42 protein-coding genes, 2 tRNA genes and 5 pseudogenes (2 of these 49 cut by a window edge) are annotated in these 57,671 nt (G+C 40.3%); 22 read left to right on the forward strand and 27 right to left on the reverse strand.

Features of this window, described 5'->3' with window-relative positions:
- Window positions 1-653: the 3' portion of a class I SAM-dependent methyltransferase gene (locus JO40_RS01260; protein WP_044977540.1), read on the forward strand. Its footprint begins 139 nt before the window's first position; only the last 653 of its 792 coding nucleotides appear in the window; its start codon lies beyond the left edge, outside the window; the stop codon is at window positions 651-653.
- 1 nt (window position 654) lies between these two features.
- Here the strand turns inward: JO40_RS01260 and JO40_RS01265 are convergent, their stop codons facing one another.
- Together JO40_RS01265 and JO40_RS01270 are read right to left on the reverse strand one after the other, a co-directional pair.
- A complete protein-coding gene (locus tag JO40_RS01265) occupies window positions 655-1,335 on the reverse strand; it encodes a zinc metallopeptidase (RefSeq protein ID WP_044977541.1) in 681 nt (226 codons plus the stop codon).
- A 16-nt stretch (window positions 1,336-1,351) separates the two neighbouring features.
- The gene (locus JO40_RS01270; RefSeq protein WP_044977542.1) at window positions 1,352-2,059 is read right to left on the reverse strand and encodes a hypothetical protein; all 708 of its coding nucleotides are present in this window, start codon (window positions 2,057-2,059) and stop codon (window positions 1,352-1,354) included.
- 255 nt (window positions 2,060-2,314) lie between these two features.
- Between JO40_RS01270 and JO40_RS01275 the strand changes: the two genes are divergently transcribed.
- Complete coding sequence (locus tag JO40_RS01275) at window positions 2,315-2,707, forward strand: DUF3784 domain-containing protein (protein WP_044977543.1); 393 nt, start codon at window positions 2,315-2,317, stop codon at window positions 2,705-2,707.
- 483 nt (window positions 2,708-3,190) lie between these two features.
- Here JO40_RS01275 and JO40_RS01280 read toward each other — a convergent pair whose 3' ends face one another.
- The 6 genes and pseudogenes from JO40_RS01280 to JO40_RS01300 form a co-directional block, all read right to left on the reverse strand.
- Entirely contained in the window at window positions 3,191-3,955 is a 765-nt protein-coding gene (locus JO40_RS01280) for a class I SAM-dependent methyltransferase (protein WP_044977544.1), read from the reverse strand.
- Window positions 3,956-4,150: 195 nt separating this feature from the next.
- Window positions 4,151-4,375 carry a DUF3847 domain-containing protein gene (locus JO40_RS01285; RefSeq protein WP_002690939.1) on the reverse strand — a complete coding sequence of 75 codons (225 nt, stop codon included), beginning with the start codon at window positions 4,373-4,375 and terminating at the stop codon, window positions 4,151-4,153.
- A gap of 145 nt (window positions 4,376-4,520) precedes the next feature.
- Window positions 4,521-5,210 (reverse strand): flavodoxin family protein, encoded by a 690-nt coding sequence (locus JO40_RS01290; RefSeq protein WP_044977545.1) that lies wholly within the window; start codon window positions 5,208-5,210, stop codon window positions 4,521-4,523.
- A 134-nt stretch (window positions 5,211-5,344) separates the two neighbouring features.
- Window positions 5,345-5,546, reverse strand: a pseudogene (locus JO40_RS12970) (recombinase family protein); the annotation flags it as partial.
- 171 nt (window positions 5,547-5,717) lie between these two features.
- Window positions 5,718-5,894, reverse strand: a complete 177-nt coding sequence (locus JO40_RS15410) for a PcfB family protein (RefSeq protein WP_433122218.1) — start codon at window positions 5,892-5,894, stop codon at window positions 5,718-5,720.
- A 95-nt stretch (window positions 5,895-5,989) separates the two neighbouring features.
- A complete protein-coding gene (locus tag JO40_RS01300) occupies window positions 5,990-8,101 on the reverse strand; it encodes a hypothetical protein (protein ID WP_245608948.1) in 2,112 nt (703 codons plus the stop codon).
- 236 nt (window positions 8,102-8,337) lie between these two features.
- Between JO40_RS01300 and JO40_RS01305 the strand changes: the two genes are divergently transcribed.
- Entirely contained in the window at window positions 8,338-9,939 is a 1,602-nt protein-coding gene (locus JO40_RS01305; RefSeq protein WP_044977546.1) for a ClC family H(+)/Cl(-) exchange transporter, read from the forward strand.
- An 8-nt stretch (window positions 9,940-9,947) separates the two neighbouring features.
- Here the strand turns inward: JO40_RS01305 and JO40_RS01310 are convergent, their stop codons facing one another.
- From JO40_RS01310 to JO40_RS01325, 4 genes and pseudogenes are all read right to left on the reverse strand, one after another.
- A complete protein-coding gene (locus JO40_RS01310; protein ID WP_044979659.1) occupies window positions 9,948-11,555 on the reverse strand; it encodes an ATP-binding protein in 1,608 nt (535 codons plus the stop codon).
- A gap of 58 nt (window positions 11,556-11,613) precedes the next feature.
- Window positions 11,614-13,032, reverse strand: coding sequence for a tRNA uridine-5-carboxymethylaminomethyl(34) synthesis GTPase MnmE (gene mnmE / locus JO40_RS01315; RefSeq protein WP_044977547.1), 1,419 nt, complete (start codon window positions 13,030-13,032; stop codon window positions 11,614-11,616).
- A complete protein-coding gene (locus JO40_RS01320) occupies window positions 13,019-14,059 on the reverse strand; it encodes a phosphatase PAP2 family protein (RefSeq protein WP_044977548.1) in 1,041 nt (346 codons plus the stop codon). Before JO40_RS01320 ends, mnmE begins: the two co-directional genes overlap by 14 nt.
- Window positions 14,059-16,129: pseudogene (locus tag JO40_RS01325) on the reverse strand (putative glycoside hydrolase). The gene JO40_RS01320 and the pseudogene JO40_RS01325 overlap by 1 nt, the downstream one beginning before the upstream one ends.
- A 99-nt stretch (window positions 16,130-16,228) precedes the next feature.
- Here JO40_RS01325 and JO40_RS01330 point away from each other — a divergent pair.
- From JO40_RS01330 to JO40_RS01345, 4 genes and pseudogenes are all read left to right on the forward strand, one after another.
- Window positions 16,229-16,888: a CpXC domain-containing protein gene (locus JO40_RS01330; RefSeq protein ID WP_044977549.1), complete on the forward strand. Its 660-nt coding sequence runs from the start codon at window positions 16,229-16,231 to the stop codon at window positions 16,886-16,888.
- Window positions 16,889-16,891: 3 nt separating this feature from the next.
- Window positions 16,892-19,143: pseudogene (locus JO40_RS15145) on the forward strand (YncE family protein).
- A gap of 10 nt (window positions 19,144-19,153) precedes the next feature.
- A complete protein-coding gene (locus JO40_RS01340) occupies window positions 19,154-20,398 on the forward strand; it encodes an extracellular solute-binding protein (protein ID WP_044977550.1) in 1,245 nt (414 codons plus the stop codon).
- A 63-nt stretch (window positions 20,399-20,461) separates the two neighbouring features.
- Window positions 20,462-22,135, forward strand: a complete 1,674-nt coding sequence (locus JO40_RS01345) for an AMP-binding protein (RefSeq protein ID WP_044977551.1) — start codon at window positions 20,462-20,464, stop codon at window positions 22,133-22,135.
- Here the strand turns inward: JO40_RS01345 and JO40_RS01350 are convergent.
- The 7 genes from JO40_RS01350 to prfA form a co-directional block, all read right to left on the reverse strand.
- Window positions 22,116-22,547 (reverse strand): ParB N-terminal domain-containing protein, encoded by a 432-nt coding sequence (locus JO40_RS01350; RefSeq protein WP_044977552.1) that lies wholly within the window; start codon window positions 22,545-22,547, stop codon window positions 22,116-22,118. The two genes, JO40_RS01345 and JO40_RS01350, sit on opposite strands and share 20 nt — an antisense overlap.
- Before the next feature lie 108 nt (window positions 22,548-22,655).
- Window positions 22,656-24,200: a hypothetical protein gene (locus JO40_RS01355; protein WP_044977553.1), complete on the reverse strand. Its 1,545-nt coding sequence runs from the start codon at window positions 24,198-24,200 to the stop codon at window positions 22,656-22,658.
- A 75-nt stretch (window positions 24,201-24,275) separates the two neighbouring features.
- Window positions 24,276-25,226: a M23 family metallopeptidase gene (locus tag JO40_RS01360; RefSeq protein WP_044977554.1), complete on the reverse strand. Its 951-nt coding sequence runs from the start codon at window positions 25,224-25,226 to the stop codon at window positions 24,276-24,278.
- A 21-nt stretch (window positions 25,227-25,247) separates the two neighbouring features.
- A complete protein-coding gene (gene recJ, locus JO40_RS01365) occupies window positions 25,248-27,371 on the reverse strand; it encodes a single-stranded-DNA-specific exonuclease RecJ (protein WP_044977555.1) in 2,124 nt (707 codons plus the stop codon).
- 19 nt (window positions 27,372-27,390) lie between these two features.
- Window positions 27,391-28,722 carry a thymidine phosphorylase gene (locus JO40_RS01370; RefSeq protein ID WP_044977556.1) on the reverse strand — a complete coding sequence of 444 codons (1,332 nt, stop codon included), beginning with the start codon at window positions 28,720-28,722 and terminating at the stop codon, window positions 27,391-27,393.
- Window positions 28,723-28,892: 170 nt separating this feature from the next.
- The gene (prmC, locus tag JO40_RS01375; protein WP_044977557.1) at window positions 28,893-29,879 is read right to left on the reverse strand and encodes a peptide chain release factor N(5)-glutamine methyltransferase; all 987 of its coding nucleotides are present in this window, start codon (window positions 29,877-29,879) and stop codon (window positions 28,893-28,895) included.
- A gap of 6 nt (window positions 29,880-29,885) precedes the next feature.
- Window positions 29,886-30,971: a peptide chain release factor 1 gene (gene prfA, locus JO40_RS01380; RefSeq protein WP_044977558.1), complete on the reverse strand. Its 1,086-nt coding sequence runs from the start codon at window positions 30,969-30,971 to the stop codon at window positions 29,886-29,888.
- 268 nt (window positions 30,972-31,239) lie between these two features.
- Here prfA and arcC point away from each other — a divergent pair, with 268 nt between their 5' ends.
- Genes arcC through JO40_RS01395 form a run of 3 tightly spaced genes read left to right on the forward strand, consistent with a single transcriptional unit; the run spans window position 31,240 to window position 34,083 of the window.
- Complete coding sequence (gene arcC / locus JO40_RS01385) at window positions 31,240-32,169, forward strand: carbamate kinase (protein WP_044977559.1); 930 nt, start codon at window positions 31,240-31,242, stop codon at window positions 32,167-32,169.
- Entirely contained in the window at window positions 32,169-33,557 is a 1,389-nt protein-coding gene (locus JO40_RS01390; protein ID WP_044977560.1) for an MATE family efflux transporter, read from the forward strand. Before arcC ends, JO40_RS01390 begins: the two co-directional genes overlap by 1 nt.
- A 34-nt stretch (window positions 33,558-33,591) precedes the next feature.
- A complete protein-coding gene (locus JO40_RS01395; protein ID WP_044977561.1) occupies window positions 33,592-34,083 on the forward strand; it encodes a GNAT family N-acetyltransferase in 492 nt (163 codons plus the stop codon).
- A gap of 48 nt (window positions 34,084-34,131) precedes the next feature.
- Here the strand turns inward: JO40_RS01395 and rpsU are convergent, their stop codons facing one another.
- From rpsU to JO40_RS13815, 3 genes are all read right to left on the reverse strand, one after another.
- Window positions 34,132-34,341 carry a 30S ribosomal protein S21 gene (gene rpsU, locus JO40_RS01400; protein WP_002673965.1) on the reverse strand — a complete coding sequence of 70 codons (210 nt, stop codon included), beginning with the start codon at window positions 34,339-34,341 and terminating at the stop codon, window positions 34,132-34,134.
- A 94-nt stretch (window positions 34,342-34,435) separates the two neighbouring features.
- Window positions 34,436-34,942, reverse strand: a complete 507-nt coding sequence (locus JO40_RS01405) for a GNAT family N-acetyltransferase (protein WP_044977562.1) — start codon at window positions 34,940-34,942, stop codon at window positions 34,436-34,438.
- A gap of 18 nt (window positions 34,943-34,960) precedes the next feature.
- Window positions 34,961-35,134, reverse strand: a complete 174-nt coding sequence (locus JO40_RS13815) for a hypothetical protein (RefSeq protein WP_158506558.1) — start codon at window positions 35,132-35,134, stop codon at window positions 34,961-34,963.
- A 64-nt stretch (window positions 35,135-35,198) separates the two neighbouring features.
- Here JO40_RS13815 and JO40_RS01410 point away from each other — a divergent pair, with 64 nt between their 5' ends.
- The 6 genes from JO40_RS01410 to JO40_RS01435 all read left to right on the forward strand — a co-directional run bounded on the left by JO40_RS01410 (window position 35,199) and on the right by JO40_RS01435 (window position 41,350).
- A complete protein-coding gene (locus JO40_RS01410) occupies window positions 35,199-36,491 on the forward strand; it encodes a M18 family aminopeptidase (RefSeq protein ID WP_044977563.1) in 1,293 nt (430 codons plus the stop codon).
- Between the two features lie 15 nt (window positions 36,492-36,506).
- Complete coding sequence (gene mnmG / locus JO40_RS01415; protein WP_044977564.1) at window positions 36,507-38,393, forward strand: tRNA uridine-5-carboxymethylaminomethyl(34) synthesis enzyme MnmG; 1,887 nt, start codon at window positions 36,507-36,509, stop codon at window positions 38,391-38,393.
- A 23-nt stretch (window positions 38,394-38,416) separates the two neighbouring features.
- Entirely contained in the window at window positions 38,417-40,411 is a 1,995-nt protein-coding gene (locus tag JO40_RS01420; protein WP_044977565.1) for an ATP-dependent helicase, read from the forward strand.
- A 90-nt stretch (window positions 40,412-40,501) separates the two neighbouring features.
- Complete coding sequence (locus tag JO40_RS01425; protein ID WP_044977566.1) at window positions 40,502-41,131, forward strand: DUF2715 domain-containing protein; 630 nt, start codon at window positions 40,502-40,504, stop codon at window positions 41,129-41,131.
- Between the two features lie 59 nt (window positions 41,132-41,190).
- Window positions 41,191-41,263: transfer RNA gene (locus JO40_RS01430), tRNA-Pro, on the forward strand.
- A gap of 13 nt (window positions 41,264-41,276) precedes the next feature.
- Window positions 41,277-41,350, forward strand: a tRNA-Arg gene (locus tag JO40_RS01435).
- Window positions 41,351-41,412: 62 nt separating this feature from the next.
- Here the strand turns inward: JO40_RS01435 and JO40_RS01440 are convergent.
- Both JO40_RS01440 and JO40_RS15280 read right to left on the reverse strand, forming a co-directional pair.
- Window positions 41,413-42,954 carry a sigma-54-dependent Fis family transcriptional regulator gene (locus JO40_RS01440; protein WP_044977567.1) on the reverse strand — a complete coding sequence of 514 codons (1,542 nt, stop codon included), beginning with the start codon at window positions 42,952-42,954 and terminating at the stop codon, window positions 41,413-41,415.
- A 67-nt stretch (window positions 42,955-43,021) separates the two neighbouring features.
- Window positions 43,022-43,802 (reverse strand): annotated as a pseudogene (locus JO40_RS15280) (nuclease/transposase family protein).
- A 309-nt stretch (window positions 43,803-44,111) separates the two neighbouring features.
- Between JO40_RS15280 and JO40_RS01455 the strand changes: the two are divergent.
- Entirely contained in the window at window positions 44,112-44,750 is a 639-nt protein-coding gene (locus JO40_RS01455) for an ABC-2 transporter permease (protein ID WP_044977570.1), read from the forward strand.
- Window positions 44,751-44,927: 177 nt separating this feature from the next.
- A complete protein-coding gene (locus JO40_RS01460) occupies window positions 44,928-45,437 on the forward strand; it encodes an ABC-2 transporter permease (RefSeq protein ID WP_158506559.1) in 510 nt (169 codons plus the stop codon).
- A 177-nt stretch (window positions 45,438-45,614) separates the two neighbouring features.
- Here JO40_RS01460 and JO40_RS12800 read toward each other — a convergent pair whose 3' ends face one another.
- Complete coding sequence (locus tag JO40_RS12800) at window positions 45,615-49,013, reverse strand: pectate lyase-like adhesive domain-containing protein (RefSeq protein ID WP_049992324.1); 3,399 nt, start codon at window positions 49,011-49,013, stop codon at window positions 45,615-45,617.
- A 607-nt stretch (window positions 49,014-49,620) separates the two neighbouring features.
- Between JO40_RS12800 and JO40_RS01470 the strand changes: the two genes are divergently transcribed.
- The gene (locus JO40_RS01470; protein WP_044977571.1) at window positions 49,621-50,385 is read left to right on the forward strand and encodes an Rpn family recombination-promoting nuclease/putative transposase; all 765 of its coding nucleotides are present in this window, start codon (window positions 49,621-49,623) and stop codon (window positions 50,383-50,385) included.
- Window positions 50,386-50,868: 483 nt separating this feature from the next.
- On the opposite strand, the gene JO40_RS01475 is transcribed toward JO40_RS01470, so the two are convergent.
- Entirely contained in the window at window positions 50,869-51,657 is a 789-nt protein-coding gene (locus tag JO40_RS01475) for a leucine-rich repeat domain-containing protein (protein WP_044977572.1), read from the reverse strand.
- 99 nt (window positions 51,658-51,756) lie between these two features.
- A complete protein-coding gene (locus JO40_RS01480; protein WP_049992325.1) occupies window positions 51,757-54,363 on the reverse strand; it encodes a right-handed parallel beta-helix repeat-containing protein in 2,607 nt (868 codons plus the stop codon).
- A 405-nt stretch (window positions 54,364-54,768) separates the two neighbouring features.
- On the opposite strand from JO40_RS01480, the gene JO40_RS01485 reads away from it, so the two are divergent.
- The 3 genes and pseudogenes from JO40_RS01485 to priA all read left to right on the forward strand — a co-directional run.
- Entirely contained in the window at window positions 54,769-55,674 is a 906-nt protein-coding gene (locus tag JO40_RS01485; protein WP_044979662.1) for an SPFH domain-containing protein, read from the forward strand.
- Window positions 55,675-55,683: 9 nt separating this feature from the next.
- A pseudogene (locus JO40_RS01490) lies at window positions 55,684-56,486 on the forward strand (uracil-DNA glycosylase).
- Between the two features lie 13 nt (window positions 56,487-56,499).
- Window positions 56,500-57,671, forward strand: partial view of a replication restart helicase PriA gene (gene priA / locus JO40_RS01495; RefSeq protein ID WP_044977574.1) — the 5' portion only. It continues 829 nt past the right edge of the window; only the first 1,172 of its 2,001 coding nucleotides appear in the window; its start codon is at window positions 56,500-56,502; its stop codon lies beyond the right edge, outside the window.

Consider the following 57,671-nt stretch of genomic DNA (forward strand, 5'->3'; position numbering starts at 1 on the left):
ACTATTATCTGGATTATGCAAGCATTCGGGCGGCAAAGGCAATGCCCGTTCTTGAAGAAGGAATCTGCCTGGACATGTGCGCCGCCCCCGGAGGAAAAACCTTAGTCCTTTTAAGCAGGATTAAAGAGAATGCCGAAATACAGGCAAACGAACTTTCTGCCGAAAGGCGGAACAGACTTATAAGGGTGCTTGATGAACACTTAAGCGAAGAGAACCGAAAACGGATAAGAGTTTCTTCCTATGATGCTTCCCGAATGCCCCGCTACGGCCAAGAACTTTATGATAGAATTTTACTGGATGCTCCCTGCTCTTCCGAGAGGCATGTTCTCCAAAACGAAAAATACCTTAAACAGTGGACAGAAGCCCGCATAAAAAATTTAAGTCAAAGGCAGTGGGCACTTTTGTCTGCGGCCTTTTTACTCCTTAAGCCTAAGGGCTTTTTAGTTTATTCTACCTGTGCCCTCGCCGATGAAGAAAACGATTCCTTAATCGAAAAGCTCATAAAAAAGTATAAAGAAAAAGTAAGGCTTGAAGACAAGCTCGATAGCCTTGGCCCCATCCTTCCTGAAAAAACAAAATACGGATTCCGTTTTCTTCCCGATAAGGCGGAGGGAGCAGGCCCCATCTATTTTTCTCTTATTCAAAAAAATTAAACTACCTTCTATCCCTTGAAATTAAAATTAAGCGCAATAAGTTTGCCATTGCAGTAAGAGCTGAGGCCACGTATGTTAGGGCTGCAGCCGATAAAACCTTCCGAGCTCCTTTCAGCTCTTCTTGGGTTAAAACGGCATTGTGTTCCAATATTTTTAGAGCTCTCCTTGAAGCATCTATTTCAACCGGCAGGGTTATAAGATAGAACAAAACCGCACAAGCAAAAAGGATGATGCCTATGTTGAGAAGCAGGTTCATTCTAAAGATAATACCGGCAAGGGCCAGATAGGGGCCGGCAGTCGAACCTATGTTTGCAACCGGCACCAAGGTGCTGCGTAAGATTAGGGGGGCGTATTTTTCTTTGTCTTGAATGGCGTGGCCTGTTTCGTGGGCGGCAACGCCTACGGCAGCTATAGAAGTTTTATCGTATACAGGCTCCGAAAGGCGTAAAACCTTATGAGAGGGGTCATAGTGGTCGCTTAAACTTCCCCCTACCCTTTGAATGTTTACATCAGAAATCGAATTCGATCTAAGCAAGAGGGCGGCAGCTTCTTTGCCCGATACCTTTCTCATGGTCTGCACTTGGGAATATTTTGAAAAGGCAGACTTTACCTTAAATTGGGCATACAAGGATAACAGCAGAGTCGGAACGACCAAAATCAAATAATAATAATCGAAATACATAACACCTCCAAAAAATTTAGAACTTGACCTCAACAAAGATGGGGTCTCTTACACAAAGCAATTCTGAAAGGGGAATATCCACGGTTCCCTTATTTCCGTCCTGAGAAGAAGAGGCAAAAGGGGTAATCTTTATGCTTTTAATTTTTTTAGGACAGGTAATAGAAACATGGAACTTCGATTTTTTTAAATCGGATGCTAACTTTTCCCCATAGGCGGCCTTAATAAGCTCTTCATATTCCGCAGTTCCGATAGGTTCTCCGGTTATAGCAGGAGCCATTAAAAGCTCTACATATTCCCTGTCATCCTCTGAAAGCATATTCACAAATTCTTTTATGTTATCGGGGCCTATACTCAAGGATAAAATTCCTGCCTTCATATCCGTTTTTACAAAGGAGGTTTCACTATCCATGTCCTTACTCATGATTTTTATTTTTGCATTTATGCCCGCTATCGAATTGGTAGTCATGTTCAAAACTTTTATACCCTTCGACTCCAATTCTTGTTTTATTTCTTCAACGTTAAAAATGGAACGGCTTTTTGACTTTTCTTCTTCAGTAAACTGAGCCGCATTTTCAAGCAGGGCGTCTATTGTTTTCCCTGTTTGAATATCCAAGGTTACCACAACATCTCCCGATGCCTGAACAAAGACGTCGGCCTTAGGTGCACAGGCCGTTAAAATAAGTCCCGCAATCAGCACAAGCATGATGGTTTTAATATGTTTCACTTTCATTTCTCCTATAAAAATAATACGCCGTTTGCCGAATAGCAAATTCGGCAGATAAAAAATGAGGCAGTATTCCTGCCGAGCTTTTTATCATATCTATTTATATCAGATATAAATATAAAGTACAATAAGCTCAAAAAGTTTCAAAATAAATATTAGATGCATAGAATTTGACACATAGAATTTGATGCATTTACAAAGATAATTTACCGTGCTATACTTAAATTTAAGGTAAAACGTTTTTGGGAGGAAGGAATGATAGCTTTTTATATAATTGCAGCAGTGCTTGCGGTTTTCGGTATTTTAATTCGCAAGTTTAAATTCTATTTTTTGATTGCAGGTTATAATATGATGAGTAAGGAGGAAAAAGAAGAATATAATGCCTCTTCCATAGGCAAACATGTAGGGCTTAGCCTCTATCTTCTTTCAGTTCTTTCCTTGGCCGTCGGCCTTTTTTTTCGGTTTTTTCAACTGTCCAAGCACACCGAAAAACTTGTAATCGCAGTCTATATAATTCTTACAATGATTGCAGTTTCAATTCTTTTAGTAAAAGAAAATAAAAAAAGACTAAACGAAGTTATTCCCTTTATTGTGTTTATAAATATTGTCGTCCTGATTATTTTGACTGTAGTTATTTTTATGGGGTAAAAGATATTTTAGCATCATAAAAATGTGTCGAATTTTAGAGTGGCATTTAAATGTAAAGCTCAATTCGGAAAAGGGGATGATGGAATAACAAATGATTTTCCATCTCCCCTTTTTGTGTTTCCGGTTTTATTTTAGATTGAACGGATAGATACCTGTTTTTTTAATCAAGTAAAAATAGCAAAAAACACCGGCGGCTGCAAGCAGTAGGATTAAAAAGGCAATCAACAACCCCGACGCGAGCGTCGGGGTACAGTGCTCAATGTTTCGCACTGTATGTTCTAATAAGGTGGTTGCAGTCGGCTTTAATACCTTTCGTTACGACGCAAGCATCGGGGTATTAAACCCTCCGCACGAATAAAAATATTTCTGCCTACATTGCCATACATCCCTTTGCCACAGCAAGAGCATTTCAACAAGCCGGACAGAAATGGTAATGATGGGGATTCTTTTTCTCAATCTTCTTGGCCTGCGTCTTCCTTAACATTATAGTTTAATGCAGAGTGTAGCTATATAGTCATTTCCATAACGTGATAATCTATGTCTTTTATCACATGATTCATAAAAATCTATCATAGCGAGACCATTTTTAAGTTGTCCTCTAATCTGAGTTTCTAAGGTATGGCTAAATTCATATCCATATTCCGGATTTATGGTTATTTTGCCTTCCTCTTCAAGCTCTTTTGAATTAAAAGGTATTGAAAACTTTAAAAGTAATTCCTCATCGGGTTTGTCCCATACAATGTCAGCATCATACATGTATATCCAAGGATTCATAAATCCGACCATTAACAGTCCACCCTTTTTCAATACTCGAGAGGCTTCTTTATACATGTTTTCTAAATCTTCTATATATACATTTGAAACCGGATTAAAAATAATATCAAAAGTTTCATTTTCAAATGGAAATGGTTTTGTCATATCGCCTTGAACTGTATTGATTTTTAAGCCTTCTCTTTTAGCAACCATATCATCTCTTTGTAATTGTGATTTAGAAAAATCCATTATGGTTACATCATAACCTTTTATAGCAAAAACTGGACCCTGTTGTCCACCACCACAAGCTAAACCTAATATCTTTTTTCCGTTGGCTTTTTCAAACCATTCTTTCGGAACTTTTTTCCCAACAGTTAATGCAACAGAAATTGAATTATTTCTAACTTCTTCTAATTCTTCATGTGTCAATGGCTCAGTATAGTCATTTTTTACATTATTCCATCTATCTTCATTTAATTTTATATAATTGTTCATCTTATAATCTCCTCGTAATTTTATACTATTTCGATTTAAGTTGGATGTGTTGCCATTACATTTTTCTCACCTCTACAAATTCTAATTTGTTTTACTCGATGTTTGTAATATTATACCATTTTTTTAGCCAATTTGTACAGGTCTAATTCTTGCTTCTTTCCTGTGATAGTTCTCTGTTTTCTTGTTGCAATTTTTCTACTCTCTATGATTTTTAAGATTGATTTCATCTTTATTTCTTTGACTTGTTATTAGCTGATAAAATTCATCTTTGGTTAGATTTTTACTTTCTGTAAAGATACTTTCAAAGACTGCTCCTTTTTCATATATTCTTTTATCTCTCTTTTTTCTTTCTTCCTGTTTCTGTTGACTGATGAGCTTTTTTCTTTTGTTTTGTAACTGCTTGATTTCTTCATCTGCCATTAAGATTTTTTCTTCTATGTTTTTTATTTTCTGTTTTCCTCTCTTTTTATTTTTGAGCAAATAAAAAACAGTAAACCTTTTTCCGATTTACTGTTTCTGTGGTAGTTTTATTAAATTGTTAGTTCAACAAACAACTGGGATTTGATTATTTCCATGGACGATTTTTAGCAAGCCATCCTTTCTCTTGCCAATATGTCTTATCTCTCTCATTCCATCCCTTTTTTTGAATAATTCTCATGATATTAAATAAAATCCTTGTTTTTATTGAAGGTCTTACCATTGTATAGTTGCTTTTTATTTTATTCGAGAGAGTTGTTGTTTGGCGGTCAATCTTTGATTTTATCTTCTCGTCAACTCTCTTCCAATCCGTCTCCCAAACTGCAATACCTAATTTATAAGTTTTAGCACATCCCCAAAAGAATGTGCTATCTGCCATATCTTTATTAGCTTTTTTCATTCCTGCCCCAGCAGCTGTTGAAACACAGACAGCTTGTTTTGAAAACATACTTTCACTTGGTCGGTGAACCATCCATCTATAACCATAATGGTCAAGAAACGCTTTCATTGAACCTGTAACATGATATACATATACAGGACTTGCAAGAATAATTATATCCGACTCATCTATGGCATTTGTAATTGGCTGTAATTGTTCGAAATGCGGACACATACTTTCTCCTTTAGTAAAGCAATTCCCACACCCAATACAGAAATGATTAAAATCTTTTGGTAGAAAAAATTCCGATACTTCTCCACCCAATTTATCTGCAAGCATTCTTGAACTATTATATGTTGAACCTTTATGACTTTGACCATGTATAATAACTATTTTCATAAAATCACCACCGTAAATTCAAATTTATTTGTCTATATCGGCTAATATTATAACATTTTTAAGCGATTTTTTTCCACTGCCAGATTTCCCACTTACTCGCTACTATTCCCTCTTAGAATGTATTACCTTAAACTCATGATGACAATTCCGATTTTGCCTTGTTCTACATCGTTTATCATCTGTGTATAGGCTGAGCGGTCAAAGAACCTACCGCTTTCGTCATCGTCGGTATAGCGGCGAATGTTTATCAGCTTTTGCTCTCGCACCGTCTCTATCTTCATCACCAACTGAAAGGCGGGAGTATAGTGCTGTGATTTTATTATGATATTCTATCATGGCATTATCCTCCTTTTTTGTGTCTATATATCACTCCTGTTTCCGATGTGAAGAATCACTCATAGCTCCACCCCACGATCTTTCACTTTAACTTTCTCACGAGTCTTGTGATTTTTTTTCGCAGCTTCCTTGAAAGCAGATAGCGCCTTTTTCACGGATGGCTTTTTCTCCTTACGGAGATTCTTCGCCATATACTCCCTTAAAGGCTGGTTCCATCACATCTGCATCACGGCCCTTGAAGAAAACTAAATATCTTGGTGGATTCTCTGAAATGTCCTTCTTCAAAGCAAAATCAATTCCATACTTCTTGGCTGTTCCTTCAAAGTCTTTGATATTGTCAAGGAGCATTGATTTTCACTACTCCGAAAGTGCATCAATTCGACAAATAAGGGGATGATGGAATGACGAATGGTGCTCCATCTCCCCTTTGTGTGTTTTCGGTTTTATTTTAGATTGAACGGATAGATACCCGTTTTTTTAATAAGATAAAAATAGCAAAAAACACCGGCGGCTGCAAGCAGCAGGATTAAAACGGCAATAAAAATATTTCTACCCTTTTTCTTTTCGGCGAACGGGTCAAGGTGTGCGAGCCGTGCGTTTTTCGGCAATGATGCCAATTTTGTAAGCGAGCTTCCAAGAGGAATATTGATTTTTGCATGTGCATTAATCGCCCAGCCGTTTGCTTCAAGAATTGGACCGATACTTCTCTTGCGCAATTTCATGGCGGCCAGTATCATCGACGGGCCCGATATAATCAGTATAAGCCCGATAAGTCCTATGGGTACCCACAAGCCTAAGCCGAATAATGCTTGAAGTAAACTGCCGATAAGAGTTGAAATTCCGCCTATTGCCGTCCCGATTAAAGCAATTGTTCCTAGATCAAGTTTCTTATTCTGTAAACTCGCCGCTGCTTCTTTCGGCATATTGACCGCTTTGTCTGCAGCCGTTGCAATAAGAGCATCCGATTTTTCATTTGCAGCATTTGCCCTTTTTGCGATTTGGTCTTCGACCATGCGTGCTAAATTTTTATACGGGCTAAAAAATGCTTCACGCACGCTCACCGGATTGGCAATAACTTTAGTAACAGTTGCGTTCCAATCATTTCCCTCTCTATCATAAAACAAACCGTTTCGTCCAACAACAATATTGTCGGAAGCACCATTGGTCAAAAGTGCCAAAAGTTTTCGTTTAGCTGTCCCTCGTGTTATATCACAGTAAAGTAAATACGCTCCGGACAAAATATCCAAAGCTGCATGGCGTTCATCCCCGTTTAATTCAAAGCACAAAGTCGTTGCCCGTGTGTCAAAGAATAAAACACCTGCTTGAAAGGCGGTTTCACCTCCGGTATAAAAGTTTGAAAAGCTGACATAATTTTTTAAAAGTGTAAAAAAGTCTTTTCGAAGAAGCAATAATTTTTTGAGCGATTGGATATGCTGTTTTTCCTTTTCAAAGGTCAGCTGTTCATTTATTTCACTGATAATTTCTTTCTTTTGATTGAGCTTTGTTTGCAAAAACTGCGGATTGATTTTTGCAGTCTTAATTTCAGCTTGCTTTGAATACACCGTAGTAAAGTCGACAATTTTTTGTGAAATATTTTTCCAATCGTTTTCTGTAAGTACCGAAAGCTCTCCTAACAAGGGCGAAATGGTATCTGTGTAAAGCCTTTTGATTTCATCTGCCCAAGCCGGGTTTATTTTGCTTTGCATGTCAAAAACCATTTCGGTATTCGGCAATGCGATGGGAAGTTCGCGTAATTTTTCGCTGGAAGTGTTCAATTCAACATTAGTAAAGGTTTTAAAAATTTCACTGTAGTCGGTGAGGGAGGTATTTTCTCCGTCGGCATAAGTCAAAAGTTTACAACGCACAAAAAAGTCATCTATTTTTTTTTGAATGGCTTCAAAAGCGGCTACGGCTTTTACCATCAATGCAGCGTCTAAACCTGCACTGACGATTTTTAAATTTTCGGTGTTTTGAAGAAACCGATTTCCTTCGTTGCTAAACATGTCAAAGATGGCTTCACTTGTGCTGTTTATGTTTTCTTTTGCATACAGTGAAAGCAGCTTTTTCAAGCGTAGATCATCGCTGTCGCCATCAGATATTTCTCCGAGTTCATTTGATTTTATAATCTCATTTTTGTTTTCAATATCCGCAAGTGAAATTATACCGTCTGTTTTTTCCTGTCTTTCTAAAGTCCATTTCGCTGTCTTTACAAGTTCGGCACTTTTTATATCGCTGAGTGACAGTGTATCACCATCTCGCATGATAATGCCGACATCCTGTAAACTTTCCGCTAAAAAATCGACGGCATCTAAAACTTCCGGAGGGCGGATAAATCCGTCTGCATCCGCATCCAGTATTGCAGCCGTTTCGGGGTTAAAGAAAATGCCTTTTGTCGGCATCGCTAATGTAGTCCAAAGCTTTTGGTCTAATTGCCTCAGATTAAGAATATCATCGGCAGTCTCAAACACCAACTGAGTTACTCCGCCGAATCGTGCAAATTTCCAAATATGTTTTTTCAGGTTTGCCTCCAAGCCGTAGTTAAAGTAGCATATCATAGTTTTTTTATCAAGAGGTTAATGCAAATTGACAGACGTCCATTGACAAAAGGCCAATTTATGATTGCGAAAATCAATTTTATAATATTTTTTAAAAACACCCGGTACTTCAAAAGGCACAATACGATACTGTCAATCAGCACAGCAAGGATTTACCTTATTCATTAACCTTGATTTTCGTGCTTTGGAGAGTATTTTAATTGACAGGCTAAAGGCTTATTTATATAATATCAAAAATGAAACACACAGGTTTAAACACAAAGAAAATTCTTGAAAATTGGTACGGCAATCATCTTATAATTGCCGGGGAAAGTTTTATAGTTGGAATTCTTACAGGTCTTACCGTTACGGCATTTAGAAAATCCATCGATTTTCTTTCAGGCTTACGAATTGATTTTTACGATAAGACCGCAAGCGGACTGTTAAACCCGACTTTTGGTACGGCTCTGGGCATTGTTGTCTTAATATTGACGGTAATTGTACTAGGCTTATTTATGGGCTTTATAATCAAAAAATATCCCGTAATAAGAGGAAGCGGGGTTTCACAAATCAAGGGTAAATTTATGAAAAAGCTCGATATGACCCCATGGCCGGAATTACCCTTAAAATTTTTAGGCGGTGTTTTAAACATAAGTGCAGGCCTTTCAGTCGGACGGGAAGGCCCCTCCGTTCAAATCGGAGCATACATAGGAAGTGCCTTTGAAAAAATCGGCAAGACTTCCCATATTGAAAGGGTTTGCCTTGTAACAAGCGGGGCTGCAGCAGGGCTTGCCGCAACTTTCGGAGCTCCCTTTGCAGGAATCGTCTTTGCAATCGAAGACCTGCACCAATATCTAAGTCCACTCCTTTTAACCTGCGTAATGCTTGGAGCCTTTGCAGGCGACCTTACAGCCTCAGTATTTTTTAAGCAGGGAGCTATTTTTGATTTTCGCGGTCTTCAACTTTTCCCTATAAAATATTTCGGTTGGCTAATTTTGATGGGGGCCGCGGCAGCTCTGATCGGGCATCTTTTTAAAAAATCTATTTATACTTCTCAAAAGATGTACAGAAAATTAAAAATTCCGCCCCAATTTTCGCCATTGATTCCGTATCTTATTTCGGTACCTGTCTGTATTTTTTTGCCCCTTGCGGCAAGCGGAGGAGATCATCTGATTGAAGCCATTGCAGAACACAGCTTTCCGCTTTCCATGCTCGTTCTGATTCTTGCGGCAAAGATAATTTTTACAGGCCTTTCGGCAGGCTCCGGAGCCATAGGCGGCATATTTGTTCCTCTTCTTTCATGTGGAGCTTTGACGGGAATTATATTTTCGAACATCTTGGTTTATTTTAATTTAATTGAAGCTCAATATGCCGTAAACCTGATGGTCTTTGCGATGGCCGCCTTTTTTACTACCGTAATAAAGGCTCCGGTTACAGCCATAGTTCTTCTTGCAGAAACAAGCGGAGACCTTTTCCATTTGGGAGGCTTGGTGCTGACCACAGCAGCTGCATATATTACGGCAAACATAATAAAGTCGCCGCCTAATGACGAGGTTCTTTTAAAACAGATTTTAGACAGTGAAGATTTTGCAAATAAAAAAGAAAAAGCGGAAGAACACGGCAAGCAGGTTTTTGAAGTCTGCGTTTCTCCCGAATCTTTTTTGGACGGAAAGAAAATTATGGATGTCCAATGGCCTGATGAATGTTTAATCGTTAGCATTGCGAGGGGCGAAGAAGAAATCATTCCCGACGGCAGCACTCTTATCTCGGCAGGAGATCGTCTGGTGGTTTTAACACACGGACACTATGTCGAATTCCATTTGGAACAGATTGCCGAGATGGCTCAAGTTATAGATTAAAAACTTAATTACAAGTTACATACTACCCAGTCTGCAATAGTCCGTTTTTCTTCGTCAAAACTAGAACCGATTGCAATTATTTTTTTACCTCTTCCCGAGTACTTGTCTGCATAGCCTTTTTCTTTGATTTGCTTAATGGCATTCTCTGCCGTTTCATTTGAAGTCAGCTTAAATTCAAAGATATAAACTTTATCTTTAAATTCAACAATGCAGTCGGCCCGTCCGGTTGCACAATGAACTTCAGTGTGCACAAACTGGTTCATAAGAGCGAACACAAGATAAACCGCTGTCTGATAATTTTGTTCACGTAAGGCTAAATCTTTTTCGGTTAAGTTATCATAAGGAATGCCCGATATTATTCCCTTCATCTTTTGCATAAACCCGTCTACATCTCCCGCCTCAATCTGCTCGTAGAATTCCCAAATCGAAAGCCCTGTTTTGTCAGCCCTTATCGAAGTGTAGGCGGGCATAAGGTTATGTAAAAAACCGTAACGCACCTCATCGTTAGGAAATCCCAAACGGTAAAGACCCGCAAAGTCATTATAGTCTTTGATTGTCAAATATCCGGATTGAAACAATATTGGCAGAGGGAGAATAGGATCAGCTCTATACTCATTAAGACCCTGCTCATCAAGCTGAATATTTCCGTCAAGGTCGGGAATATTGTAATAAGCCTTTTTTAAGTATTCTACCAAAAAGGTCGGAGTACCTGTCGCAAACCAGTAGTCACGCATTCTTCCGTCAGCAAAAACATTTAGCAAGCTGAATGGATTATACATATTCGTTCCGGTTTCAGAGAATTTATAGCCATCATATCTCTGCTTTAATTTTGCAAGAGCTTCATCATAAGTCAAGTTATTTTTTTCTGCAAGATTTTTAATTTCAGGTTTAAAATCGGCTTCAAGTTCTTCTTGCGAGATACCGCAGATAGCCGAATAATCCGACAATAAACTCAAATCCCTTAAGTTGTTTAAATCGCTGAATATGCTGATCTTGCTGAATTTTGTAACTCCGGTTAAAAATGCAAAGCGGAGGTACTGGTCTGCACTTTTTATAACTCCGAAAAAGCCTTTAAGGATTGTGCGGTAGGTTTCGTTTAAGGCCTCATCTTTCCACATCGTTTGAAGAAGGGGCTTATCATATTCATCGATGAGAATAACAGCTTGCCTGCCGGTTTTTTCATAAGAGCGGCTTATCACTCCGAAAAAGCGTTCTGTAAGAGTATTTTCGGAATCCTTACTACCGTAAAGCTCTTCCCATCTGCAAAGATGATTGTTTAAAAGGCTTTCCAAATCCTCCCTTGTTTCGTATTTTGAAAGATTAAAATCCAAATAGAGCACGGGATATTCCTGCCAAATTCCACGATTTTCTTTTTCGGCTTCTTCAAATTTTTCGATTTTCAAGCCTTTAAAGAGTTCTTTTTGCCCGAGAAAGTAGGCCTTTAATGTAGAAAGCAAAAGGCTTTTCCCGAAACGGCGCGGACGGCTTAAAAAATATGGAGCCGGATTTTTAACCAAATTCCATATATATTCGGTCTTATCAACATAAAAAAAACCGTTTGTTATAAGTTTTTCAAAACTTTGAACGCCTATCGGCATTTTTCTAATCGTACTCATAAACATAGTATAACAGAAAAATAAGAAATTGACAATAAAAGCATTGCCGCTATAGAATTTACTTTCCGACACAAAAGCCCGAAAATACCTTATCTAGGATATCGTCGGAGCGTACCTCTCCGGTAATTTCACCCAAAAAGCTTAAAGCCTCTTCAAGGTCTTCTACAATTAGGTCTAGGGGAAAACCTTCAACGGCATTTTGATAGGCCGTTTTAAGCACATCCAAGGCCTTTTGCACGGCCTCCCTCTGCCTCTCACTTCCGAGGGAGGCCGTTTTAGAAAAGTCTGAACTGCCGGTATTTTTTGCGAGAAGAGCATAGGCCTTTTCAGATAAAGCCTTAATCCCGTTAGAAGCCTTTGATGAAATTATTATGGGATATTTAATTTTTTCGGCTTTTAAGATTTCTTTTATTTTTTCTTTTGACTCGGTATCGATTAGGTCCTCTTTTGTGATAACCGTAATTACCGGAGCCTTTGCATTTTTTATAAATTCGGAATCATCCTTGTTTAAACTACCTGCGGACAGGATATCCTTTGGGTCACAAAGGTAGAGGATGAGGTCTGCGTTCCGGCTCATCTCCAAGCTCCGCTCGACACCTATAGCCTCTATTGAATCCTTAGTATAGCGTATTCCGGCAGTGTCGTAAAGGCTTACAGGGATACCGTTAAAATTTAGGGAGGCTTCAAGCCAATCCCTTGTTGTTCCATGAATATCCGAAACTATGGCTCTATCTTCTTTTAGGAGAGCATTAAAGAGGGAGGACTTCCCTGCATTGGTTCTCCCCGCAAGGACAACCTTAGCTCCTTGAATAAAGATTTTTTCCGCTGCCCATGAATCGGCTAATTTTTTTAGAGGTTCGATAATCCGTAAAATCAAATCGGGGGAAAATGCCCCGCCGGTTGTTTCCTCGTCTTCAGGGTATTCTATTTCGACATCGGCCGCCGCAATAGCTGCAATAAGCTCTTTCTTTATTTCTCCTATACCTGAAAAAAGATTCCCCGATAGGCGGCCTGCAGCAAGTTCAATATTTATATCGGTTTTTGAATTGATGATTTCGTTTACAGCCTCAGCCCGCGTTAAGTCGGCCTTTCCGTTGGCAAAGGCACGGAAGGTAAACTCCCCGCCCTCGGCCGCCCTAAAACCGTTCTCAATTAGAAGGCGGTAAATTTTTAAAACTACGGCGGTTCCTCCATGACAGATAAATTCGACGGAATCTTCTCCTGTAAAACTTTTCGGTTCCCTGTAAACGCAGGCCATAACCTCATCAACTTCTTTTTTTGATTCGGGATCTAAAACCCAGCCATGCAAGATAGTGTTGCCTTTAGCTTCTGTTAGTTTTTGAGGTCTTGAAAATATTACGGAAGCAAGGTCTATTGCCCCCTTCCCCGAAGTGCGGACAATTCCTAGGGCTGCCGGGCTTAAAGCCGTTGCTATTGCGGCTATCGGATCGTCTAAGGCATATTTACCTATCTGCATTATTTTCTCCCGAAATTTTTAAGCGGCAAAATATTATCGGTGCAAGACCTGAGGCAATAAGGCCGACTGCAAAAAATTCCAAAAATCGATAGAGCCTGTATTGAGCATAACTTGAATCTATTTTTAAAATATAAAAAATTACAATCGGAATACATGAAAGAACAGAACCGACTATAAAACGTAAAATTTTTTGAACCGAAGTTCCCGAAGAAGCGTCAAAGCTATATTTTGAATTTTCAAGGATACGGATATTCCCAAAAGCCAGCCCAAGGATTGTGCCGGCTTCTTGAACCTTTTCCTTTGAAATTAAAATGAGTATAAATGAAAAAAGAGCTGCAATGGTAAATCTTATTGATTCAGTTTTTTTGAGTTTAATATTTTGGGCATCGCTCTCATCCGTCCTATTTAAACTGGAAGGTTTTGCTTCCATTGCGGGAAGAAAAAACATAAGCCCTAAAAATATTACCAAACCAAGCCCCCAGCCTAATAAGACATCGGTCGGATAATGCACACCGAGATAAACCCGTGAAAAACCTACCAAGAGCGGGAGAATAATTGCAGCTGCGATTTTTAGCTTAACCGAAGCAGTACCGCTTTTTTGATGCTTTACCTGTTGAGAATCTTTTGAGAGATTTTCTCCAAAAGGCTTATAAAACAAAACAGCCGGATAGATAAAAGCGCTTATCGAAGAATGTCCCGAAGGCGTTGAAAAACCGCCTATGCTCTTAAGCATAATTTCGGGTGCATGAGCAAAGGGACGGGGAATTTTAAAAATACGCTTAATCCCACCGTTGAGTCCCGATGTAAAAGCAGCGGCATAGGCAAGATGAAGCCCCTTTTTATAATCTATACACCAAAGATACAGACCTATAATAAAAACTACAAATCCGTAAGTGGAAGCTTCAGTAAAAATTTTCATTACCTCGTTAAGAAAAGGACTTGAAAAATTTTGTACAGCCCTGATTACTTCTATTCCCCATTGGTGAATAAAATGAAGTTCTTTTGAAGCTGCCGTAAGTTCCGTCATTATAAGCCCTCCCCGTCAGGACGCAGATCCAAATATCTGCCGGAATTATTCCAATAAATATAGCCCTCATCTATGGAATCCTTAATTCCTAAAATTTGGCGTTTTACATAATTTTCGTCATAGTATTTTTTATCGTAAGAAACCGGAATAAAAAAGGCTTGAGCCCAAGGGCGTACAATTACCTTGTTGCGTGCCATCAATTTGTTTCTATATGAACCTTGATGATAAATTCGATAAGGCCTTTCTTCGGCAGGATTGTAGGCCAAAAAACTTTGAGAAAAATGACTGGGATAAAACATCGGGCAGATAACATCCACATATTCTGCAAGAAGTTCTACCTCCTGCCCCGTGCGGGCTCCCGTGCGGTACCAGCCGTTTGCTCCGTAAATATCTATAGAAATAGGAGCCTTGATTCTTTCGCGTGAGTAGGCCAGAAAAGACATAAGGGCACTGACCTTGTCCATGCCGTTTTCTTTTGCAGGGTATCGGATGTCTGCAAGGTTTAAGCCGTCGGTAGGAAAACGAATATAGTCGAATTGAATTTCGTCAAAGCCGAGAGAGCAAAGTTCTTCGGCTATATCTACATTGTATTTCCAAACGGCTTCGTTATAAGGATCGACCCAATGCTCCTGTATAATTTCTTTTTCTCCGTTATAAAGATTATAGCCCTGCCAAGGCTTTCCGGTTTCTTTATCCTGAACGGCATACTGTCCGTTATTATATCTATATAAATTTTTATCTTTAAATACGACAATTCGGGCAATAAGATAAATCTTTTCCGCTTTTGCTTTTTTTATAAATTTTTCAATATCGAGAGTATATTTTATACCGTTATATTTTTTTATATCTTCGTTTTTACTTTCATAACGGACAAAGCCTGCTTCATCTTTCATATCGATTACAAGGGCATTGAGCTTATTATCTTTGATTGTTTTAAGATGGTTTTCAAAAGATTTTTCATCGCTCATCTGATGAGTAGGCGTATAAATACCTTTTTTTCCATCCGCTTTCTTTGCATAAGGATTGATTTGATTTTGTTTATCATGTAATAACCAAAGTTCCGATAAGGATAAGTTACCGCTAAGCATGGTTAAAGTATTGGGCACAAAAGCACATAGATAATTTGATTTTTTAAGATAGTTTTTAATTTTATCATAAGGTTTAAATAAATTTTTATAAATATAAATTTGAGTTTTCGGCATAAGTAAATTGCTTTGCAGTATATCTCCTTCTATAACTCCAAACACAGTATTATCGATAATATTAAGACTATCCGCACAAACAAGTTCTTTTTCTTTTTTGTTTAATGATGTAAATATTTTTCTGCTCCAATCAAGTTTATAAATTATTCCTGAAAAAGTTTGAACACAATAAACTTGAACACTTTTTGAAGTTTGATCAAACACAATATCCGAAACCTCTTCAACACCCTCAGGTCCTTTTTTTAAACCGTTGTTTAATTCATTCCATACTTTTGAATTAACATCAGGCTGTTTCCATGAAACACCGGCTATCGAATGCGAGACAAAAACCGTCAAAACTTTTTCACCTCTTGAATTAGGCATATCCAAAACGCAGACAGCCTTTATTCCGTTTACAGAATGATTCGCCCCGAGGTCTTCCCATGTTTTCCCTGAATCCCTCGTCAAAAAAAACATTGCTTGAAGTTGCCGTAACAAAGATATTAGGGTTAAAGGGGTGAACTTCCAAATCTTTTAGTTGAGGAATTTTTTCTATAAAAGTTTTGTTTCCGTTTTTATCTATATTTTTAATTATTTTTTTTGGAAGCTTCTCATTTAGATAATAAAAGTCTTTTAAATCTTTACTTGCCGCAAGGCCTTTGTCCGTTAAAAAAAGCCACTGGTTTCCGGTCTTACATATTTTTAAAACAGAAGAATCACTCCATATTTTTTTTGTTTTAAAATTTTCTATCTTAAACAAGCCCTCGCCGTTTCCTGCTAAAAAAACATCTTGGGCGTAAAGCGGGAGCATAATAATCAACAAAACAAAAGCAAGCTTTAAAGCTCTTTTACCGCAATAACAGATTTTCATAGGCTTACATAATGCCACAAATTGAAGATATATGCAAGCGGTGTTTTATAGGCATTTTTGCGAGCTCTTACATTTTTCTCTAAAATATGTTATAATATAAGAATATTGGAGTTTATTATGAAAATATATTGCCCATGCGATACAAGTTTTGAAATTGAACATAAAGCTAAAATAAATTTAGATAAAGAACCTGAAATATTAAAAAAAATAAACGACGGTTCATATTTAACCTTTAAATGCCCTAAATGCGGAAGAAACGTACGTTCCGAAATAAAAACGCGGATCGAATGGCCTTCTAAAAATCTTATTTTACTCTTTGTTCCCGAAGCCGACAGGATAGCCTGTCTATCAAGCTGTTCCGGATTAAAAGAAATAAACGAAAAAACAAAAAAAGCTGAAAAGATAGAATATGAAAAAGCCGATGAAACTCCGGTTATAGGCTATTCGGAATTGGCTGAAAGGCTTGCCGTTGTGGAAGCCGGGCTTGATCCTCATGCCATGGAAGTATTAAAATTTTTTATATTGGACAACGGAAAAGACATAAAAGGGAAAAAGATAAAAATTTTTTTCCATTCGATAAACAATGACGGCAGCTTCGAGTTTTATGTTTACGGACTAAAAGAAGATCAAGTAGCCGTTATGAAAATTCCTGTCAAATTATATGACTCAATTTGTCAAGATATAAAAAACAAAAAGAAGTCCGAAGTCTTTTCGGCAGTCTACCTAGGAAACTATCTTTCCTATCAAAATATTTTTACCGAAGGAAGGGATTTATAGTCTATGTACAAAAAATGCGCTTGTTTATTTTTTGCTTTGATTTTATGTTTTTCATTAGGAGCTCAAAATACGGATCTGCCTTGGAGCGAGGTTGCCGAAAATCAAGAACAGAAAACGGAGGCAGGAACCGGACAAGGAGGCGGAACATCAAGCTCAAGCACTCCCTCGCAATCACAACCGGAAGCAAACTCGAACTCTGCCTCGCAAACACAGCCGGAAGAAAACTCCAATCCTGCCTCGCAAGCCCAAGCGGAAACAAATTCAAATGCAACGCCGCAAACTCAACCGGCACCAAGTGCAAATCCACAAGCTCAAACCTCAGAGATAAAGCCGGAAGAAACCAAAATAAATATTCTTGTATTTGCTCAAGCCATGAGCCTTGCAGTTGCAAACGACAAGGCCCTTTATTCACGTAACTCAGGCGCAAGAGCGGCCATACCCGAACAAGACAGGCTGCGCTCGGCAAAAGTCGTTCATAAATTTTCAGGAGGCGTTACGGAGATAATGAATTCGGGGACATTGCCTATATTTTTTGCAGCAGGAAAGGACGGCTTTGTTACCAGATACTCTTATCCGAAATTCGAACCGGATACTTGGCAGCTTTCAAGTATGCCCATACAAAAAATAGCAGTACATCCTAAAGGACAACTCGTTGCAGTTTATGAAACAAACGGTTTTAGCATTCATCAAGTTTCTCTTTGGGATTGGGCAAAAAAGAAAACATTATTTTCAAAACGGTTATCGGATTCTGTTGTATCTCTTTCATGGTCGGCCAATGGAACCTATCTTTTTGTTGGCAATAGGTCTACCGACGGTATTACGGTATTGGATTCAAAAGGCATCGTGCAAAACATTTATCAAGAAGCTCCCGGAATAGTTTCTTTGGCAGCTACCGAGTCAGCCGAAAAAAATATTGTAACTTACGGGGAATCAGGCCGCCTTGTTTACACCGATATAGCAAAGAAAAAAAACTAAAAGAATTCAGAACCGAAAACAAACTTGAAAATCCGAATCTTATAAAAAACTTCACAAGAATAATCGGTTATAAGGGCAATAATGTCTATGTAATAGATGCGGCTACAGGACAAACAATTTCCAAGCATCAAGCGGGATATGCCCTCTTTGCTTCCAAAATTCAAGATTCGATTCCTATTTGGATTGAAAGAACCCGAAGAAAAAATGAATGGTGTATAAGACAGGGAGACGCTTCTTCAAACGGTTTTTATGTGCCGGGTAATTCCAAAATAACGGCAGCCCGCCATATTAAAAATCATATGATAATAGGAACGCAAGACGGATCAATTTACATGATAGGTTTAAACGAAAACTCTTCAGTAAATCTGGAAAAACCGCTCACCTACGCCGGCTCAAAAATAGATGATATTACAAGCGACGGAAATGTTTTATATATCCTAAAGTCCGGAAAAATCTATGTTCAAAATTCTCCGGAAGAAAAAACTGTTCCGATAATCGAAGACCTTAAAGCAAATAAATTTAAATTTTACAACAACGGCTTTTTGTTGTGGTCGGATATAAAAAAGGGCACCCCCATATCCCATTACTCTCTTGATACAAAGACACTAAAAAATATTATCGTCCCCAAAGAAACTGTTATATCGGTTTCGTTCTATAAAAATTTATTTTTATATGTCGAATCTTTTAACGGTGTTACATTGGTTAATTTTGATAACGGGAAAAAAGAATTCGTTTACACTGCCCCCGGAATTCAAAATGCGGTTCAAGTAGACGATAACACAATGCTTATTGCCAAAAGTGCTATAGGACGTACTCAAAGTCCGGTTTTTATAATCAATACATTAACGGAAGAAACAAGCCCCATCCCAATGGAAGGGAATTTAGCTTTTTCGCTTGAACAAAATGAGTCGCGCCCGAACAGTCTTGCCTGCTTTTTGGTAGGAACTAATCCTTCAACCAAGACGGAACTGCTGCATATCAGCTTAAACCGTAAAAATCCTATAGACAGCACCTTTAAACCGATTCTTTCCTACAAGGAAGAAAGCGTAGATGCCTTTTTGGAAATTTCGGGAAACGACATTTTAACCAACTTAGGAAACAGCTCCCTTGTTCACTACAATACCTCCTCAAAACAAGCCAGAAGATTATCCCGCTTCTACGGGTTTCCTAAAGAAGCTATTATATTAAAAAAATATTTTGTAAGCCTCAACTTCGGCGATACCGTATCGTGGTATGAGCGGAAAACAGGAGCTATGTTAAAAACAGTAACAGTAGAGTAAGAGAAGATTTATGAAACGATATATTTTATTTTTTATACTTGCAGTAATGCTTTTTACCTCATGTGCAAAAACCGAAGAAGACAAGATAGCCGTCATCTGGACGGACAGGGCAGAGTTTGTTTCATACTGTGAGGTTTTTAATAACTCACAAAACGAACACAAAGTTATTGTCGAATACAAAAAAAGCCCTGTCGATGCTCTCATAAATACCGATGTGCAGCCCGACATAGTTATAGGCTCATGGCTTAAAGGTAAATCGGCCAGAGTAAAATTTAGAAAAATCAACAATCTTTTCGGAGAAAAAAAGATAAACAAAGATGACTTTTATCCCGAACTCTTAAACTTAGGAAATATTTCCGCTAATCAATATCTATTACCTATAAGTTTTAACCTGCCGATGATTATTTTTTCTTCGGCAAATAAGTTTAAAACAAATAGCGATTTTTCCATTTCTCCCGATGAAATAAGAGATTTTGCAATTAAGTTTAACAAAATAAATAGAGGTGCTTATACGGCAATGGGTTTTTCTCCGCGCTGGTCGGACGATTTTTTATACATGAATACTAAAGGTTTTAATGCCTCATTTGAAGAAGAAAACGATTTTTTTTCATGGAACGATAAGTCTCTTCAAAATGCAATAAATTATATAAGAGATTGGAGCAGCGAGGTTAACACATCGGCAGCCGCTGAAGATGACTTTAAATTCAAATATCTTTATGACTCACCCTATGTTTTAGTCAAAAACGGAAAATGCCTTTTTTATTATGCTTCCAGCGAAGACCTCTTTTCAGCTACTCAAAAAAGATTGGAAAACATAGATTTTAGATGGCTGGCCTTTAATGGAAAGACTCCGTTAAAAGACGACATTCTTTACGGAGGAATTTGCAGTAATGCAAAAAACGTCAAAGCGGCTGAGGCCTTTTTTATTTGGTTCTTTCAGGTAAAAACCCAAGAGCAGCTTTTAAACCGAGCCAATGAAATGGATTTAATGGTAAACTCCTTCGGCCTTGCAGGAGGTTTTTCTGCCCTGCACCAAGTAACCGAAAAATTATTCCCAAGGTATTATCCGCTTTTGCTGGCTCACCTGCCTCAAACACAAAGCTTTTATGCACCTCATATCTTGCCGAGCAATTGGCCGATGTTAAAAAAAGAAATTCTAATGCCCTATCTGAAGGACGCTTGTAATACCTCGGCCTACCCCGATTCTATTCCTTCTCTTAATAAAAGAATAGCAGAATGGTATAAAAATCAATAAAAATGCAACTTTATCATCATTCGTTTGTCTTAGACATTTGATGGAACTTTTAACGGAGGATTTATGCAGACAATCGATGACCTTGGGGAATATACATTTTCGGCCTTATTAAAGAATTCGGTCTTAAAATTTTCAAATAGACCGGCTCTTTCATATGTATCCGAACAACCCATAAGCTACACAGAATTTAAAGAAAAAATCGAGTCTACAAAAGGACTATTACATTCACTGGGTATAAAACCTCTTGATAAAGTAGCAATTTTCAGCACAAGCTCACCGCAGTGGGCAGTTTCATATTTTGCGATAGTTACACTTGGAGCCGTCGCAGTTCCTCTCTTACCCGATTTTAACGAAGATGAAGCAATGACCTGTATAAAGCATTCCGGTACAAAAGCCGTCTTCATCGGCGAAAAACTTTTTCAGAAATTAAAAAATGCTGAGGAATTGGATATTATAATAAACATAGAAGATTTTTCCGTAAAAAAAGGTAAAATAAAAACAGATACTCCCATACCGGAACATAAATGCAAGGAAGAAGACATAGCTTCGATTATCTATACATCAGGAACTACAGGCCGCTCTAAAGGTGTTGTCCTAACACATAAAAATCTTATCTTTACGGCTATTGCAGGTCAGAACTGTCAGCGAATAAACCAATATGAGGCAGCTCTTTCAATATTACCCATGTCCCATGTTTATGAGTTTACAATAGGCTTTTTAATGTTTATCTTAAACGGCGCCTGCATCTACTATCTTGAAGGTCCGCCTACTCCTCGTAACCTCCTGCCTGCCCTTCAAAAAGTGAGACCTCACTTTATGCTGGCTGTTCCGATTATAATCGAAAAAATATATAAACAAAAAATTCTTCCTGCCTTTAATGCAAGTCCGCTTATAAAGAAAATTTACGGAACAAAACTGGGAAGAAAATTATTATGCCGTAAGGCCGGAAAAAAGCTAAAAAAGACCTTCGGCGGCCGTCTTAAATTTTTCGGTATAGGAGGCTCAAAAACAGATCCGGTTGTTGAACAATTTATGGTTGACGCAAAATTCCCGTATGCAATAGGTTACGGCCTTACCGAAACTTCTCCACTGATTGCCTATTCCGCAGTGTACAAAACCGTTCCCGGCGTAATAGGTATTACCGTTCCGGAGATAGAAATAAAAATAGGGAACAAAGACCCTCAAACAGGAGTAGGAGAGCTCCTAGTAAAAGGCCCCAATGTAATGAAAGGATATTACAATGCCCCGGACTTAACAAAAGAAGCCTTTACCGAAGACGGCTGGTTTAAGACCGGCGACCTATGCATCATAGATGATAAAGGGAAAGTAAGCTTAAAAGGAAGGTCAAAAAATATGATCCTAGGAGCTGCAGGAGAAAATATTTATCCTGAAGACATAGAATTTGTCTTAAACCAGCACCCTCTTGTATCAGAATCCTTAGTTGTTGAAGGAGAAAATACATCCCTAGTCGCTTACGTACGCTTACAAGATGCCATAGGAGGTGCCGTCTCAGGAATTTCCAATGCGATAATGCATAAGAGGGAAGAAGTTTTAAACGAAATAAGATTTTTTGTCAACTCTAAAGTAAACAAGTTTTCAAAGATAGATAAAATTGAACTTGTAGACGAATTTGAAAAAACCGCAAGTCAAAAGATAAAGCGTTACCTTTACACCTTTCGTTATGGAAAAACTCAAAATGAAAATCTAAAAGAAGAGCTTAAGGCTTCCCTGTTTTAAGGGTCAGCTTACTACTACTTTGAGTTTTTTTACCGAAGATTTTTTTAAAAAAGGCCTTTATTGCACGCCATAGCCTTACAAAAAATCCCGGATTTTTTAAACGGTTAAGGCGTGCAAAAGCATTTAAAAGCTCCTCATCTGAAAATTGCTGCCTTTGCACATTTTCTTCAATTTCAATATCGAGAGCAAGAGACGCATCTTCTACAGAGAGTACCCTTGCTTCAATCATTTTCCAACCCAGCTTTTTTGCAGCTTCCAATCGCCTTTGTCCGGCTATCAGCACATTGTTTTGATTTACAATAATCGGATTTAAAAGCCCTACACGGTTTAGACTTTCTGCCAACTCTTCAATTTCTATAAATTCTTTTCTAGCTCTTTGCTTTACTTTTATATCATCTATTGGAATCTGCATAAGCCCCCCATAATAGTTAAGGCGTTTGCCGATAAGGCAAACTCGGCAGATAAACAGTGAGGCAGCATTTGTGCCGAACTGTTTATCACACATCCTTTATCAAAGGATTTATTTTCCATACTCCTTTGATAGACTTTCAATACTCATAATAAACTCATCTTTGACTTTTGTCCAGTCCTCAGAGTTCATTTCAAGCACATTCATCCTATCTTTAGGCATTTCTATGTTCTTTAGGATCTTGTTAGTCATAATCATTTTTGAATCCAATTCAAGTTCAAGACTGCCCCCGCCGAGTTCACCAGGAACGGTTAAAGATACCTTATCTATGCCAAACTCTACACTATCCGGGTTCTTTTTAAAGCTGCCCAAACAAGCCATTTCCATTATTTCCATCTTATTATCATCATGCTCTTCATCGGAATATACGGGAATCCTTTTCGGAAAAGCAAAATTCATTGAAGCCTTAAAATTATCGGACTGTTTTGTTTTATCTATCAGTATGGCATAATTTAGAGCTCCTAATGTCAAATCTTCACTCATCGAATCATTAGCAGTAAGCCACATATTTATCATAAAATCGGCTTTATTTTCGTTTGATTCCCCCCTGCTTGTAAATGTGATAGTATGGGAAGAAGAATCTACATCACTAAAAAGTTCTATACTTGCAATTAAATTATTTAAAACATAATCATAGTCTTCAATTTCATAGCTTAATTTTAGCCATGGTTTATCCGCTACAAAAACCGTAAACATATCTTTTGAAATTAATCCGTCTTTTACGTTTATCTTTTCGGTAATGCGTAAATTTTCAGGGATAGCTATTTTTTCAGGTGAAAGATTTTCGGAAAATTTATCCAACATTTCTTTTGTAAGAACATTTTCATACATGCTCAACACTAATTTTAAGCGGTTATCGTTTTTTAGGGCATACCAAATAAGAGACGGAACTTGTTTTAGCTGTTCATTGTTAAAAGTAATTTCATATCCCGAATCGGTCTTTTTTATATCGGCTTTTTTATAAATAGCTTTTTCGGCATTTAAATATCTTTTTTTAGAATGCCTGTCAAGCTGCATAGTCATCATGTTTTTTATTTCAGTATAGGAAAAGTCCATATTAAAAAACGAAAAGAAATCTTTAGGGGAGATCAGGGCTAAAAATTTACCTATACCGTTTGAGGGCAGATAAAATGTAGTATCCTTTAAAAAAGGACTGGCAGCCTCAATATTTTTATCTCCTAATTTCATAATCAAAATAGGGATATCGGACATCTCGGGAACAGGATTTTTGATACCGTAAGAATAAAAAAGAGCTTTTTCTTTTTGGTCGTTAATATAGGTAAAATTTAAACCGATTTTGTTTTTGATAAGCGTTTCAATAACGGCCTTCTCCATAGGCTGCTGATCAGCCTTGTTGTTCTTAATAGTATTTTTAAAATCCTTAATTTGGGCATCAAATATAACCGATCCGTTTTTTTCTATAGCCTCAGTCATAAAATATTCATCTTCAAATTTCTTAATGGATTTTTCGGCTCTTTCTGCGGATAATTTTTTTAATGCTATAATGTCCTTTTCGTTCCTATTTCCGCAAGAAACAAGGAATCCTGCAAAAATACCGATAAGAGTGAATAAAATAAAAGATTTAAAATTTTTCATATAGTACCTCACAAAAGCAGTATAAAGGATTAGAGACTTTTTGTCAATACTATGTAGCTATATAACCATAAGACGTTAAAATAATTCTTTTGTTAGGAGGAGTTCGGGGTCGGCAGGTATTTCGTTTATAAGTAACTCCCAATGCAAATGCGGCCCCGTAGAAAATCCCGTCGTGCCGATGTCGGCAATTTTTTCTCCTTGTTTTACAAAATCTTCTTCCTTTACATGAATCTTATTGAGATGATAATAAATGGTGTAAACAGCCGGAGCATGTTCGATTACAAGGGTCCATCCCGTTACTATTCTTTCTTCGGCAAGTACAACCTTTCCTGCTCCCGGAGCAAAAATCGGCGTTCCTTTGGGAGCAGGATAATCGACTCCCCAGTGCCGGCTTACCGAAGTTTTTCCGTCAGGATATTTTGAGGTACGCTTTTCGGCAAAGGTTGAGCTTATTCTTGTGGCATTAAACGGCATTACAAAAGGGCCTTTAAAATAAAGGCTTTCAAGGTTTTGCATTTTTATAACTTCGGCAAACCTGTTCCTTTGCTCCGTTTTTTTAGGGCTGGTATCTCTTAAAATTTGAGAATTTTTTGCACTCAACTTCATTACAAATTCTTCAAATTCTTTTTCTAAAACCTCAAAGCCCCTATCTTCTTCAAAAAGGGCTCCTTCAATTATCAGATGGGTCCGAATCTTCCATTTTCCCGTCTTCCACCAAACGGCAACAGCCGCAATTGCCGCCCATTCTTTTTCCGTCTTATCAATAGGAAAAGCATTGATAGTTTGAACTTTTTTTTCCGATGTGTCATAAACAGTAACCCATGCTTTTTCTATTTTTCGTGCAGCCTTAAATTTTACGTTAAAAAAAGAACCCAAATCTCCGCTCGAAGGTATCGAAATAATATACGGAGTTTTTTCAGATTTGTTTTTTTGTTCACTATCGGAAACATCCGTTTTTCCTGACGCATGGAGACTAAATAAAAAACAAAAAAACAAAAATACTTGAAAACTTCTTTTTTTTAACATTTTAATAATCCTTAAATTAAGCTAATCTATTTTTTTTAAATCCCTGATAACCATTTTAGGAGTAACGGCACCGTTAAAATAATTTTTCGATACATTGAATACTATGTCGGCATAGTCCCCAACCTTAAACTCCGTACCCAGCTTGTCGGCAGCCTTCCAATAAAGGGCATTCCATTTATATTTTCCGCATTCCAAGTTAAAACGCAAATGAAGAGGTTCGGCTTTACCGATAATATTTGCATTTAAAATTTTCACCCTCTTTGTCATAAAGGTCAAAGCAGGGGAATTACATCCGTAAGGTTCAAATTTATCTACCAAGTTTAGAATTTCAGGCTTTAAATAATCATGGGGAAGCTCTGCATCAATTATAAGGGTTTCGGAATTTGCATCACTTTCAAATTCCATTGACTGTGAAAATTGCTTTAAGTTTTGCAAAAACCGGCCTAGTTTTTCTTGTTCAATTCCGAAACCTGCCGCAAAATCATGGCCTCCATAGTCTAAAAAAAGCTCGCTATAGGGCTCAAGGAAGTCCAAAAGGCGGAAACCTCTGGCCGACCTTATGGAGGCAACCGCACTGCCGTCAGGCATCAGGCAGATAGCAAGAGCCGGAAGTTTAAAGTATTCGGCCAATCTTCCTGCAAGGATTCCTGTAATTCCGCGGTGAAATTCTGCGCTTACCGCAAGTACCAATTTTTCGTTATATTCCTTTAAACTTTTTTCGGCCAAAGGCAGGGCAATTTCCCAAGCCTTAGAACCTAGTGCCTTTCTGTCCTCATTCATTTGAAATATTTCCTGAGCCTTTGCCGTTCTTTCGCCCGAATCTTGAGCAAGAAAAAGCTCAACAGCCGTTTCGGGCCTACCCATTCTGCCGGAGGCGTTTACCAAGGGAGAAATACTCCATGCTATATCTTCGGTGCCTATTGGAGCCCCTAAAAGTTTTTGCATAGCCATCAGATCTACAAGCCCCAGCCGTGGTTTTTTGTTTATTTCTTTTAAACCTTGTTTTACTATAATGCGGTTTTCTCCCGTCAGTTCCATAAGGTCGGCAAGGGTCGAGAGGGCAACCAGCTGAATTTCTGAAGCCTCCCGCTTTCCGTAAAAGCTGTTTTTTTGCTGTACAAAGGTTATAAAAATGTTTTTAAAAGTTTCGAGTTCGGATTGGGCTTGTTCATAATATTTTCCGATTGTCGAAAATTCCTTTAAACGCAAAAGGCTCATATCTCCCATTTGGGGAAATTGTTTTGCAACCTCAGGCTGAAAATCAAAAAAATTAAATTCAATTCCGTTTCCGAAGATGTTCTTAAGCTGCTTTTTTTGTAAGGGAGCATCCCATACAAATATTTGCTGACCGTTTAAAAAAGAGCCGAGCCTTGTTTCAGAAAAAGAAAGCATACCCGGAACTACTGTTTCGGTAATTTTTCCGATTTGAACCATATTTACAAGTTTTACCGCTTCTATCGAGTAGGCGTCATTTACAGGTCTCACATTTAAAAGGGAAACTTGCTGTTTATAAAAGGGCTGCATTCCGAAACGGATTGCCGTAATAAGTTTCCATGCCGTAGCACAGCCCGATAAATTTTCGTGGGGGTAGCCCGAATCGGGCATCTTACAGTTTATTATTACGGCCGCATCCGGTACACTCTCCTGCGGGGTATGATGATCGACTACAATTACATCAATACCTAAACTATTAGCTCTTTCAATTTCCTTAAAATTGGAAATGCCGCAGTCAACCGTTATAATAAGAGTGCCGTCATTTGCAGCATGCTTTTCTACGGCTTCTATAGAAAGCCCGTAGCTCTCATCTCCGGTAGGAATACGCCATGACACGTCAAGCCCCATATCTTTTAAGGCTTCATAAAGAAGGGTCGTGCTTGTAATACCGTCCACATCCCTATCTCCGAAAATCAATACTTTCTCGCCTTCTTCTTTTGCATCTAAGATACGGTCTACGGCATCCTCCATGTTCTTAAATAGAAAGGGACTGTGAAGATAGCGCATATCGTCTTCCAAATAGAATAGTATATCCTTCCCTTCGATAATACCGCGGCGCACCAATATTGCCGAAGTCAGAGGATCACAACCGTATTTTCTTTTTATCTCGTTTACAAGTTCGGGGCCGATTTCTTTTTTTTGCCAGTCCATTTTTTTCTCCGCATTGGATTTAAAGTTCTTCTTGCTTGATAATTTTAAAAATAAGCTTATCTTTTTGCGGAGCCTTATCGGAATATTTTATAGCATTTTTTAATAAAGGCATTGAAGCGGAAACCGAAGCCGAATCTTTTCCGTAGACCCTCATTATAAGGTCTCCTTTTTTTACGGAATCGCCCTTATGTTTTAAAATTTCAACTCCGGCATCGGGGCATACGGGATCGGTGGTTTTATTTCTTCCGACTCCAAGGCTTACACCGGCCATACCGACTTCAAAAGCATCTATACTCTCAATAAAGCCGTCCCGTTCTGCCCTTAATTCTTCAAAGAATTTGCTGCGGCGGGTTTTATATTCAGCTATGAGGGTTTTAGGGTTGCCTCCCTGAAGTTCTATATTTTGCATAAAAAGCTCCAAGGCCTTGCCTGAGCTTACGGCTTCTTTTGCAAGAGAAAGCCCGTCTTCTTCCGTCTTAGCCTTGTCTCCCAAAATGAGCATTTGAGCTGCAAGCTGCAAAGTCAACTCGGTGCTGTCCTCAGGGCCTTGTCCTTTTAAAATATCTATTGTTTCTTCTATTTCCAAGAAGTTTCCGGCCATAATTCCGAGGGGTTCATTCATATCGGTTATAAGAGCTCTCGCTTTTTTCCCCATTGCCTTAGCCGTACCTACAAGGCTTACTGCCAAGGCCTCTGCATCGCTCAAGGTTTTCATAAAGGCACCCTTTCCGCATTTTACATCGAAAACAAGAGCTTCAGAGCCTTCTGCAACTTTTTTTGAAAGGATGCTTGAAGTTATAAGCGGAACGGATTCGACCGTAGCCGTAACATCCCGCAGCGCATATAGGAGACGGTCTGCAGGAACAATTTCCTTTGTTTGGCCGGTCATAGCAAAGCCCGTTTTTTCTATAAAAGACCTAAATTCGGCTTCCGTCAAATCGGTGCGGTAACCGGTAACGGCTTCAAGTTTGTCAAGAGTGCCTCCCGTGTGGCCAAGGGCTCTGCCGCTCATCATAGGAACCTTAATGCCGTTTGCCGCAACAATGGGAGCAAGAGGGAGAGAAATTTTATCTCCAACCCCTCCGGTAGAATGTTTATCGACAAAGGGGCCTTTAAGGTGTGAAAGATCCATCACCTTCCCGGAATGAAGCATAACATCGGTAAGAATAGCCGTTTCTTCAAAGGTCATTCCGTTAAAATACACTGCCATAAGCCATGCCGAAATTTGGTATTCGGGAATTTCTCCTCTTACGTAAGAATTTACGATAAACTCTATCTCTTTACGGTTTAAGGGTTCAATATTTTGTCCCTTTATCCCGCGTTTTTTCATAATAATATCCGTTGCTCTCATGTGTTACCTCTCATTTTTGATATTAGTATGAAAGTACATAAATGTCAAGTCTAAGATTTAACTTGTCAAGGCTTCAATACACCATCAATACACCATCCAAATGGTACTTCCAAAATGAGATATGTAAAAATAGTTTAAGAATGTTGCACAGGCCAAAAAAATAATCTCTTTCAATAGCTTAACTTTATGCACTCTATGACTCGGTCGTTTCCTGCAAGGTCTTTATGGACTTTAACTTGAGAAAAGCCCGCATCCTTAAAAATATCGGCAGCCTGAGCTGCGTTGTATTCCCCTGCTTCGACAAAAAGTTTTCCGCCGGGGTTTAAGCTTAAATAAGAGTTTTCTGCCAAGGGCGGAATTAAGTCCAGCCCTTCAATGCCGCCGTCAAGGGCAAGGCGGGGTTCAGAGCGGCCGTCCTCCAAAAGGCTCTCCATAAGTTCTGACGGAACATAGGGCGGATTCGCCGTTATCAAATCGTAACTTCGTTTTGACTCCGGCACGCAGGGAAAAGAAAGACGCAGATCGGCTTTTACTGCAATAGTTCTATTATAAAGGGAGGAGGGCAAAATAGAATCCATATTCTTTTTACACACTTTTAAAGCCTCCTCCGAAATATCCGCAAGAACCAAAAAAAAACTTTTATCAAAATAACTTTGCATTCTTTGAGCCCTCTGCGGTTTATTAAAAGTATTTTGCATAAAAGCACCTTCATAAAGCTCCGAAGCAAGGGAAAGGCCGATACAGCCGGAACCCGTGCAAATATCCAAAACAAAGAGAGGCTCATTTTTTTTTAACTTCTCCCTTGCAAAATTTAAAGCATGTTCTACTAAGGTTTCGGTGTCGGGCTTGGGGATAAGCACGTTTTCATTTACATAAAAAGTTCTTCCGAAAAAATCCTTTGTTCCGGTTAAATAGGCGATAGGAAATCCCGAAGCTCTTTTTTTTACAAAAGCTTCAAGCTCATTCTTGTAAGGTAAAAAATCAAAATCGGAATGAGACAAAAGCCATGAGCGTTCTTTTTTTAAGATATGGGCCATTAAAATATCGGCATCAAAAAGGGCTGCATTTCTTCCGTACCCGTTCCTCGTTAGAAGGTGCGAAGAAAGAAAGGCTTGGGCTGCAAAAAGACGGGCATCCTTTACGGTAAAAAAAAGCATTGAGCCTTATTTATGCTCCAAGTGATGATCTGCGGCCTTCATCATTTCTTCGCGGGCGGCGATACAAAGGGCATCGATTAACTCGTCTAAGGCACCCTGCATTACCGCATCCAATTTATAAAGGGTTAAGTTAATACGGTGATCGGTTACGCGGTTTTGAGGAAAGTTATAGGTGCGGATACGCTCGGAGCGGTCGCCGGAACCGACCTGACTTTTTCTGTTTTGAGCCCGTTCTGCCTGCTTTTTACTTTCTTCCAAATCATAAAGACGGCTTCGCAAAACACGCATAGCCTTTGCCTTATTTTTAATCTGGCTTTTTTCATCCTGACAAATAACGACAAGGCCTGTGGGTATGTGGGTAATACGGACTGCCGAATCTGTGGTATTAACGCACTGACCGCCGGGGCCGCCTGCACGCATAACGTCGATACGCAAATCTTCTTGATTTATTTCAATTTCGGTTTCTTCGGCTTCGGGCAAAACCGCAACAGTTACGGCGCTGGTGTGAATACGGCCTGAGCCTTCCGTCTCGGGAACACGCTGAACGCGGTGAACACCCGACTCATAGCGGAGACTTCCGTAAACATACTTTCCCGAGATGGAAAAAGTAATTTCCTTGTAACCGCCGAGCTCGGTTTCGTTTAGGGACAAAACCTCGTACTTCCAGTTTTTCATTTCGGCATAGTGGGTGTACATTCTAAAAAGATCGGCCGCAAAGAGGGCAGCTTCATCACCTCCTGTACCGCCCCGTATTTCCATAATAATATTTTTTTCTTCCAGAGGATCCGGCGGAATTAAAAGCATCTTTAGATCGGCCTCGCTTTTTTCAAAGGCGGCTTCAAGAGAGTGAAGCTCTTCCCTCGCCATCTCTTTAAGTTCGGCATCGCTTTCTTCTTGAATGAGAACCTTAGAATCTTCTATCTGCTTTTCGATAGAAAGATAGTTATCGTATTCTTCCATCAATTTTGAAAGATAGGAATGCTCCCTCATGGTTTCTTTATATTTTGCAACATCTTTGATAAGATTAGGGTTTTCAACTTCTTTTTCGACTTCAATAAGCCGTTTTCTTAAATTATCCAATCGCTCTTTCATAAAAATTCCTTATTTTGAGGGGGTGAGTATAACAGTTTTTTTAATTTTTTTCAATAGAACATTTTTGCATGTTTTTGCATTAAAACGTGTTTGTATTAGAACGTTTTTACATATCCGGTAAGATTTTACTTTTTATGCTGAAGTTCTGTAGGCTCCTTCAAAAACGCCGACCGATAATCGGCCGGCCGGCCGGCTGACAATCAGCTGACAATCGGCTTGAAACAATTAAAAAAATACTATATAATCGGCGGATTAAGGAGATAATTCTATGCCGAAAAAGATTGTTATTGCCTTAGGCGGCAATGCATTAGGAAATAATTTGGAAGAGCAAAGAAAGGCCGTTAAAATTACGGCAAAGGCCATTGCCGATTTAGCCGAAGAAGGTCATCAGGTAATCGTTTCTCACGGAAACGGGCCTCAGGTTGGAATGATTCATTTGGCAATGTCCGAATATCATAAAATCGATCCTAAAACTTCGGAACCCGAACTTGCCGTTTCCGTTGCTATGAGTCAAGGCTATATAGGGAACGATTTGGAAGCCGCTTTAAGGGAAGAGCTTTTAAACCGCGGTATCAATAAGCCCGTTGCTACCTTGATAACTCAGGTACTTGTAGATCCTTCGGATCCGGCCTTTTCAAAACCTACAAAACCCATAGGCAGTTTTATGACCAAGGAAGAAGCCGATATTTTAACCGCTAAGGGTGAAAATGTTGTAGAAGACGCAGGCCGAGGTTACAGACGAGTTGTGGCTTCTCCAAAGCCGGTAGATATTGCAGAAATAGAAAGTATCAGGGCTCTTTGTGATGCGGGCCAAATAGTTATTACCTGCGGGGGAGGCGGTATTCCTGTCGTAAAAAAAGGAAACGCTCTTTGCGGTGTTCCGGCCGTTATTGATAAGGACTTTGCAAGTGCAAAGCTGGCTCAGCTTTTAAATGCAGACTGCCTTATCATCTTGACCGCTGTAGAAAAGGTCGCCATCAACTTTAATAAGCCCGACCAAAAATGGCTTTCAGAAATTTCGGTTGCAGAAGCAAAAAAATATATTGAAGAAGGACACTTTGCTCCCGGTTCCATGCTGCCGAAAGTGCAGGCTGCCATCCAGTTTGCCGAATCCAACAAAAAAGGCTATGCTCTTATTACCCTCTTGGAAAAAGCAAAGGACGCTATCGACGGTAAATCGGGAACAATAATAAAATAGTGCTGACAACTTTAAGACAACGATTTGGGCCTTTTTCTTTTTATAAAAATGCCGTAAAATTAGCTGTACCTGTAATGGTACAGCTTTTTATTCAATCTCTTGTTTCTCTTATAGACAACTTTATGGTTGCCGACCTAGGCGACCTAAAAATGAGCGGGGTAAATGTTGCCAATCAAATTATCTTCGTATACATAACCGGCCTCAATATTCTTTGCAGTGCAGGCGGAATGTTTATGTCGCAGTATAACGGCACAAAGGACGAAGAAGGAATGCAGCAAGCCTACCGCTTTAAGCAAATATCCGGTTTTCTCTTTGCCCTTGTTCTTCTTGGTATCTGTCTTACGATCCCCGACCTTGTTTTAGGCCTCTTGGTGAACGGTAATACTGCAAAAAAAGAAATAGTAGAGCAGGCCGTAATTTACAGCAATGTTATTCTATTATCGTTTATTCCCACTGCCTTTTCGGTAGGGATAGCCTCCTCGTTCCGTGAAACGGGAAATGTAAAGGTTCCCATGTATATATCCCTTGTTTCAACCCTTGTAAACACTATCGGAAACTATATGCTCATATACGGAAATCTGGGAGCCCCAAGACTTGAGGTCGCAGGAGCTGCATACGCTACGGTAATTGCCCGCTGTGCCGAGCTTATAATTTTTGTTCTTTATGCAAAAAAAGTTAAGCCTCTTTTCTATGTAAGAATAAAAGACATGCTTAAAATAAAGCTTCACCTTTTTTATGAGATTTTAAAAAAGTCTGCCCTCATCTTTGTTGCCGATATGTCTTGGGTTCTGAGCGAGATAGTGGCAACGGCAGTTTATAACAGCAGAGGAGGCCCTGAAGTTGTAGCCGGTATGTCTGCGGGCTGGACAATTGCCAACCTATTCTTTTTGGTTTTTCCGGCAATAGGTACTTCGGTTGGTGTTATAATAGGCGGTACACTTGGAAGGAATAAGCTGGAGGAAGCAAGGGAACAGGCCCGTTGGATTAAAAGAGGTGCTTTTGTACTCGGTCTTGGAACAGCCCTTTTGGAGCTTTTTTCGATTATGCTGGTTCCGATTGTATTCCGTAGTTTAAGTCCTGCTTCTCATGAGGTTACAAGGCTTCTTATAATCTTTATTGCTCTTTATATGCCTGTATGGACGGTTCAGAACACTCAATATGCAATAGCCCGATCCGGAGGGGATGCCGTTATGGGAGTCTGGGTCGATACTACGATAAATTTATTTTTATTTATGCCTTGTATGCTTTTATTGTACTATCTTACGGATTTGTCTTCGCCCGTGATGTATGCCCTTGCAAAACTTACCAGCATAATGAAGGCCGTTCTTGCCGAAGTCCAGCTAAAAAAAGAACGCTGGGTCAAAAACTTGACTAGGATTGAAAAATAAGATCTCTATTTTATAGAAGGAGGAAAGTAGTTATATGGAAATATTGATTAGACCGACCGAAAAAAAAGATCTTCCGTTGGTTAAAGCCTTATGGGCTGATGGTGATGTTATGAAATTTGTAGGATTTCCGGATGGTTTGGTTCAAACCGATGAAGAATTGGCCCGTTGGCATGATAGGTTGCTAAAGAGAAGTCCCCTATCTATGCATTATTCGGTTTTTGAGGGGGAAGTTTATTGCGGCGAAACTTGGTATTCCATCGATACGGTTCATGATAATCTTACAAGTCTTGATATTAAGCTGTTTGCCAAGGCTCGGGGGAGAGGGATTGCCTCTAAGGCCTTGAGTTTTACTATAGAACAGGCAAGACTTAAAGGTGCTAAAAAGGTTTGGGTTACTCCTGTTCCTCAAAATGAAAAAGCAATCAAACTTTATAAAAGATTAGGTTTTTCCGCCTCTAAGGTACCCGAGCATATTTTAAAAGAATATGGAGAGGACGGTTATATTTATATGGAAAAAGAGCTTTGATAAAAAAAAGAGCTTGGGTTCAAGTTTGAAACCGCAAGCTCTTTTCCATTAATAGCTCTTTGAATCGCGTGAGCGTCTTGTTTTTTTCATAAGTTTTCGGCGGAGGGCCTTATTCTTTCTGTTTAAAACAGTGGAAGGTTTTTCGTAGAATTCCTTCTTTTTCCATTCGCGGATAATACCTTCTTTTTCGACTTGACGCTTAAATCTTTTTAGAGCTTTTTCAAGATGCTCTGAATCGTCAATTGTTACATATGCCATTTTTCTTTTCACCCCCTCCGGCTTTAGGATCAAGAGCCGATTATATAGAAAATATAAGAATATGTCAATAGGAGGCTTATTTTAGTTATCGATATTAAACTATTTTTACATATCTCATTTCGGGAGCCTTTAAGGCTTCATGGACTTGGGTTTTGCCGTCGGGTTTAAACCCGTGAAGTTCATAAAAATTCCTTGCGATCCGGTTTTCTTGAAACACCCAGATGTATAATTCATGCATGCCCAGCTTTTTTGCCTCCTTTTCAAAGTAAGTGATTAATTTTGAGCCTACTCCAGATCTTTCAAAGGCTTTTTCTACATAAATAGCCATCAATTCAAAACCGTCAGGCTTATCATCATCTCGGCACATTCCCGTACGCATCATCCCCTTTATTATTCCATCTCCATCATCCTCATAAACATAGAACGCTGATGAGCCGCTTTGAGAGCTAAGCTCCTTTTTTAAGCGGCCGATAGATTTTTCAACCGATAGTTCACAAAACAAAAAAATATCGTCAACAATGCCCCTGTAGGCATTCCGCCAACCGTAAATATTGATTTCTGCAATCCTTGATATGTCCTTTAATTCTGCAAGCCTGACCATTGTTTTTTCCTTAGGTTATTATAAATTAAGATTTTGTTTTAAGTATTTATAGATTATCTCATCGATAAATTCAAGGCAGCTTCCATTTACCGACGAAATATCTCCGATATTCGTTTTTCGATATTTTTCAAATTCATAAAAAGAATTTTGAATTTGTTCATCGTATACATAAGATGAATTTGCCCCGTACACGATATTGCCTTGAATCCCTTATTTTGATATAATCCTCAATATCTTAGAATAAGGAGCTTAGAATATGAAAAAAGCGGAAGCGTTGATGAAGTTCATTGACAAGAGCCCATCGGTTTACCATGCAATAAAAAATGCAGGCGAATTTTTAGAAGCAAAGGGCTTTGTTCATTTAAACAGAGAAGACAGCTTTGAGTTAAAGCCTCAAGGAAGATATTTTGTAACAAATAACGGAAGTGCCTTAATCGCATGGCAGATGCCCAAATCGGGTAATGCAGAAAACGGTTTTAGGATTGTAGGAAGCCACAGCGATTCTCCTACTTTCCGCATAAAGCCCAATCCCGAAATCAAGGTAAACAATCACTATTTAAAACTAAACACCGAAGGTTACGGAGGGGTAATCCTTTCAACATGGTTTGACAGGCCCCTTTCAGCTGCAGGAAGGGTTATCATCAAAACCGATAATCTTTTAAAACCTGAAGTAAAACTTATCAACTTTGATAAAAACCTTTTGACAATTCCGAGCCTTGCCATTCACATGAATAGGGAAATAAATGACGGGTATAAATTCAACAAGCAAAAAGACACCCTCCCCCTAATCGCTTTAATAAATGAAAAACTTGAAGAAAAGGGCTTTTTGATGAACCTTATCGCCGAAGAAGCCGGAGTAAGGGTTGATAAGATTTTGGACTTTGACCTTTACCTTTACGACAGACAGCCCGGCTGCTTTGTCGGAGCAAATGATGAGTTTTTCTCCGTAGGAAGAATAGACAATCTTGGAATGGCCTGTGCTTCAATCGATGCCCTAGGCGATGCCCTCCCTTCAAACTTTGTGCAGGTTGCCGCTATCTTTGACAACGAAGAAGTCGGCTCAAAGACAGCACAAGGAGCGGGCAGCCCCTTCCTCCACGATACATTGCAAAGAATAATCGTAAGCGCAGCAAAGGGAAACGCCTTTGAAGAATTGCAAAAAGCCTTGGCAAAATCCTTTTTAATCTCTGCGGATCAGGCACATGCCCTTCATCCCAACTATACGGAAAAAAACGATATTACAAACTTCCCGCTTATGAACAAGGGGCCGGCCATTAAGGTAGCCGCTTCTATGAGCTATACTACCGATGGCATATCTGCTGCAATCTTTAGGGATATCTGTGCAAGGGCGGGAGTACCTTGTCAAAACTTTGTAAACCGCTCCGATATGGCCGGCGGCTCGACTATAGGCCCGATTTCCGTTTCTAACCTTAACATAAAGAGTGTCGATATCGGAAACCCCATCTTAGGTATGCATTCGGTGCGGGAATTGGGAGGCACCGAAGATCAAGAATATATTACCAAGGCCTTTGCAGAATTTTACAAATAAGAGTTTTACAAGTAAATGTATAGATTTTCAGATTATGATGTAATCGTCGTAGGAGCAGGACATGCAGGCATTGAAGCCGCCTTAGCTTCCGCCAGAATGGGGGAAGCTGTCCTGCTGATTACCCAGACTCTTGACAGTACAGGCCGCCTTTCATGCAATCCTTCGATAGGCGGCATCTCTAAGGGAAACATAGTCCGCGAGATAGATGCCCTAGGCGGAGAAATGGGGAAACTCGCAGACGCCTCGATGATTCAATACAGGCTCTTAAACAAGAGCCGAGGGCCGGCAGTTCAGGCGCCGCGGGTTCAAGCTGACAAATTCCTTTATTCTCAGCTGGCAAAGCACGCAATAGAGCTTGAAAAGAACCTCCATGTTTTTCAGGACACCGTTATCGATATAGTTTCCTCAAATACAAATGAGTCGGGCTATGTAGAAAAGGGATGCGTTCAATATGTAAAGACGGAAAGAGGGAGGGAATTTTCGGCTAAGGCGGTAGTCCTTGCAACCGGCACCTTTATGGAAGGCAGAATTTACATAGGCGAATACGAATCTCCCGACGGAAGGCTTGGCGAAAGAGCTGCCATAGGGCTAGGCTCCGCCCTTGCAAAGAAGGGCTTTACAGTGGGCAGGCTTAAAACGGGAACACCCATGCGTATCCTTCGCCGCTCCTTCGATTCCTCCCTTACCGAAGAGCAGGAAGCCGATGAGATTATGCGCCCCTTTTCTTTTTCAAATGCGGAAATACATAGGCCCTATGCAAAATGCTATATAACACACACCAATCAGGAAACCCATGATATAATAAGGGAAAACCTTCACAGGGCAGCTCTTTTTTCAGGTAGAATCACGGGGACTGGAGCCCGCTACTGCCCCTCCATCGAAGATAAGATTAAAAAATTCCCCGAAAGGGACCGCCACCATGTCTATATAGAACCGGAAGGCTTAAACACGGAAGAGCTTTATATAAACGGGCTTTCTTCCTCCCTTCCCGAAGACGTGCAGGACAGAATGATAAGAACCATTCCGTGCTTTAAGGAGGTAATTATCACCCGCCCCGCCTATGCCGTAGACTATGCCTATGTTTCGCCGATCCAACTTTCATCGGGTCTTCAAACCCGCCGTATTGAAGGCCTCTTTTTGGCAGGACAGATAAACGGAACCTCAGGCTATGAAGAAGCCGGAGGTCAGGGCATAATCGCCGGTATAAACGCAGCTCTTTTTTCGCGTTCTCTAAAATTTAAGGACGAAAAATATGTTCCATTTGTGTTAAAGAGGGATGAGGCCTACATAGGCGTTATGATAGACGACCTTGTAACTCAGGGAGTGGATGAGCCTTACCGGATGTTTACAGCCCGTGCAGAGTACAGGTTGAACCTGAGGCATGACACAGCCGACGAAAGGCTCACGGAAAGGGCTTATCAAATAGGGCTTCAAACTAAGGAGGCTTCTGACCGCCTAAAGGAAAAACTTTTAACCAAAGAAAAAATAATATCTCTATGGAAGGATATAAAGATTACGAGGGAACTCATTGCAGAAAACCCCGAACTTAAAAACCATATCGGGAAGAGCCTTGCCGATGCCCTCCATGACCCTCAAGTTTCCCTTGAATGTATATGCTCAATAGATGAAAATTCTAAGGCTTACAGCGCAGAACTTTTAGAATCGGCCGAGCTTGAAATAAGGTATGAACACTACATAGCCGTTCAAAACAGGAAGATAGCCAAGGTCAAGCGTATGGAAAACACTAAAATTCCTGCCGATTTTGATTATGATGCCGTTTCGGGCCTTTCTACCGAGTCGCGTACCCGCCTAAAAGAAGTGCGCCCCGAAACCATAGGTCAGGCAAGCCGGATTAGGGGGATTAGGCCCTCGGATATAATGTTATTGTCTATTCTATTGTAAATAGGGGAAACAAATAAAGCATTATGAATGAATTTACTGAAGGCCTTAATCCCGAACAGTTTAAAGCCGTTACGACGGTTAACGGACCCGTGCTTATAATAGCCGGAGCCGGTTCGGGGAAAACACGCGTTATCACTTTTAGAATTGCACATATGCTCGACAAGGGAATTCCTCAGTCTCAGATTTTGGCTCTTACCTTTACCAACAAGGCTGCTAAGGAAATGGCTGATCGGGTAAAAGAGCTTACCGGCAAAAAACTTCAAAACCTGACTGTCAGCACCTTTCACGCCTTTGGAGTTAAGGTTCTGCGTTCCCATATCGACAAAATCGGCTGGAGGAGCAATTTCAGCATTTATGACGAAACCGACCGCAATCAACTGATTAAAGAATGCGGAAGAGAGCTTAAATTTTCGGCGGATGCATTGGATGTTTACAAGGTAGGCATTCTTTTTTCCAATATAAAAATGGGAAGAAAGGATTGGACGGACGAACATGATTCTTACAAGGCTCTTTATAAAGAATATCAGGAAGGCCTTAAACTTTATAATGCAGTAGACTTTGATGACCTTATAATGCTTCCTATAAAAATATTTAAAGAACACCCCGAAGTCTTGGCTGAGTATCGGGACAGATACCGATACATAATGGTTGACGAATTTCAGGATACCAGCACACAGCAATATAATTTTATGAAGCTCATCGCCGATAAAAATATCTGTGTAGTAGGCGATGACGATCAATCTATTTATTCTTGGCGGGGTGCCAGTTTTGAAAATATACGCAACTTTGAAAAAGACTTTCCCGAAATGATTGAAATAAAACTTGAACAAAACTACCGCTCAACAGGGACAATTTTGGCTGCCGCAAACGGTGTTATTTCTCATAACCTAAACCGCAAGGTAAAAGCTCTTTGGTCCGAAAAAGATTCCGGCCGCCCCATCGAAATTTTTATTCCCGAAAACGAGGCAGCGGAAGCCGATTTTATTTCGGACATGATTTTAAGCTTAAAACAAAGAGAAGGCTTTAAGTATTCCGACTTCGGAGTTTTAATCCGTGCCAACAGTTTAAGCCGCCCCTTGGAAGAATCTTTTTTGGAAGTAAACATTCCGTATAGGATGTCGGGGGGAACAAGTTTTTTTCAGCGGAAGGAAATAAAAGACCTTATAAGCTATTTACGTGTTATTGCAAACCCCGACGATGACGTAAATCTTTTGCGCATTATAAATACTCCAAGGCGAGGCATAGGCAAAAAAACACTTGAAACCCTTTCCACCCTCGCAACGGAAAATTCTTGTTCAATGAGGACTTCAATCCGCCTTCTTCTTGAAAACCCGCCTGAAGATATGAGGGGGAAGAGCATCGATGACTTAAAAGAATTTGCCGAGCTTATAAGTTCACACCGCACACAGCTTCTTTCGGGGAAGGGTCTTGCTCAAAAGGTTAGAAAGCTCTTGGACGACATCGCCTATAACGAATACCTTATCACCGAATACCAAAAAAGTGAAAAGGCAGCTCAATTTAAAATGATGAATATAGAAAGTTTTTTGCACTCGATGGATGATTGGGAAAATAATCCCGACAACTGGGACGGAAGCCTTTACGATTATCTTAACCGCATTACTCTTTTAACCCGTGACGATACCGAAGAAGAAAAGGGCGAGGTAAACATTATGACCATTCATTCCTCAAAGGGTCTGGAATTTCCCGTGGTCTTTATTGCGGGAGCGGAAGACGGCCTTATCCCCCATGCAAGGAGTGTCGAAGAAAATGACGGAGACGTCGAAGAAGAGCGCCGCCTTTTTTATGTCGCCATCACAAGAGCTCAACAAAAACTTTTTATCACAAGCTGCAAGCAAAGACGGAAGCAGGGCGGCATAGCCGAATGTACCCCTTCTCCCTTTTTGGACGAAATTCCTTCCGACCTTGTCGAATACCACGAGCCCGATGCCCAAGCCGAAGAAGAACGCATCGCCGATATCTTCAGCCGTATGAAAAAAAAGTTTTCGATAAACATTTAATGTACAGCTTGACTATTTTTAAGAATTATTGGATACTTGGAAACAATATAAGTATTTTATAATACAATTTTACTCATTTGGAGGAATTTTATGAACAGAAAAATAGTTTTTGTTTGTCTTGTTTTTGCCTTGGTTTTTACAGGTATGCTGACGGCAAAATCAAAGGGTTTAAATTTGGAAGCCGGAGCGGCTTATACAAATCATCAATTGCACACGTTTAGCAATAATACCAAATCGGACGGTTTTAAGTATCAAGGGATAAAATCAAAAGGCTTATTCGGGGTTAATCTGGGAATCTCTTATCCCCTTCCAAAAAACTGGGCTGTCTTTGCAAACACGACTTTTGCTTTTAACAGCACCTTTGTAAATGATACAATGCTTGGTGTAGGCTATATATTTAAACCCGGAAACGTCTTTGATCTCTTTTTAGGAGGCGGCCTGGCATTCGGCGGCTCAGTATTCAACTGGGCATCAGGAAGTGCTAGTACCACTCATAAATTCTTTAACATAGGAGCAGGCATCAATCTTACAGCTTCATTTATGTTTACCAATAAAATCGGAATGTATGCCGGTATTTCGGATACATACTATAAACCCGTATCCGGTAAGTGGTCAACAAAAATCGGTGATAATACTTCTTCGGGAGATATTTCATCATCTAATATGCCTGATTTAGCTAAATCTATAAATGGGAGACTTGGTGTAAAAATCAAATTATAAAACCTTTGCCCCAAGGCCTTGACATTCATTCCGGTTTTGCGTATTATGTTCACTCGCATCGGGATGTAGCCTAGGGGCTAAGGCGTCTGGTTTGGGACCAGAAGATCGGGGGTTCAAATCCCTCCATCCCGATCCTTAAAACCTTGGGATCGTAGCTCATCAGGATAGAGCAACTGCCTTCTAAGCAGTAGGTAGGGGGTTCGAGTCCCTCCGGTCCCGCTAAAAGCCGATTAAGTAATCTTGTATATAAACAAGATAACTTAATCGGCTTTTTTTATGCCCTAATACTTAATTCCCAGCTTTTTCATCTTGCTTTGAAGGGTTCCCGGTTTTAGGTTTAAAAGGGCGGCGGCTCCGTCTTTGCCGTAAATTTTTCCGTTTGAGGCTGAAAGAGCTTTTTGAATAATCTCGGTTTGAGCCTCATCAAAAGGTTTAATATCTTCAGGCAAAACCTTATCTTTTTCGGCCTCCTTATTTACGGCAGGCTTTAGGGGCTTTTTTTTGGCAGCGTTTGAAATGTAGAATTCTCTTGTTCCCGGCACCAAGTGTTCCGCAGGGATTTCTCCGCCTTGCGAAAGAATTGCAGCCCGCTCTACAACATTTTTAAGCTCGCGTACATTTCCATGCCAAGGCATAGACATAAGTTTTTCGATTGCAGCCATCGAAAGGCTCGTGTTTTCAAAACCCTTCCTTTTGCGTATATCCGAAATAAAATGCTCGGCTAAAAGGGCTGTGTCGTCATCACGATCCCTTAAAGGCGGAAGCCTTAGCGGGAAAACGTCCAGCCTGTAAAGCAGGTCTTCACGGAAGCGCCCCATAGAAACAGCCTCGGCCAAATCGACATTGGTTGCGGCTATTATGCGCACATCCACAGAAACAGGCTTTTCACCGCCGACACGCTCGAATTTTCCGTCTTGAAGAACACGCAAAAGTTTGGGCTGTAAATCAAAGGGCAAATCTCCTACCTCGTCCAAAAAGAGGGTTCCGCCGTCAGCAAGTTCAAACCGCCCCTTCCGCAAGGCCGCAGCCCCCGAAAAGGCACCTTTCTCATGCCCGAAGATTTCACTTTCGGCAAGGCTCTGCACAAGGGCAGAACAGTTTACAGGCACAAAGGGTTTTTCGGCCCTGTTGGAAAGCCTGTGAATGGTGCGGGCTGCCTGTTCTTTTCCCGTTCCCGTTTCTCCCGAAATTAAAACCGGCACATCAGAGGCAGCAACAAGCTTTATCGAATCTAAAACCGTAGTCCAAGCCCGGGAAGAACCGACCATATCCTTAAAAACATTTGTCGAAGCGGTGAGCAAAACATTTCGTTCCAGCAAGAGGCTTTCGGTTTTTTTAATAAGGGATTGGGAGGCATCCGTTTGAACCAAGGCAACGGAAATAAGTTTTGAAATTGTAGATATAAAACGCACGATTTCAGGCGTAAATCGGGAACACATTCTATGATCCAAGGTCATCATTCCGATGGCCTTATCTCCTATGTAAAGGGGTGCCACCAAACAAGAATGATTTTCGGGCAGCTTCATTATTTCGTCATAGGTGTCGACATGGGGAATATTTTCATCAAACAAAAAAACCTTTCGTTCATCTAAAATTCGGGCGATGTCTTTGCGCATATTTAAGTTAATCGTAAAATCGTCCAGTAATTTTGAAGAAAGCGGACCTATGGCCTTTCTTACCCTTAGAACATTTTTATCTTCAAAGCCCATCACAACGGCAAGCTCATAATCGACCAGCTCTCTTAAAGCCTCAAGAATAAGCTCCAATACTTGCTCGGCAGAGATGGGATTGCTTTTATTTAAAACGGATATAGCCTTATTCATACACTGCAATTATATCCTCATTATAAATCTTTGTCAAAAGGAATTAGAGGGAATTACTCATTACCAATTAATTAATCGCTTCCACTTCTTCTTTACTGAGACCGGTAGCTTGTGCTATATCTTCAATTGACAATCTTAACCCGATTAAGTTTTTTGCCGTTTCAAGTTTTGTTTGGTACGAACCGTCGGCAAAGCCTTGCTGTATGCCAATCCTTAAACTTTCTTCCCTCTGTACTGCGATGTCCGTATCGTAATCGTATTCTGCTACTAACATATTTATTACCTCCCGTGATTTTCGCTGTAAGTATTCTCTTAATATGCCTTTTTCTATACATATCTTTACCGCATTGGTAAAGCCGCTCTCTTAGGGAGAGAGAGGACACCTCGTTCAGAGCAAGGTTTCCTCTCTCTCCCTAAAACCCTCTCTCTTCTTCCCGCACTGCTTAGGGCTCCGTCCTAAGAACCCGGTCTTCTTTAATTAAGGTTACGGCACTACGGCACGTACACTGTAAAAGCCGCAAGTACACGATGTTTTAGGCTGTAAGCCTAAAACTCGAAGTCAAGGAATGTACACGGAAGTACATTCCTTGACTGGGCATATTCTCATTTATAGTTGACTGATGTTCAGCTAATACGATAATTTTACCATCTACAAGGCAGGAAACATCGTTTATTATGTTCATATATATGACATTATCAAGTCTTATATTTTCTACAGGACAAGAAAGCTGTAGATTCGTACCGTGCAAGGCATTATAAAGCGATAAAAAGTTTTCCTTTGCCTTTTCGTCTTCACTAAAAAGGTCTACGAACACTGAGTCTTTGTATTTTCTATTTGAAGTACTCATAGCAAACCTCCTTAGATTATATCACACTTACTGCATTTTTGTAAGAGCAAGTTTTTTAATTTAACCGCAACGAGCACAAAGGTCGTAAAGGAATTTTTAAAACTGCATCGATTACAAAAATATTTTTCTAGCCTTACTATTTTTTTCAAATAAATCCTACAAATATAATGGGGAGGTATGATAAACAGTTCGGCAGAAATTCAGCCTCACTGTTTATCGATATTGTATGCAGTTTGTAAACAAACTGCGTGAAAAAACTTTTTTCGCAAATTGATATTTGCTGCAAAAATTTTTTATAGGAGAATTTTTATGAGACAATTGCTTTTAACACATATAAGAAAAATAAAGAATAACAAACAAATTTTTATAATCCTTTTTTTACTATCCCCCATAATCATTGCGGCTACAAATAATCCTTTGATGTTTTTTTTCCCTTATCTTGTATCCATGCATCTGTTTTCGGGGATGACCAAGGTTGAACGCAAGGAGGGTATAAAGCAGGGAGAAGATATTTTATTGAACTCCCTGCCTGTAAGCCGAAAAGAAATAGTTATCAGCCGTTACCTTATTATACTTTTATTCGGTCTTTTAATGATCAGTACCTTCTTGGGATTTAGTTTTATAATATCTTTTTTAGTTAAAAACCCCTTTCAAATATCAAGTATATTTTTTATAAACTTTTTTATAATTCAATTTATATATAATATTTTATTTATTCCTTTAGAATATTTGAGTTTTGCCAAGGCTCAAATTATTAAGGGATTAGTATATATGGGGGCTATTTTTGTATTTTCAGGTATTAAAAAGTTAAATATCTATGTTTTAAATTTTTTTAATACTTTTAAAGAAAATTCTTTTTATATTATGATATTCATTGGAGTAATTATTTTGTCTATTCCAGTTTCCATTTTTTTGAGCATAAAAATATACGAAAAAAAAGAGTTTTGATAAAAATCGAGGAGGAGTGAAAATACAATCCTCCTCGTTTATCAAATTTTTAAAGAAGAGTTTTTATGAGACAATTACTTTTAACACATATAAGAAAAGCAAACGAGGATCGTTTTTTTATGCCTTTTCTTATCGCAGTACTAATACTAGCACCCGGTATAAGTATGGGAAATATTTTTGGGTTGTTTTTTTCCGTTTTGGACATCTATACATGTTTTTGCTGCTGCTACAAAAATTAACAGAGTAGAAGGCATTAATATCGGCGAAGATATCTTATTAAACTCCCTCCCTGTAAGCCGAAAACAAATAGTTATAAGCCGATATCTTATTATTTTTTTATTCGGGATATCGGCAATGCTTCTGCATATAACGGTTTCTGCCGTATTAAAAAGACCTATAACTATACCGGAAGAGCTTTTTATTATTTTTGTACTTTGTCAATTTTTATATAATGTCTTATTTATTCCCTTGGAATACTTTGACAACAAAAAAGCAAATACTATAAAAGGCATAGTATTCGGTTTAATCATTTATTTTATTAGTAATAAAAATTTAAATGCACCCTTGACTTGTATAAAAAATCTTAAAAGTGTTACTCCGGCCATAATCATTACAGCACTCATTATTTTGTCTATTCCCATTTCGATTTTTTTAAGCATTAAAATATATGAGAAAAAGGAATTTTAACTTAGGCATCTAAAATGTATCTTTGTAAGACATTCTTTTATAATACTTTGCAGTTTTATTTTTAGAGTTGAAGCGGAAAGAGCTATTTGCACCGATTGCTTCAATAGCCATCTTTGCCGTACTCAAAACTTATCATTCGGCATTTAATCATCTGTCATTCCCATTCCTAATTCCTCCTTACCTTTGCTGCAAGTAACCTCGATTGTCAATCTCCCATTGTTGGTCGTCTTTCGGTGTTACGGTAAATTTGTTGTGTTCCGAGTTTAAAAGAGCGTCAGAGCCGGTAAGCACTTGCGTAGTCGACTGATAGTTGCCGGCCGGTACAGTAATGCGTCCTGCAATACCGTCTGCGGGGGTTAAAGTACCGACAATGGTTATTGTTTTACCGTTTGAAAGGTAAATCTCGTTGTCTGTATTTATTTTTGCGCTGCCTTTCATCTTTAAGGGGGGGAAGGTGGACGTAAAATCTGCAACAAACACGCCGCCGCCTTCTGTTCCACTGTTGCCGCTTATCTCTCCTCCGTTCATGGTAAATGTTCCATGGTTATATACAAACACGCCGCCGCCTTTTGAAGTTGATGTATTATTTTTTATTTCACCGCTTTCCATTGTAAACCTAGTAGTGTTTTTCATATACATGCCGCCGCCTTTTTTAGCCGTGTTTTCGGTAATGGTGCAGTTTGCTATATTGATGATGCTGCCGTCGCTCATAATTGCACCGCCGTAATCCATAGCCGTGTTTTCGGTAATGGTGCAGTTTGCTATATTGATGATGCTGGAGGTGGTCATAATTGCACCGCCATTCTTATAGCCATCTTCACACGCCATGCCGCCTTTAAGCGTCAGGTTTTCAAGGGTGAGCGATTTATTAGGGTCACTGATTTTCACTATAAAGATACGGTGTTTAGATTTGCCGTCTGTATCTTTGTTTGCGTTAAGAATATCTGTAGTTTTGCCCGTTTTACCCTGTATTGTAAGTTTTTTATTGATTAAGATTTCGCCGTTATTGCCGGCTAAATTTGTTGCCTTTATTTCGCCGCTTATAACGATAGTGTCGCCGTCATAGGCTGCTCCTACCGCTGTTTTTAGCTTTTTCCATGGATTTTCATCGGTGCCGGTTATAAGTATTCCAACCTTTTTAAGTTTTCCCTGATTATCTATTGTCCAGTCTATGGTATTTCCGTCTTCAGGTTCCGGCGTTACCTCGAATTTTTTGTAGTTTTGAGGATCGCCTGACATTATAGCTTCGTCCAGCACTTGTCTGCCTTCGTCGTAGGGTGACTCCGGTGTAATACAGGCTGCCGTGTCGGCGGAGGAAAATGCTTCGGTAAGGGTGATTTTTGCGCCTGATTTAAGATAGATGTCGTTTTTTGGAGACATTGTTGTAGAAACCGATGCCGATTTGTTCATGGTTAAACTTGCAGAAGCATCATTTTCAAGATAAATGCCCGATCCTTTACCTCCGCTTTCCGCTTGATTTTGTAGTATGCTTCCATTCATTATAAAAGCACCTTTCTTAATATAAACACCTGCTCCGTCTTTGCTTGAATTGTACTTTATTATTCCGCTCGTCATATTGAAAGTGCCGCCTGCCATATAAACGCCGCCGCCGGAACCGCCCACAGCTTTATTGCCGTCAGTTGACGCCTGTCCGCCTATAACAGAGTTATGTGTCATATTGAAAGTGCCGCCGTTCATATATATGCCTCCGCCTTTGACGGCTTTGCAGTCCGTAATAGTAACATTCTCTACCGTTATGGTACCGCCTCCGCAATAGATTGCACCTCCGCCATCGGGGTTGGGATAAGTACCGTCATTTTTACCTTTTTTGAGTGTGAGTTTTTTAAGAGTCAAGTCCCCGTTATGCCATACATCAAAAATCAAACATTTTTCATCGGCATCCAAGATATCGGTACTTTCATTTCCACCTTCTACGGTAACGGTTCTTTTTACCTGGATTTTAGTTGATCCGTTAGGAGCCTTTATTGTATCGCTTATGATAATAACCTGCACAGTGCTGTCTTCTACCGCTGATTTTAGATTTTGCCATGCATTGGGATCGGCGCCAGTTATGGTAACCTGACTTTGCTTAAACTTGACCTTTACGGTTGCAGGGGCGGTTACGTTGTTAAGAACGTATGTAATGTTTCCGGCTACCTGGGTGCCGTTTACAGTCCATTGTTCTACTTCCCAGCCTGCAGTGGGAGTTGCAGTAAAGGTTACGCTTTCGCCGTAGGGTACTTGAATAGGACTATCCGATGTTGGCGAATTTCCGCTTATTTGGGCGGTAAGGCTTCCGTTTCCGCCTTCTACGCTGAAGGTTACGGGGTACTGTTTGAGAACCTTATAATACTTCGTTGTAGTCGATGTCGGAGTATATCCTGTTCCGTCCGTGTAATATTCTATCTTGTAGAGCCTTTCGTTTCCGCCGTTTAAACCGAGAGGAGCTATAACGGGATTTGCGTCATACTGTGCTGTTGTGCTCGCTGCGATGTCCGTTACCGTGCAGTGAACGGCTGTTCCCGTACCGCTGTTCGCAATTTGTATCCGTGCTTCAGGCGTACCGGCAGTCCCTTTTATGATGACGGGGTCTGCAGCCGAAGTTCCGCTTCCCGTACCTTGTTCTCCGATTATTACGGAAATGGTTTCGGGCGGAGGTACGGGCATGGCGGTACCCGTTTCAAGCGTTTCGGAAACCAGTCCATGATTGTCCTTTAGGCTGATTGTGTAAGCTCGGTACGGCTTGCCGACTCCCAAGCCGGTATCGTAGTATAAAACCCAGCTGCCGGACGGAACGGAAGCCGCACCGCTTTCCGAAAGCTGTTTTACTGCCGAATACTCGATAAAGTGCGGATCGGCGGGTTTTACAAAGTTTCCGCCGCTTACCGTCAGCGGGTATAAAGTTCCGTTTATTTCGATTTGTGCAATGTCTTTGTGGAGAAGCCCGCCCGGAACCGCCAGGTCCATGTCGGGAATTTGCAGACACAAAACGTAGTTAGCCGGAGGCACTCTTGTCTCGGCAAGAACAGCGGACGGCTTGGGAGGAGGTGTGTTTACTTTAAGGTTAAACTTAAACTTTTTCTTGAATTTTCTGCCGTCTGTCGAAATAAGGGTAATTTCGGGACCTATGTCGGCAGTTCCCCATTCGTGCTTCTTCAAAAAGGACGATTTATATTTGAGCTTCAACTCCAGTTTGTCCGGTGTCTGCTCTAAAGTATAATCATCATCCGAGCCATGTGTCGGCTGCAGCGAAAGCCCCGGAAACCGGATAATTTTTTGCACATCTGATGGCGAAGATGTAGGAGACGGCATAACTAGGCTGAATTTTTTAGGATTGTGCAGTTTAATTGTAAGCGTTACATCCGAGAACGCTCCATCACAGTATGACGGAATATACTCTATGCCTCCAATTTTTTGAGTCGGCTTATCGATGCTGAAGTCGATAGGGACAACTACGCTAGACCAATAGTTTAAAAAATCTTCAGGGTCTTCTAAAAACTGTTTGCACCCTGTAAAAAACAGTGCGGCAGCCGGCACTGCCGCAATTATTGTTAAAATCTTTAAAAGTTTTTTCATAAGTTAACTCCTCTTTTAGGGGGAGAGAACACCCCGTTCCCTTACGGGCTTTTCAAGTCAGAGCAGGGTTGTACCCGCGCTGCCAAAGGGGACACCCCTTTGGAAACCCAGTATAAGATTTTGTGTTTTGGATTGTTCCAATCCGTAGTGCTATAAAAAACGCACAAAGACAAGAATTCGGTCTTGTGCGTGTGGTGTGAGAAAATTTGGTTGTGGGTGATTGTTTTATTTGGGCACAGGTACCCTTCAGCTGTGAAGCTGTGAAGCTGTGAAGCTGTGAAGCTGTGAAGCTGTGAAGCTGTGAAGCTGTGAAGCTGTGAAGCTGTGAATTTTGCACCGATCGAGGCTTTATGTCAAGTGCTTTGCACGGTGCTTTTGCAAAACTTTTTGCACTTTTTTTGTGAGAATTTTTGTATCTGCTATCGGTACACATTCCCTTCATTATAGTATAGTATAGCACGGTTCATTAAATATTTCAACCTTTTAGAAAAGATTTTAGAATTTTTTTTAATTTAACCGCAAGGGACGCAAAGATCTCGAATATTTTTTTATTAATTTACTATTTTTTTCAAATAAATCTTACAAATATAATGGAGAGGAGAAAAAAATGCTAAAAAAATTTGAAGATTTAACATTACAGGACGATTTTATGTTTTGTAAGGTCATGCAAAATTCGGATTTGTGTAAAAGGCTCATCGATATGATATTGTCCGATAAAATAGGTAAAATTGCATATATATCGGTACAGCATAGTATTAACACCAATGAACAAGCTAAATCCGTAAGGTTTGATGTTTTAGTGCAAACAGAAAACGGTAAATTCTACGATGTGGAAATGCAGGTAAGCAATGAGAAGAATATACCGAAACGAATGCGGTTCTACCAAGCGGCCATTGATATTTCGTTCTTGGATAAGGGGAATTTCTATAACGATTTAAATGACAGCTTTATAATTTTTATTTGCACTTTTGATGCTATCTGGAAAAATGAGCCTATTTATACCTTTGAAAATATCTGCATTGAAGATAAAAACATATCTTTACAAGATGGAACAAAAAAGGTTATAATAAATTCGGAGGCTTTTAAAAGTACAGAAGATAAGGATTTAAAAGAATTTTTAGAATACCTCAAAACAGGTAAGGCGAAAAGTGAATTCACAAGGAGGATAGAAGAAATGATACAAACAGTAAAACAAAATGAACAAGCAAGACAAGAATACAGGTTAATGTCTACTTTTGAGATGGACGCTAGGTATAAAGGTATTTATGAAACTAAGCGAGAAACAGCTAAAATATTAAAACAGTTGGGAGATTCGATACAAAAAATTATGCAGGTTACAGGCCTTCCAGAAGCAGAGATTGAAAAACTGTAAATTAGGGGAGGTACAGCCGGCAAAGCTTCGAGGCTAAGGCCCTTTTTCGGAAGAAAGGTGCTTGACCTCGAAACTTCGTTGGTTGTAGCCTCCCCTATAACCCCTCCTTTCTCCAAAATTCCGCTTATGGGCTGCGCCCCTAAGAACCCGCATTGTTATCAAATTTTTAGTTTAATCCAATTTATAAAAATATTTTTCTAATTTACTATTTTTTTCAAATAATTCCTACAAATATTATGGTATAAAGGTTTTTATGAAACTAAGAAATAAACAGCCAAACTTATGAAGCTAAAAAACTTTGATATAGCCCAGCTGCCCATTACCTTTCGAGGCACCTTCGATCCGCCCGATACGAGAAGCTCGCATAGAGCGGTACGAGAAACTCGAACAGGACGGCATTTGCCGCTGGGCAAGCCTACAGCTCAAAATCTGCTGGCAGATTTTGAGTCCGCCTCTAGGGACGGAGAGTAATTCCGCGGTTTATTAAAGCTCAACCCAATTCCCGATCCAGATTCCATTAACCTTATACATATACATCTTCCACTTCTTTACCGTTTTTGCATTATTAAAGGCCACTGCTAAATCCGGCGGAGCGGTAAAATCAGTATGGTTGTCGTCAGTAAAGCCGGGCATTTCGATATAAAGAACGCAATTTGCACGATCACTATTCGCCTGCTGCGGTAAATCATTAAAAAGCTTGGTAAAGGCTTCTGCATTAAGCCGATTGCCGTGGCACGCCAACTCTTTCAAAGCGGTTAAGTCCTGCACGTTAAGTTCGGTGAGCTGATTGAAATTACAGTACAGTTTTCGCAAAACAGTTAAGCCCTGCACGTCAAGAGCGGTTAGTTTATTGAAGCCGCATTTCAGCTCTTGCAAAGCGGTACAGCCCTGCACGTTAAGTTCGGTAAGCTGATTGTCCCAGCAGTCCAGCTTTTTGATATTGCCTTTGAGAATTACCAATCTGCCTTTTGCATGCAGCACGGTTTCGGTGCCGCTTGTAAGCGTTGTTTCTTCGCAGCCTTCAACTGTAACAGGGGTACCATCTGAGGTTGTTGCCTTAACTTCGATGTCGAGCTTATCGGGACTTAAGATGAGGGATGCTCCGCCTTCGACAAAGGGGGCTTCGGGCAGTGCCGTACTTCCGTCTGTTCCCGTACCGGGTTGCGCTGCATTCGAGCACGCGGCCATACCGAACAGCGCAATGAGCGCCAAAACTGAGGCTGTAACGATTGCCGCGGCTCCCTTCTTTTTGTGAGTTTTAAATTTTGTCATATATTCCTCCTCATCAAAGTTTTATCAATGGGTAATTTGTGATTAAGGCAATTACCAATTACCCATTATTGTTACTCCATTTTCAATTGACCGTAGTTGTCAGTTTTTCAGTTTGCCATTGGAATCGACATACCATTGTGTAAAACCATCCAGCGTTACCGTAAACTTATCATTATAATCCCCTACATCCGTACTGCCGTCCGACATCATTAGTACCGTTTCATCGGGGCTATAGCTCTTCGGAGTAATACAGGCAACCTTCGATTTTGTTATAGGATTATCTTTGTCAATTTCTATACTGACAAGCTCGCCGCCGTGAAGATTTTCTCCTAAATACACATCATTTCCGTCTTGCAGGGTACCGGCAACCCAGTTTCCGACACAGGCTTCGCCTCCCATGATAAAGTTAGCGTCTAGCATGGTCGGAGTGCCATCACCGCCTGCTACATAAACGCCTTTTCCCAGAGTGCTTGTATTATTCTCAATTGTGCCGCCATGCATCTTAAATGTACTGTTTGCATCCACATACACGCCGCCGCCTTCTTGAGCTGCCGTATTGCCGATCACCTTTCCCTTTGACATGGTAAAGGTACCGTGCAATACTGCGATGCCGCCGCCCCCGCCGGCCGCAGTGTTGTTGATGATTTTGCCGCTGCCGGAAAGCTCCAGGGTTCCGCCCTCATCGAGTGCAACGCCGCCGCCGTTTTTGGCGTTATTGGTTTTAATTTCGCCGCCTGTCATAGTGAATGTGCCACCGTCAATGTACACACCGCCGCCCGATCCATAGTAATTGCTGCCTTCCTTTCCTGCACCGTTTCCTTCTATGCTGCCGCCTATCATATTAAGCTTTCCCTTAAAACTACCGTATCCGTACACATACACGCCGCCGCCATTACCGACACCGCCTGTGGTCTTTGTCGCCATATTCAATTTTATCGAACCGCCTTTTATCACAAGGGTTCCAGTTGAATCGACGTAGATGCCGCCGCCGTTTCGTCCTTTGGCGGTATTACTTTCAATAGAGGCTATGTCGGAAAGCGTAAAAGTGCCCGAATGAGCGTATACGCCTCCTCCGCCGCTGTTTGCCTCATTGGTTTTTATTTCACCACCTGTCATCGTAAACGACGCACTATCATCAACATCTACGCCGCCGCCTGAAATGCTTGCCGTATTTGTCATAAGAGAACCGCTTTCCATACTTACCGAGCCTGATTCGCGAACGCAAATAGCTCCGCCATAGTCGGCTTCGTTTCTGCTTATAGTCGTAGTTTTAAGCGTAAGACTTCCGTTTTTCTGTATGCAGATACCGCCGCCTAGCATTGCTTTGTTGGCATTGGGTAAAGAACCGCCGATAGTGCCGCCGTATAAGGTCAGCTCGCCTTCTGAACAAATGCCGCCGCCGAATTTATCTGCCTTACAGTTTTTAATAGTGCAGTTTTTAAGTTTCGCCTTGCCTCCCTCTTTGACAAATATGCCGCCGCCGCATTTTTCCTCAAGTGGAGCAGTAGAAGCTCCTGTTGCCATACCGGCTGTGAGCGTAATGTTTTCAAGCATCAATTCTCCGCCGTTTTCAACGGTAAAGATACGATGTGCGGGTTTGCCGTCGGCGTTCTTATTGGCATTGAGTACGGGAGTTAAGCCGGCTCCTTTTATGGTAAGGCTTGTTGTTACACTGATTGCACCATTGTTGCCGAGATGCTTTGTTGCTGTAACATTACCCGTGACGGTTATAACGCCGCCGTCACTCGTTGCACTTTCGACGGCTTGTTTTAGATTTTTCCATGCATCAGTTGAAGAACCTCCGCTTGCGATATAGCCTAAGGTTTCCGCTTCTTTTGGTGCCGAAGAAAGGCCTTTTCTGTCAATCAGCCGGACTGTGTATTTTTGGGGGAGAGTGCTTTCCGTAAGTTTCGTACCGGTTTTAAAACAAACCTTCCAGATTCCTGAAGGGACAGGGTCAATAATCTGCAAAGCTGACGGCAAAAGTCCGTCAGCCGGGACTACAGCAAATCCGGGACTTCCTATGGGAAGCGGTATTGTCGTTGGTTCTCCGCCTTCTTTAGCAATGACAAGGCCTAAATCTTTGTGCAGCTTTCCGCCCGGTATGGTTGTATTCATAACCAAAGCATCCACCGTAAAGCACAAAACATAATGAGGATCCACCTCGTTCGTCTTTGCTATCGTTATATCGCCGATTTTAGGCGGCGGTGTGTTCGCTTCAATATTCAGGCTGAATTTTTTACTGAATTTTCTGCCGTCTGTAGAAATAAGGGTAATTTCGGGGCCTATGCCGCCGTTACTCCACTCGTGTGCTTTTAAAAAGCTTTCTTTATACGTAAGCTGCAGCGTGTCCGGTGCCGTCTTCGTTAAGGTGTAGTCCGTGCCGTGCTCCGGCTGCGTCGAAAGGCCGGGAAAATTGATAATCTTTCCCGCATCGGCGGAAGAGGTCGGCGTAACGAGAGTAAAGTTTTTGGGATTACGCAATTTAATTGTAAGCGTTACGTCATTTGCAGAGGGTATGCACAGCGCTCCGTCATTACTCTTTTGAGAGGACTCATTGATACTGAAGTTAATAGGTACAACTTCGCTAGACCAGTAGCTTAAAAATTCTTCCGGATCGTCAATAAATTGTTTACAAGTTGCCATTAATAAGGCGGCCGCCAATACTGCCGCAATTGTTGTTAAAATCTTTAAAAGTTTTTTCATAATTGTTTAACTCCTCATTAGGGGGAGGGATAAACCCCCGTTACCTTACGGGCTTTTCAAGTCAGAGCGGAGGTTATTACCTCGAAACATTGTATCTGCTATCGGTACGTTTGTCTGTCATTATGGTACAGTATAGCACTTTTCGCCGTAAATTACAACTTTTTTAAGAAAGTCTTTTTGTTTAACTTTTATTTAACCTCAAGGGGCTCAAAGCCTTTAGCTTACGCTCAACTTCACAATGATATGGACAAGGATGTCCATCCCTTAACCGCCATGGATGGCGGTGGTTCCATGCTCGCAAGTTTTAGCCGCAGGCTAAAACTTGAAGATGACAAATGTACAAGGATGTACATTTGTCATCGGCTACTTGAAAAATCGGGCTTCCTGTGCTATTATTCCTTTATTATGAAAAAAAGAACTTCATTTTTAATTTGGTTTTTTGTTTTGATTATCTTAGGCGGCACGGCCTTTTTTTTAGGGTGGATGCAGTTTTCCGTTCCTGCCGGCTCTTACGGTGTAATGCTTTCAAAGTCGGGAGGTTATCATGATAGGCTCATTATTCCGGGCGAGTTTATGTGGCGGTGGGAGAGGCTTGTTCCGACTAATTCAAAAATTCTTATCTTTAATTTAAAAGCCCAAGAAATCGAGTATAAAAATGAAGGAGCTCTTCCTTCCGCTGATAAATTCGGTTTGGTTATGGAACAAAAAAACGATTTCCGCTGGAAGTTTGCTCTAAAGATTTCGGCTTCCGTAAAGCCTGAAAGTTTAATAAGCCTTGTCAAAAACGGTTCGATAAAAACCCAAGGCGATTTGGACGATTTTATTAGGGCAAAAGTTGAGGAATCGGCTCAAAAAGCCGCAAACGAATTTATCGAGTATTTTTTATCCAACCCCGAAGAATATGAAAGGCTGAAATTTCAATATGCGGCCTTTAACGATAAAATATCTTCAGACCTAAAAAACAGGGAGAATACCGAAATTGAAATTGTTTCGGTTCAGCTTTCTTCCGATTTTCTTATTCCCGATTTAAAACTGTATACAACGATAAGAGATGTTTATTCGGAGTATGAAAAAGCAAGGAGCAAGGTCTTTACCGACCTTATGATTGAAGAAGGAAAATCAGCCGCCTCTTCAAAATTCCGAATGAACGATCTAAAAGAATGGGGCGAGCTTTTAAAGCAATATCCCCAGCTCATCGATTTTTTGGCCGTAGCTAGAAGCGATGCCAGCGAAACCCTCAAGGCCTTACGTGAACTTAAAGCTAAGATGAACAGCCCCCAGACTGGCGGTACTCAAGGCGGCGGGCAATAGTTTGTACCGATGAAAGCCGAAGAAAAAAAATATTATACACGTTTTTCCGCACAGCATCCGATTATTTATCCGGATTTAAAACGGATGAAGAATATCCCGATTTTGCCGATACTGTTCTCCCGGAGACGACTCTTTCCGAGTCGGCTATCTCCGAGACGGCTTTCTCCAAGCCGGAAGGAGCGGCCGGCTTAACAATTTCTTCAAGCGATGCAAAAAGCGGTTTTGAGAGCCTTGAAAAGGTCTATGCTCAAATTGCTTCCTGTAAGGCCTGCCGGCTATGCGAAAGACGACACAATACGGTTGCAGGCGAAGGGCCTTGCGAGTTTTCCAATTTCGGTAACAAGATAGAAGTAATGGTCATAGGCGAGGGGCCGGGTGCCGATGAGGATGCTCAAGGCCGTCCCTTTGTCGGCAAGGCCGGACAGCTTTTAGATAAAATGCTCGCCGCCATCGAATTATACCGCACCCATAATTGCTATATCACAAATGTGGTAAAATGCAGGCCGCCCAATAACCGCGACCCTCTGCCCGATGAAACTGCTGCGTGCAGAGACTTTTTAAATGCTCAAATTGCCTTGATAAGGCCTAAGGCGATTCTTGTAGTCGGGCGAGTAGCTCTTCAAAACCTCTTGGAAACTCAAGAAGGCATAGGCAAGATGCACGGCAAGTTTTTTGAATACCAAAACATTCCGCTGATGGCGACCTATCACCCCAGTGCCCTTTTGAGAGATGTCAATCTAAAACGCCCTGCATGGGAAGACTTAAAACTCTTCCGTTCCCGCCTCAACGAATTGCCTCAACAAATTGATTGACTAGGCGGTACCTATGGCAAAATGGCTGACCCTTACCTTTAATCTTCCCCTTTATCAAAACTTTACCTACAAAAACATAGAAGAAGACGGCGGAAGCCTTGTGGGAAAAAGAGCTTCGGTTCAGCTCGGCTCAAGAAATTTGATAGGCTTCATAATAGAAGAATCCGATGCGTTTCCTAAAGACAGCCCTGTGGGCGAAGATAAAATAAAGCCGATTAAGCGGGTGGTCGACAAGGAAACAATTTTCGGGCAGGCACAAATAGAACTTGCCTCTTGGATTTCGCACTTTTATATTTGCAGCTTCGGCGAAGCTCTTTCCGCAATTCTTCCTTCGGGAAAAAGAGAAGTTTCTTTTGAAAACTTAAAATGGGGAGCCGAATTTGAAGATAAGAATTTTTCTCTTTCCGACGAACAAAAAGATGCCGTCGAAAAAATCGTAAGCTCAAACAAAAAAGAATTCTTTTATTTATACGGCTTAACCGGTTCAGGGAAGACGGAAGTTTTTTTAAAGGCCGCCGAAAAGATAATTGCTCAAGGCAAGGCCGTCATCTACCTTGTTCCCGAAATAGGGCTTACCCATCAGGTTATAAGTGCGGCAGTGAAACGCTTCGGCTCTCAGGCTGCCGTTTTGCACTCGGGCCTTACGGGAAGCGAAAGGCTCAACCAATGGATGAGGATAAGGCGGGGAGAAGCCCTTATGATTGTCGGGGCGAGGAGTGCCGTCTTTGCTCCTGCCGAAAACATAGGCCTTATCATAATCGATGAAGAACATGATGCTTCCTATAAGTCGGGCTCCGTGCCCCGCTACCACGCCCGCCAAACTGCGATGTACTTGGCCGTCAAGCATAATTGCCCCGTGGTAATGGGCTCTGCAACTCCATCGCTTGAAGCGTGGAATATGATTCAAAACAAAAAAATCAAACTCCTTTCTCTTTCAAAAAGACTTGCGGGCGGAAGCCTCCCTCAAATCGAAATAGAAAATATTTCCGGCTTAAAGGGTGCACTGAGCGACAGGCTCATAAGCGAAATACGCAAAACCAAAAATGAAGGAAAACAAACAATTCTTTTTTTGAACAGGCGGGGCTTTTCCCATATTTTTCGATGCCGTTCTTGCGGCTATGAGATGCTTTGCAAAAACTGTTCCGTGCCTATGACCTTTCATAAAAGTGAAAATGTAATGAAGTG

This window comes from Treponema putidum, assembly GCF_000755145.1.
Taxonomy (GTDB): Bacteria; Spirochaetota; Spirochaetia; order Treponematales; family Treponemataceae; genus Treponema_B; species Treponema_B putidum.

Bases quoted from the DNA above. Each gene is read 5' to 3' on its own strand.
- JO40_RS01265 (WP_044977541.1), bottom strand. From the start codon at position 1,335: ATGTATTTCGATTATTATTATTTGATTTTGGTCGTTCCGACTCTGCTG.
- JO40_RS01275 (WP_044977543.1), top strand. From the start codon at position 2,315: ATGATAGCTTTTTATATAATTGCAGCAGTGCTTGCGGTTTTCGGTATT.
- JO40_RS01280 (WP_044977544.1), bottom strand. From the start codon at position 3,955: ATGAACAATTATATAAAATTAAATGAAGATAGATGGAATAATGTAAAA.
- JO40_RS01285 (WP_002690939.1), bottom strand. From the start codon at position 4,375: ATGGCAGATGAAGAAATCAAGCAGTTACAAAACAAAAGAAAAAAGCTC.
- JO40_RS01290 (WP_044977545.1), bottom strand. From the start codon at position 5,210: ATGAAAATAGTTATTATACATGGTCAAAGTCATAAAGGTTCAACATAT.
- JO40_RS15410 (WP_433122218.1), bottom strand. From the start codon at position 5,894: ATGCTCCTTGACAATATCAAAGACTTTGAAGGAACAGCCAAGAAGTAT.
- JO40_RS01300 (WP_245608948.1), bottom strand. From the start codon at position 8,101: ATGATATGCTACTTTAACTACGGCTTGGAGGCAAACCTGAAAAAACAT.
- JO40_RS01305 (WP_044977546.1), top strand. From the start codon at position 8,338: ATGAAACACACAGGTTTAAACACAAAGAAAATTCTTGAAAATTGGTAC.
- JO40_RS01310 (WP_044979659.1), bottom strand. From the start codon at position 11,555: ATGAGTACGATTAGAAAAATGCCGATAGGCGTTCAAAGTTTTGAAAAA.
- mnmE (WP_044977547.1), bottom strand. From the start codon at position 13,032: ATGCAGATAGGTAAATATGCCTTAGACGATCCGATAGCCGCAATAGCA.
- JO40_RS01320 (WP_044977548.1), bottom strand. From the start codon at position 14,059: ATGACGGAACTTACGGCAGCTTCAAAAGAACTTCATTTTATTCACCAA.
- JO40_RS01330 (WP_044977549.1), top strand. From the start codon at position 16,229: ATGAAAATATATTGCCCATGCGATACAAGTTTTGAAATTGAACATAAA.
- JO40_RS01340 (WP_044977550.1), top strand. From the start codon at position 19,154: ATGAAACGATATATTTTATTTTTTATACTTGCAGTAATGCTTTTTACC.
- JO40_RS01345 (WP_044977551.1), top strand. From the start codon at position 20,462: ATGCAGACAATCGATGACCTTGGGGAATATACATTTTCGGCCTTATTA.
- JO40_RS01350 (WP_044977552.1), bottom strand. From the start codon at position 22,547: ATGCAGATTCCAATAGATGATATAAAAGTAAAGCAAAGAGCTAGAAAA.
- JO40_RS01355 (WP_044977553.1), bottom strand. From the start codon at position 24,200: ATGAAAAATTTTAAATCTTTTATTTTATTCACTCTTATCGGTATTTTT.
- JO40_RS01360 (WP_044977554.1), bottom strand. From the start codon at position 25,226: ATGTTAAAAAAAAGAAGTTTTCAAGTATTTTTGTTTTTTTGTTTTTTA.
- recJ (WP_044977555.1), bottom strand. From the start codon at position 27,371: ATGGACTGGCAAAAAAAAGAAATCGGCCCCGAACTTGTAAACGAGATA.
- JO40_RS01370 (WP_044977556.1), bottom strand. From the start codon at position 28,722: ATGAGAGCAACGGATATTATTATGAAAAAACGCGGGATAAAGGGACAA.
- prmC (WP_044977557.1), bottom strand. From the start codon at position 29,879: ATGCTTTTTTTTACCGTAAAGGATGCCCGTCTTTTTGCAGCCCAAGCC.
- prfA (WP_044977558.1), bottom strand. From the start codon at position 30,971: ATGAAAGAGCGATTGGATAATTTAAGAAAACGGCTTATTGAAGTCGAA.
- arcC (WP_044977559.1), top strand. From the start codon at position 31,240: ATGCCGAAAAAGATTGTTATTGCCTTAGGCGGCAATGCATTAGGAAAT.
- JO40_RS01395 (WP_044977561.1), top strand. From the start codon at position 33,592: ATGGAAATATTGATTAGACCGACCGAAAAAAAAGATCTTCCGTTGGTT.
- rpsU (WP_002673965.1), bottom strand. From the start codon at position 34,341: ATGGCATATGTAACAATTGACGATTCAGAGCATCTTGAAAAAGCTCTA.
- JO40_RS01405 (WP_044977562.1), bottom strand. From the start codon at position 34,942: ATGGTCAGGCTTGCAGAATTAAAGGACATATCAAGGATTGCAGAAATC.
- JO40_RS01410 (WP_044977563.1), top strand. From the start codon at position 35,199: ATGAAAAAAGCGGAAGCGTTGATGAAGTTCATTGACAAGAGCCCATCG.
- mnmG (WP_044977564.1), top strand. From the start codon at position 36,507: ATGTATAGATTTTCAGATTATGATGTAATCGTCGTAGGAGCAGGACAT.
- JO40_RS01420 (WP_044977565.1), top strand. From the start codon at position 38,417: ATGAATGAATTTACTGAAGGCCTTAATCCCGAACAGTTTAAAGCCGTT.
- JO40_RS01425 (WP_044977566.1), top strand. From the start codon at position 40,502: ATGAACAGAAAAATAGTTTTTGTTTGTCTTGTTTTTGCCTTGGTTTTT.
- JO40_RS01440 (WP_044977567.1), bottom strand. From the start codon at position 42,954: ATGAATAAGGCTATATCCGTTTTAAATAAAAGCAATCCCATCTCTGCC.
- JO40_RS01455 (WP_044977570.1), top strand. From the start codon at position 44,112: ATGAGACAATTGCTTTTAACACATATAAGAAAAATAAAGAATAACAAA.
- JO40_RS12800 (WP_049992324.1), bottom strand. From the start codon at position 49,013: ATGAAAAAACTTTTAAAGATTTTAACAATAATTGCGGCAGTGCCGGCT.
- JO40_RS01470 (WP_044977571.1), top strand. From the start codon at position 49,621: ATGCTAAAAAAATTTGAAGATTTAACATTACAGGACGATTTTATGTTT.
- JO40_RS01475 (WP_044977572.1), bottom strand. From the start codon at position 51,657: ATGACAAAATTTAAAACTCACAAAAAGAAGGGAGCCGCGGCAATCGTT.
- JO40_RS01480 (WP_049992325.1), bottom strand. From the start codon at position 54,363: ATGAAAAAACTTTTAAAGATTTTAACAACAATTGCGGCAGTATTGGCG.
- JO40_RS01485 (WP_044979662.1), top strand. From the start codon at position 54,769: ATGAAAAAAAGAACTTCATTTTTAATTTGGTTTTTTGTTTTGATTATC.